The following is a 57,671-nucleotide window of genomic DNA, read 5'->3' as shown; positions in this document are numbered from 1 at the left end:
GGCGCGCTGAAAGAAACAGTACAAGGTGGTTGGGTAGCCTGGCTGCAACACTACTTTGTAACCGCGTGGATCCCGAACAGGGGCGAAGCCAACCTGGTCCAGACCCGCAAGGACAACCAGGGTAACTACATCATTGGTTTCACTGGCCCGGCGTTGACCGTTGCGCCAGGTGCCAAGGCTGAAACCAGCGCCACCTTGTATGCCGGCCCGAAAAGCCAGGCCGTCCTCAAGGAGTTATCCCCAGGTCTGGAACTGACTGTGGATTACGGCATCCTGTGGTTCATTGCCCAGCCAATCTTCTGGTTGCTGCAACATATCCACAGCATCGTCGGTAACTGGGGCTGGTCGATCATCTTCCTGACCATGCTGATCAAGGGGATTTTCTTCCCGCTGTCGGCCGCCAGCTACAAATCGATGGCCCGTATGCGCGCCGTTGCACCGAAACTGGCTGCGTTGAAAGAGCAACATGGCGATGACCGGCAGAAAATGTCGCAAGCCATGATGGAGCTGTACAAGAAAGAGAAGATCAACCCGCTGGGTGGATGCTTGCCGATTCTGGTGCAGATGCCGGTGTTCCTGTCGCTGTACTGGGTACTCCTGGAAAGCGTGGAAATGCGCCAGGCGCCGTTCATGCTGTGGATAACTGACTTGTCGATCAAAGACCCGTTCTTTATCCTGCCGATCATCATGGGCGCGACCATGTTCATCCAGCAGCGTCTGAACCCAACACCTCCGGATCCGATGCAGGCCAAGGTGATGAAAATGATGCCAATCATCTTCACCTTCTTCTTCCTGTGGTTCCCGGCTGGTCTGGTTCTGTACTGGGTGGTCAACAACGTGTTGTCGATCTCTCAACAGTGGTACATCACACGTAAGATCGAAGCGGCTGCCAAAAAAGCCGAGGCGTAACTTACTCTGTGGATAACCACTCAAGACGCCCCCTCGTGGGGCGTTTTGCATTCTGTCACTTTTGTCTGGGAAACCGCTGATGAGCGCTCCTCGTGAAACCATCGCTGCCGTCGCCACCGCTCAGGGCCGGGGCGGTGTCGGTATCGTTCGAATTTCCGGGCCGCTTGCCGGCATTGCCGCTAAAGCGATCAGTGGCCGTGAGCTCAAACCCCGGTATGCGCATTACGGGCCTTTCTTCGGCGAGGATCTTGAGGTACTGGATGAGGGCCTGGCCCTGTATTTCCCGGGCCCAAACTCGTTCACCGGTGAAGATGTGCTGGAACTGCAGGGACATGGCGGGCCTATCGTCCTCGACATGCTGCTACAGCGTTGCCTGCAGTTGGGCTGCCGTCTTGCACGGCCTGGTGAATTCAGCGAGCGCGCGTTTCTCAATGACAAGCTCGACCTGGCCCAGGCTGAGGCGATTGCCGATTTGATCGAGGCCAGTTCTGCACAGGCTGCGCGCAATGCCCTGCGCTCATTGCAGGGGGCGTTTTCCCTGCGTGTGCATAACCTCACCGAGCAATTGATCAGTTTGCGCATCTATGTCGAGGCGGCGATTGATTTTCCGGAAGAAGAAATCGATTTTCTTGCCGATGGCCATGTCCTGGCCATGCTGGACAAAGTGCGGGACGAGTTATCCACAGTTTTGAAGGAGGCCGGGCAGGGCGCACTGCTGCGCGACGGCATGACCGTGGTGATTGCCGGCCGGCCCAACGCTGGCAAGTCCAGCCTGCTCAATGCCCTGGCAGGGCGTGAGGCGGCGATTGTTACCGAGATTGCAGGTACTACCCGGGATATCCTTCGCGAACATATCCACATTGATGGTATGCCACTGCACGTGGTCGATACCGCCGGTTTGCGTGATACCGATGACCAGGTGGAAAAAATCGGTGTGGAACGGGCGCTCAAGGCTATCGGTGAAGCGGATCGGGTGCTGCTGGTGGTGGATGCCACCGCGCCGGAGGCCGTCGATCCTTTTGCCCTGTGGCCAGAATTCCTTGAACAGCGGCCTGATCCGGCCAAAGTCACGCTGATTCGCAACAAGGCGGACCTCACGGGTGAGGCGATTGCCCTGGAGGTCAGCGAAGATGGCCATGTCACCATCAGCCTCAGCGCCAAGTCTGCCGGTGATGGCCTGGAGCTGCTGCGCGATCACCTCAAGGCCTGCATGGGCTACGAACAGACCTCGGAAAGCAGCTTCAGTGCTCGCCGCAGGCATCTGGAAGCCCTGCGCCATGCCAGTGCCGCCCTTGAGCATGGCCGTGCGCAGTTGACCCTGGCAGGGGCAGGAGAGCTTCTGGCCGAGGATTTGCGTCAGGCACAGCAGCTTCTGGGGGAGATTACCGGGGCATTCAGTTCCGATGACCTGCTCGGCAGGATCTTTTCCAGTTTCTGCATCGGTAAATAGCCCTTCGTTGTTCACAGACAGGCCATTCGTGCCTGTCTGTTTTGTCCGTTTCAGGACACTCCCGCGTATTTTCTGACAATAACCTCGCCCCGAGGTGGCCTTGCCGTGGGCGAAATTTACCGCGGCTGAGGCTTTTCTGTGGATTAAGCCCTGTGAATAACCGCCCCTGTGCCCAGTTGATAACAGGGCTCGAAACCTGAGTAAAAACCCCTCTGTGGATAACCACCTGTTTAATCCACAGGCTTAAAGCACTTATCCAAGGGCCTCCTTGCCACCTAACCACAGACTTTTGAATCTCTGTACACATCGTAAATAAAGGGCTGTAGCAATCTATCCACAGAAAGTAGGCTCAGTAGAAATAAACATAAAAACAAAGATTTAATAAATTTCTCTCTTTTAATTTCTATTATCTGTGATTCATCCACAGCTGGTTAAATTTTGTGCAAAGGGTTCTTTAGGAAGGGCTAAGTCCCTATACTTGCCGCCAAAGCTCTAAAACCAGCTCAACCAATCAATTCCTAATTACCTACATAAGCAGGCACGAGGTGCGTGGTGGATTTCCCTTCCCGTTTTGAAGTGATCGTCATCGGCGGCGGTCATGCCGGTACCGAGGCAGCACTGGCGTCAGCCCGCATGGGGGTCAAAACCCTATTGCTGACGCACAACGTGGAAACCCTCGGTGCCATGAGTTGCAACCCCGCCATTGGTGGGATCGGCAAGAGCCACCTGGTCAAGGAAATCGACGCCCTTGGCGGTGTGATGGCCATGGCTACCGATAAAGGTGGTATTCAATTTCGCGTGCTCAACAGCCGCAAAGGCCCGGCCGTGCGTGCTACTCGGGCACAAGCCGACCGCATTTTGTACAAGGCGGCGGTACGCGAAACCCTGGAAAACCAACCCAACCTGTGGATATTTCAACAGGCAGCGGATGATCTGATCGTCGAGCAGGACCAGGTGCGCGGTGTTGTCACCCAGATGGGTCTGCGTTTCTTCGCAGAATCCGTGGTGCTGACCACGGGGACCTTCCTCGGTGGACTTATCCACATCGGAATGCAGAACTATTCCGGTGGTCGCGCCGGTGATCCGCCGTCGATTGCCCTCGCTCATCGCCTTCGCGAACTGCCACTGCGTGTCGGTCGCCTGAAAACCGGGACCCCGCCGCGTATCGACGGGCGTTCTGTGGATTTCTCGGTGATGACCGAACAGGCCGGGGATACGCCTATCCCGGTAATGTCGTTCATGGGTTCCAAGGAGCAGCACCCCAAACAGGTGAGCTGCTGGATTACCCACACCAATGCGCGTACCCACGAAATCATCGCCGCCAACCTCGATCGTTCGCCGATGTATTCCGGGGTGATCGAAGGTATCGGCCCGCGTTACTGCCCGTCGATCGAAGACAAGATCCACCGCTTTGCCGACAAGGAAAGCCACCAGGTCTTCATCGAGCCGGAAGGTTTGACGACCCACGAGCTGTACCCGAACGGGATTTCCACTTCCCTGCCGTTCGACGTGCAAATTCAGATCGTGCAGTCGATTCGCGGCATGGAAAACGCTCATATCGTGCGTCCGGGCTACGCCATCGAGTACGACTACTTTGATCCACGGGACTTGAAATACAGCCTGGAAACCAAGGTGATCGGCGGCCTGTTCTTCGCCGGGCAAATCAACGGCACCACCGGTTACGAAGAAGCCGGCGCCCAGGGTTTGCTGGCCGGGACCAACGCCGCATTGCGCGCCCAAGGCAAAGACAGCTGGTGCCCGCGTCGCGATGAAGCGTACATCGGGGTGTTGGTCGACGACCTGATTACCCTGGGTACCCAGGAACCGTACCGGATGTTCACCTCCCGGGCCGAATATCGCCTGATCCTGCGCGAAGACAACGCCGACCTGCGCCTGACCGAAAAAGGTCGTGAGCTGGGCCTGGTCGATGACGCGCGCTGGGAAGCGTTCTGCAAAAAACGCGAAAGCATCGAACTGGAAGAGCAGCGCCTGAAAAGTACCTGGGTCCGCCCGGGCACGGAGCAGGGCGATGCGATTGCCGAAAAATTCGGCACGCCACTGACCCACGAGTACAACCTGCTGAACCTGCTGTCCCGTCCGGAAATCGACTACGCTGGTCTGGTCGAAGTGACGGGCGGCGGGGCAGAAGATCCACAGGTGGCCGAGCAGGTCGAAATCAAGACCAAATATGCCGGTTACATTGACCGCCAGCAGGACGAGATCGCTCGGCTGCGCGCCAGTGAAGACACCAAGCTGCCTGTGGATATCGACTACACCGGTATTTCCGGTCTGTCGAAAGAGATTCAAAGCAAGCTGGGGATAACTCGCCCCGAAACCCTGGGCCAGGCCTCCCGTATCCCGGGAGTCACCCCGGCAGCCATTTCGCTGTTGATGATTCATTTGAAAAAACGCGGCGCGGGCCGTCAGTTGGAGCAAAGCGCTTGAGTTCGTTGGTCACCTCGCAACACGCCGAAGAGTTATCCACAGGTGCACGCCAGTTGGGTGTGCACTTGACCGAAGCCCAGCACGAATTGCTGTTGGGCTACCTGGCCCTGTTGATCAAGTGGAACAAGGCCTACAACCTCACTGCGGTGCGCGATCCCGATGAAATGGTTTCGCGGCATCTGCTCGACAGCTTGAGCGTGATGCCATTTATCGAAAACGGCCGCTGGCTGGACGTCGGCAGTGGTGGTGGCATGCCAGGCATCCCGTTGGCGATCCTGTTTCCCGAGTCGCAAGTGACCTGCCTGGACAGCAACGGCAAGAAAACCCGTTTCCTGACTCAGGTCAAACTCGAGCTCAAGCTGGACAACCTGCAAGTTATCCACAGCCGGGTCGAAGCCTTCACGCCTGAACTGCCCTTCAACGGAATTGTTTCCAGGGCCTTCAGCAGCATGGAGAACTTCAGCAACTGGACCCGCCACCTGGGCGACCTGAACACCCGTTGGCTGGCAATGAAGGGCGTTCATCCAAGCGACGAGCTGTTAGCATTGCCGGCAGACTTCCACCTCGATAGCGAACACGCCTTGGCCGTACCCGGTTGCCAAGGCCAACGCCATCTGCTGATACTGCGCCGCACGGCATGATTGGGAACACAAGCAAGAATGGCTAAGGTATTCGCGATAGCGAACCAGAAAGGTGGCGTGGGTAAAACCACCACCTGCATCAACCTCGCAGCATCCCTGGTCGCTACCAAGCGTCGGGTGCTGTTGATCGACCTCGATCCACAGGGCAACGCCACCATGGGTAGCGGTGTGGATAAACACGGCCTGGAAAACTCGGTCTACGACTTGCTGATAGGCGAGTGCGACCTGGCCCAGGCCATGCACTATTCCGAGCACGGCGGTTATCAACTGCTGCCAGCCAACCGCGATTTGACCGCGGCGGAAGTGGTGCTGCTGGAAATGCAGATGAAAGAAAGCCGTCTGCGCAGCGCCCTGGCGCCAATCCGCGAGAATTACGATTACATTTTGATCGACTGCCCGCCGTCGCTGTCGATGCTGACGCTCAACGCACTGGTTGCCGCCGATGGGGTGATCATCCCCATGCAGTGCGAGTACTTCGCCCTCGAAGGCTTGAGCGACCTTGTGGATAACATCAAGCGTATCGCTGAGTTGCTCAACCCGAACCTGAAGGTCGAAGGCCTGCTGCGGACCATGTATGACCCGCGCCTGAGCCTGATGAACGACGTGTCGGCGCAACTCAAGGAACACTTTGGCGACCAGCTTTACGACACAGTGATCCCGCGTAACATCCGCCTGGCCGAAGCGCCAAGCTATGGCATGCCCGCGCTGGCGTACGACAAGTCATCGCGTGGTGCCATTGCCTACCTGGCGCTGGCCGGCGAGATGGTTCGTCGCCAACGTCGCAACTCACGTACCGCTGCAGCCCAGCCAACTTAAGGAATCCCCATGGCCGTCAAGAAACGAGGTCTCGGACGTGGACTGGATGCACTGCTGAGTGGTCCGACTGTCACTTCGCTGGAAGAGCAGGCGGTGCAGGCCGACTCCCGTGAGCTGCAGCACCTGCCCCTGGACCTGATCCAGCGTGGCAAGTACCAGCCGCGCCGGGACATGGACCCGCAGGCGCTGGAGGAGTTGGCGAACTCGATCAAGGCCCAGGGCGTGATGCAGCCGATTGTCGTACGCCCCATTGGCGGCGGTCGGTTTGAAATCATCGCCGGTGAACGCCGCTGGCGCGCCAGCCAGCAGGCCGGCCAGGAAACCATCCCGGCGATGGTGCGCGATGTGCCGGATGAAACGGCCATCGCCATGGCACTGATCGAGAATATCCAGCGTGAGGACCTCAATCCGATCGAGGAAGCCATTGCCCTGCAGCGTTTGCAGCAGGAATTCAAGCTGACCCAGCAGGAAGTGGCCGACGCGGTGGGTAAATCCCGTGTCACGGTTTCCAACCTGCTGCGCCTGATCGCGCTTCCGGAAGTGATCAAGACCATGCTGTCCCATGGTGACCTGGAAATGGGTCATGCCCGTGCTTTGCTCGGGTTGCCGGAAAATCAACAGGTTGAAGGGGCGCGACACGTTGTCGCACGAGGTCTCACCGTTCGTCAGACCGAGGCTCTGGTTCGGCAGTGGCTCAGTGGTAAACCTGCACCGGTCGAACCCACCAAAACTGATCCGGATATCGCGCGCCTGGAGCAGCGCCTGGCCGAGCGGCTGGGCTCTGCGGTGCAAATTCGCCACGGCAAGAAGGGTAAAGGGCAATTGGTTATCGGATATAACTCCCTTGATGAGCTTCAGGGCGTTCTTTCCCACATCCGCTGAAACATTTGCTTATGTAGCGCGCAGTCGGAAATCACTACCTGGCAGTTGAATAGGGGCAGAACCGCCCCTATACTCTGCGCGCATTTTGTCGGCACAAATTATGCCAAGTTATTGATTTCCGGCAGCCGACCATTGAGGAGCAAGAGTGATGGAAACCCGCACGCCAAACACGTTGCCGTTCCATCGCTTGGCCGTTTTTCCGGTTTTATTGGCCCAATTTGTCATTTTGCTGATCGCCGCATTGGCGCTTTGGTACTGGCATGGGGTCGTAGCCGGATATTCAGGACTCTGCGGAGGCCTGATAGCCTTGCTGCCCAATATGTATTTTGCTCACAGGGCCTTTCGGTTTTCCGGCGCCCGGGCAGCCCAGGCTATCGTCCGGTCCTTTTATGCCGGCGAGGCAGGGAAACTGATTTTGACGGCAGTGCTGTTTGCACTGACCTTTGCAGGTGTGAAGCCATTGGCGCCGCTAGCTGTATTCGGCGTCTTCGTGTTGACCCAACTGGTCAGCTGGTTCGCTCCCCTGCTGATGAAAACAAGACTTTCGAAACCTTAGGGCGTTTGAGGCAACCATGGCAGAAACAACCGCTTCGGGCTATATCCAGCACCACTTGCAGAACCTGACCTTCGGTCAGCTTCCCAACGGCGGCTGGGGCTTTGCCCACTCCGCAGCAGAGGCCAAAGAAATGGGCTTCTGGGCTTTCCACCTGGATACTCTGGGCTGGTCGGTCGCATTGGGTCTGATCTTCGTCCTGATTTTCCGCATGGCGGCAAAGAAGGCGACTTCCGGTCAGCCAGGTGCTTTGCAGAACTTCGTTGAAGTATTGGTCGAATTCGTCGATGGCAGCGTGAAAGACAGCTTCCATGGTCGTAGCCCGGTGATTGCACCGCTGGCACTGACCATCTTCGTCTGGGTGTTCCTGATGAACGCCGTCGACCTGATCCCGGTCGACTGGATTCCTCAGTTGGCCATCCTGATCTCCGGCGACCCGCATATCCCATTCCGCGCGGTATCGACCACTGACCCTAACGCTACCCTGGGCATGGCCCTGTCGGTATTCGCGTTGATCATTTTCTACAGCATCAAGATCAAGGGCATCGGCGGCTTCATCGGCGAACTGACCCTGCACCCGTTCGGCAGCAAGAACATCTTCGTTCAAGCCCTGCTGATCCCGGTGAACTTCCTGCTGGAATTTGTCACCCTGATCGCCAAGCCGATTTCCCTGGCTCTGCGACTGTTCGGCAACATGTATGCCGGCGAGCTGGTGTTCATCCTGATCGCTGTGATGTTCGGCAGCGGCCTGCTCTGGCTTAGCGGCCTGGGCATTGTTCTGCAGTGGGCGTGGGCTGTGTTCCACATCCTGATCATCACCCTGCAGGCGTTTATCTTCATGATGCTGACCATCGTCTACCTGTCGATGGCGCACGAAGAGAACCATTAAGACCAGTCTCGACTAGTCTGATGTCCTTCCCGGTGAAACGGGAAGGTGGCCCACCAGGGCTATGAAACGATTTGTTTTACCGCTTTAAAATCTAAAAAACCTAAACCATACGACGTAAAAGTCGGGAGGAAAGATGGAAACTGTAGTTGGTCTAACCGCTATCGCTGTTGCACTGTTGATCGGCCTGGGCGCCCTGGGTACTGCCATTGGTTTCGGCCTGTTGGGCGGCAAGTTCCTGGAAGGCGCCGCGCGTCAGCCAGAAATGGTTCCAATGCTGCAGGTTAAAATGTTCATCGTTGCCGGCCTGCTCGACGCCGTGACCATGATCGGTGTTGGTATCGCTCTGTTCTTCACCTTCGCGAACCCCTTCGTTGGTCAACTCGCCGGTTAATCACTCGTTTTTTCGAGTGATTGGTGTGTTGTGCAACGAACGAGCGAGGTATTGGCGTGAACATTAATGCAACCATTATTGGTCAGTCCTTAGCGTTCTTGATTTTTGTTGTTTTCTGCATGAAGTTCGTATGGCCTCCGGTCATCGCGGCTTTGCACGAACGTCAGAAGAAGATCGCGGATGGACTGGACGCTGCCGCACGAGCAGCTCGCGACCTGGAGTTGGCCCAAGATAAAGCGGGTCAGCAACTGCGCGAAGCGAAGGCTCAGGCAGCTGAAATCATTGAGCAAGCCAAGAAACGCGGTAACCAGATTGTTGAAGAGGCTGTTGAAAAAGCCCGTATCGACGCTGACCGTGTGAAGGTTCAGGCTCAGGCCGAGATCGAACAGGAATTGAACGGTGTCAAAGATGCGCTGCGTGCCCAACTGGGTGCTCTGGCCGTCGGCGGTGCTGAGAAGATCCTGGGTGCCACAATCGATCAAAACGCGCACGCGGAGCTGGTAAACAAACTGGCTGCTGAAATTTAAGCGAGGGCGATCATGGCAGAATTGACCACGTTGGCCCGACCTTACGCTAAGGCAGCCTTCGAGCACGCCCAGGCCCACCAGCAGCTGGCCTCTTGGTCAGCCATGCTCGGCCTGGCTGCAGCAGTGTCGCAAGACGACACCATGCAGCGCGTGCTCAAGGCCCCGCGACTGACGAGCGCAGACAAGGCCGCCACGTTTATTGACGTGTGCGGCGACAAGTTTGATGTGAAAGTGCAGAACTTCATCCACGTCGTTGCCGAAAACGACCGTCTCCCGCTTTTGCCGGAGATTGCCGCTCTGTTCGACCTGTACAAGGCCGAGCAAGAGAAGTCGGTAGACGTTGAAGTGACCAGTGCTTTTGCATTGAACCAAGAACAGCAAGACAAACTCGCCAAGGTTCTCAGTGCACGACTCGACCGGGAAGTGCGCCTGCAAGTTGCGGAAGACCCATCCCTTATTGGGGGTGTTGTCATCCGCGCCGGCGACCTGGTTATCGATGGCTCGATTCGCGGCAAACTCGCGAATCTTGCCGAAGCATTGAAATCTTGAGTTTGAAGGGGCAGCAGAGCAATGCAGCAACTCAATCCTTCCGAAATAAGTGAAATTATCAAGGGCCGCATCGACAAGCTCGATGTGACCTCCCAAGCCCGTAACGAAGGCACTGTCGTCAGCGTATCTGACGGCATCGTGCGGATTCACGGTCTGGCCGACGTAATGTACGGCGAGATGATCGAGTTTCCGGGCGGCGTCTACGGTATGGCCCTCAACCTGGAGCAAGACTCCGTAGGTGCCGTTGTATTGGGCGCGTACACCAGTCTGGCCGAAGGCATGAGCGCCAAGTGCACAGGCCGCATCCTGGAAGTTCCGGTTGGTAAGGAACTGCTGGGTCGCGTTGTCGACGCACTGGGTAACCCTGTTGACGGTAAAGGTCCACTGGGCAACACCGAGACCGACGCGGTCGAGAAAGTTGCTCCAGGCGTGATCTGGCGTAAGTCGGTAGACCAGCCTGTACAGACTGGCTACAAGGCTGTCGATGCCATGATCCCAGTCGGCCGTGGCCAGCGTGAGCTGATCATCGGTGACCGTCAGATCGGTAAGACCGCTCTGGCGATCGACGCGATCATCAACCAGAAAGACAGCGGCATTTTCTGCGTCTACGTAGCGATCGGTCAGAAACAATCGACCATCGCCAACGTGGTTCGCAAGCTGGAAGAAAACGGCGCCCTGGCCAACACGATCATCGTGGCTGCCAGTGCTTCGGAATCTCCTGCGCTGCAATTCCTGGCACCGTACTCCGGTTGCACCATGGGTGAATTCTTCCGCGACCGCGGTGAAGACGCGCTGATCGTTTATGACGATCTGTCCAAGCAAGCAGTGGCTTACCGCCAGATTTCCCTGCTGCTGCGCCGTCCACCAGGCCGTGAAGCCTACCCAGGCGACGTGTTCTATCTCCACTCCCGTCTGCTGGAGCGCGCATCCCGCGTTTCCGAAGAGTACGTAGAGAAGTTCACCAACGGCGCAGTGACCGGCAAAACCGGTTCCCTGACCGCACTGCCGATCATCGAAACCCAGGCTGGCGACGTTTCCGCGTTCGTTCCGACCAACGTGATTTCCATCACCGACGGTCAGATCTTCCTGGAATCGGCCATGTTCAACTCCGGGATCCGTCCTGCTGTGAACGCCGGTGTTTCGGTATCCCGTGTGGGTGGTGCCGCTCAGACCAAGATCATCAAGAAGCTCTCCGGTGGTATCCGTACCGCTCTGGCTCAGTACCGTGAACTGGCGGCATTCGCCCAGTTCGCTTCTGACCTGGACGAAGCGACCCGTAAGCAACTTGAGCATGGTCAGCGCGTTACCGAGCTGATGAAGCAGAAGCAATACGCGCCAATGTCGATCGCTGACATGTCGCTGTCGCTGTATGCCGCTGAGCGTGGGTTCCTGACTGACGTCGAAATCGCCAAGGTCGGCAGCTTTGAACAAGCGCTGATTGCTTACTTCAACCGAGATCATGCCGATTTGATGGCCAAGATCAACGTGAAGGGTGACTTCAATGACGAAATCGACGCTGGCCTGAAAGCCGGTATCGAGAAGTTCAAGGCCACCCAAACCTGGTAAGCCGCAGCGGGAGCCGCAAGGCTCCCGCTTGCTAACCTGATAGGTGTTACATGGCAGGCGCAAAAGAGATTCGCAGTAAGATTGCGAGCATCAAAAGCACGCAAAAAATTACCAGCGCCATGGAGAAAGTGGCGGTCAGCAAAATGCGCAAGGCACAAATGCGCATGTCGGCTAGCCGTCCTTATGCGGAGCGTATCCGCCAGGTAATTGGGCATCTGGCCAACGCCAACCCGGAATACCGCCACCCGTTCATGATCGAGCGCGCCGTCAAGCGTGCAGGTTATGTGGTAGTGAGCAGTGACCGTGGTTTGTGCGGTGGTTTGAATACCAACCTGTTCAAGGCCCTGGTCAAGGACATGGCGGTAAACCGCGAAAACGGCGTCGAGATTGATCTGTGTGTTGTTGGTAGCAAGGGTGCGGCCTTTTTCCGCAACTTCGGCGGTAACGTCGTTGCAGCTATCAGCCACCTGGGTGAAGAGCCGTCGATCAATGACTTGATCGGCAGTGTGAAGGTGATGCTGGATGCGTACCTGGAAGGCCGGATCGACCGCCTGTCCGTGGTATCCAACAAGTTCATCAACACCATGACCCAGCAGCCAACCGTGGAGCAATTGATTCCACTGGTGGCGACCCCGGATCAGGAACTCAAGCACCACTGGGACTACCTCTACGAACCAGACGCCAAAGAGCTGCTTGACGGCTTGATGGTGCGCTACGTGGAGTCGCAGGTGTACCAGGCGGTGGTCGAGAACAACGCAGCTGAACAAGCGGCGCGGATGATCGCGATGAAAAACGCTACCGACAACGCCGGTGATCTGATCAGCGATTTGCAGCTGATCTACAACAAGGCGCGTCAGGCTGCGATCACCCAAGAGATCTCGGAAATCGTCGGCGGCGCTGCCGCGGTTTAACGGTTCAAATATTCAGAGGATCCAGCTATGAGTAGCGGACGTATCGTTCAAATCATCGGCGCCGTTATCGACGTGGAATTCCCACGCGACAGCGTACCGAGCATCTACAACGCGCTGAAAGTACAAGGCGCGGAAACTACTCTGGAAGTTCAGCAGCAGCTGGGCGACGGCGTAGTTCGTACCATTGCGATGGGTTCCACCGAAGGCTTGAAGCGCGGTCTGGACGTTGTCGACACTGGCGCTGCCATTTCCGTACCGGTCGGTAAAGCGACCCTGGGCCGGATCATGGACGTACTGGGCAACCCGATTGACGAAGCTGGCCCGATCGATACCGAAGAGCGTTGGGGCATTCACCGTCCAGCACCTTCGTTCGCCGAGCAAGCTGGCGGCAACGACCTGCTGGAAACCGGCATCAAGGTTATCGACCTGGTTTGCCCGTTCGCCAAAGGCGGTAAAGTCGGTCTGTTCGGTGGTGCCGGTGTAGGCAAAACCGTAAACATGATGGAACTGATCCGTAACATCGCCATCGAGCACAGCGGTTATTCCGTGTTCGCCGGTGTGGGTGAGCGTACTCGTGAGGGTAACGACTTCTACCACGAGATGAAGGACTCCAACGTTCTGGACAAAGTGGCACTGGTCTACGGTCAGATGAACGAGCCGCCGGGTAACCGTCTGCGCGTAGCACTGACTGGCCTGACCATGGCCGAGAAGTTCCGTGACGAAGGTAACGACGTTCTGTTGTTCGTCGACAACATCTACCGTTACACCCTGGCCGGTACTGAAGTATCCGCACTGCTGGGCCGTATGCCTTCGGCAGTAGGTTACCAGCCGACCCTGGCTGAAGAGATGGGCGTTCTGCAAGAACGTATCACTTCGACCAAGGAAGGTTCGATCACGTCGATCCAAGCGGTATACGTACCTGCGGATGACTTGACTGACCCGTCGCCAGCGACCACCTTCGCCCACTTGGACGCCACCGTCGTACTGTCCCGTGACATCGCTTCCCTGGGTATCTACCCAGCGGTCGATCCACTCGACTCGACTTCGCGCCAGCTGGACCCGAACGTGATCGGCCAGGAGCACTACGACACCGCTCGCGGCGTTCAGTACGTGCTGCAGCGTTACAAAGAGCTGAAGGACATCATTGCGATCCTGGGTATGGACGAGCTGTCGGAAACCGACAAGCAGTTGGTATCCCGTGCTCGTAAGATCCAGCGCTTCTTGTCGCAGCCGTTCTTCGTGGCTGAAGTCTTCACCGGTGCCTCGGGTAAATACGTTTCCCTGAAAGACACCATTGCTGGCTTCAAAGGCATCCTCAACGGTGACTACGACCACCTGCCAGAACAAGCGTTCTACATGGTCGGCGGCATCGAAGAAGCGATCGAGAAAGCCAAGAAACTGTAATCCAGGCGCCCGGAAACGGGCGCTCATCAGGTTGAGGCAATCAGATGGCTATGACAGTCCATTGCGATATCGTCAGCGCGGAAGGGGAAATCTTCTCCGGTCTGGTAGAGATGGTAATTGCACACGGCGAGTTGGGTGACCTGGGTATTGCCTTGGGCCACGCACCGCTGATCACCAGCTTGAAGCCCGGTCCGATTACTCTGACCAAGCAGGGCGGGGAAAAGGAGGTGTTCTACATCTCTGGTGGTTTCCTCGAAGTTCAGCCGAACATGGTCAAGGTTCTTGCCGACACCGTGCAACGTGCTGGCGACCTGGATGAAGCCTCCGCTCAGGAAGCCGTCAAGGCTGCCGAGAAGGCTCTGCACGAAAAAGGTGCGGACTTCGACTACAGCGCTGCTGCTGTACGTCTGGCCGAGGCTGCAGCCCAGCTGCGCACGCTCCAGCAGATCCGCAAGAAGTAAGCGGCCAAGCCGTCATGCTTCATGCGCGATTGATTAAAAAGGGTAGCCTCGGCTACCCTTTTTCTTTTTTTGCAAAACACTTCTTTGGTCTGAAGCCGGACCGCCCAGGATTGGTAGCCATTCATGTCTCTTGAAATCGTTATTCTCGCCGCAGGTCAGGGCACCCGCATGCGTTCTTCCCTGCCCAAAGTGCTGCACCCGGTTGCGGGTAACTCCATGCTCGGCCATGTTATCCACAGCGCCCGGCAACTGGAGCCACAGCGTATTCACGTCGTGATTGGCCACGGGGCCGATGCGGTGCGTGAGCGCCTGGCAGCCGACGACTTGAATTTCGTATTGCAGGACAAGCAACTGGGCACTGGTCATGCCACCGCGCAAGCCGTGCCGTTCATCAAGGCCGACACCGTGCTGATCCTCTACGGGGATGTGCCGCTGATCGAAGTGGAAACCCTGCAGCGCCTGCTCAAGCGCGTGGTACCGGGCCAGATGGGCCTGCTCACCGTCGAGCTGGACGACCCGACCGGTTATGGCCGTATCGTGCGCGATGCCGACGGCAAGGTCGCAGCCATCGTCGAACATAAAGATGCCAGTGATGCACAACGGGCGATTACTGAAGGCAACACCGGCATCCTTGCGGTACCGGCCGATCGTCTGGCGGACTGGATGGGCCGCCTGTCGAACAACAACGTTCAGGGCGAGTACTACCTGACAGACGTGATTGAAATGGCCGTCAGCGATGGCTTGGTGGTTGCCACCGAGCAGCCCCACGACCCGATGGAAGTGCAGGGCGCCAACGACCGCAAGCAACTGGCAGAACTGGAGCGTCACTACCAACTGCGCGAAGGCCGCCGCCTGATGGCGCAGGGTGTGACACTGCGTGACCCGGCGCGTTTCGACGTACGGGGCGAAGTCACCGTGGGCCGTGACGTGCTGATTGATATCAACGTGATCCTAGAAGGCCGCGTGATCATCGAAGACGACGTGGTGATTGGCCCGAACTGCGTGATCAAGGACAGCACCCTGCGCAAAGGCGTGGTGGTCAAGGCCAACAGCCATATCGACGGTGCGGTGATGGGTGAAGCCAGCGATGCGGGGCCATTTGCGCGGTTGCGCCCGGGCAGCGTGTTGGGCGCCAGGGCCCATGTGGGTAACTTTGTTGAGCTGAAAAACGCACGGATGGGCGACGATGCGAAGGCAGGGCACCTGGCCTACCTCGGCGATGCAGTGATCGGGGCCCGCAGCAACATTGGCGCCGGCGCCATTACCTGCAATTACGACGGTGCCAACAAATATCAGACGACGATTGGTGAAGACGTCTTTATCGGCTCCAATAATTCACTGGTTGCGCCCGTCACCATTGGCGATGGTTCAAACACCGCGGCAGGCTCAACCATCAACCAGGATGTGGATAAGTCGCAATTGGCAGTGGCCCGCGCCCGCCAACGCAACATCGACGGCTGGAAACGCCCGGTCAAAATCAAAAAGACCTGAGTTATCCACAACCTCATTAGCAACGCCATTCCATTGTGGGAGCGGGCTTGCTCGCGAAGACGGAGTGTCAGTCACTGAACGTGTATCTGATGCACCGCTTTCGCGAGCAAGCCCGCTCCCACATTGGATCTATGTTGTTTTCAAAAAAGTGCACCCGCCGCTTGACGATTTCCCGTCAATAGGTTTTGATTGCCTTCGTTATCTTTCGAACCGAAACTTATCATCACCATGTCGAAACGAAATACACCACAACGACGCCACAACATCCTCACCTTGCTCAACGAGCAGGGCGAGGTGAGCGTGGACGAATTGGCCAAACGTTTCGAAACCTCCGAAGTGACCATCCGCAAGGACCTGGCCGCGCTGGAAAGCAACGGCTTGCTGCTGCGTCGCTACGGTGGCGCCATCACCATGCCCCAGGAACTGGTCGGCGATCCTGCCCAACCGATTTCTGTGCATAAGCGCGCCATCGCCCGTGCGGCGGTCAAGCGCTTGCGTGAACACGCACGGATCATTATCGACAGTGGCAGCACCACCGCCGCGATGATCCCGGAGCTGGGCCATCAGCCCGGCCTGGTGGTGATGACCAACTCCCTGCATGTGGCCAGTGCCCTGAGTGAGTTGGAGCATGAGCCGGTGCTGTTGATGACCGGCGGCACCTGGGACCCGCACTCGGACTCGTTCCAGGGGCAGGTCGCCGAACAAGTGCTGCGTTCCTATGACTTCGACCAACTGTTTATAGGCGCTGACGGCATCGACCTGCAGCGCGGTACCACCACCTTCAATGAATTGCTGGGCCTGAGCCGAGTGATGGCCGAAGTCGCCCGTGAAGTGGTGGTGATGGTCGAATCCGACAAGATCGGCCGCAAGATCCCCAACCTGGAACTGCCCTGGAGCAGCGTCCATACCCTTATTACCGATGATCGCCTGCCGCTTGAGGCCCGCGACCAGATTCAAGCCCGCGGCATTACGCTGATTTGCGCGGCAGTCATCTAGGAGAGAAACCATGTGTGGAATTGTAGGCGCAGTCGCTGAACGAAACGTTACCGCCATTTTGCTCGAAGGCCTCAAGCGCCTGGAATACCGTGGCTACGACAGTGCCGGCGTGGCGGTCTTCAGCAACGCGGGCAAGCTGGAGCGCATGCGTCGCCCGGGCAAAGTCAGCGAACTGGAACAGGCCCTGGCCGGTGAGCCCCTGGCGGGCCGTCTGGGCATCGCCCACACCCGCTGGGCGACCCACGGTGCACCGTGCGAGCGCAATGCCCACCCACACTTTTCCGGTGATATTGCGGTGGTGCACAACGGCATCATCGAAAACCACGAAGTGCTACGTGAACAACTCAAGGGCCTGGGCTACGTCTTTACCTCGGACACCGACACCGAAGTCATCGCCCACCTGCTCAACCACAAGCTCAAGGACCACAGTGACCTGACCACCGCCCTCAAGGCCACGGTCAAGGAACTGCATGGCGCCTACGGCCTGGCTGTGATCAGCGCCAGCCAACCGGACCGTGTGGTTGCCGCTCGTAGTGGCAGCCCATTGGTGATTGGTCTGGGCCTGGGGGAGAACTTCCTCGCCTCTGATCAACTGGCCTTGCGTCAGGTCACCGACCGCTTCATGTACCTGGAAGAAGGCGATATCGCCGACATCCGCCGTGAAAGCGTGGCGATCTGGGACGTCGACGGCAACTCCGTCGAGCGCGAAGCTGTGCAGTACCGCGACGGCGCCGAAGCTGCCGACAAGGGTGAGTTCCGCCACTTCATGCTCAAGGAAATCCACGAGCAACCGGCCGTGGTGCAACGCACCCTGGAAGGCCGTCTTGGCGACAAGCAAGTCCTGGTTAACGCCTTCGGCCCGCAAGCCGCCGAGCTGTTCGCCAAAGTGCGCAATGTGCAGATCGTCGCCTGTGGCACCAGCTACCACGCCGGCATGGTCGCCCGTTACTGGCTGGAAGAACTGGCCGGCATCCCGTGCCAGGTCGAAGTAGCCAGTGAGTTCCGCTACCGCAAGGTGGTGGTTCAGCCCGATACCCTGTTCGTCACCATTTCCCAATCCGGCGAGACCGCCGACACCCTGGCGGCCCTGCGCAATGCCAAAGAGCTGGGATACCTGGCGAGCCTGGCGATCTGCAACGTCAGCATCAGCTCCCTGGTGCGTGAGTCCGACCTGACCCTGCTGACCCAGGCCGGCCGCGAAATCGGTGTAGCCTCCACCAAGGCCTTCACCACCCAATTGGTGGGCCTGCTGCTGTTGACCCTGTCCCTTGGCCAGGTGCGCGGCACATTGGCTGCAGGTGTGGAAGCCATCCTGGTAGAAGAACTGCGTCGCCTGCCCACCCGCCTGGGCGAAGCACTGGCCATGGACAGCACCGTAGAGAAAGTCGCCGAACTGTTTGCCGACAAGAACCACACCCTGTTCCTCGGCCGTGGCGCGCAATACCCAGTGGCAATGGAAGGCTCCCTGAAACTCAAGGAAATCTCCTATATCCACGCTGAAGCCTACCCTGCCGGCGAGCTGAAGCACGGCCCATTGGCCCTGGTGGACGACGACATGCCTGTGGTCACCGTGGCGCCGAACAATGAACTGTTGGAAAAGCTCAAGTCCAACCTGCAGGAAGTACGCGCCCGTGGTGGTCAACTGATCGTGTTCGCCGACGAAAAGGCCGGTATGACCAACGGCGAAGGCACCCATGTGATCAACATGCCGCACATCCACGACACCCTGTCGCCGATCCTCTACACCATCCCGCTGCAGTTGCTGTCGTACTACGTGGCGGTGCTCAAGGGCACGGACGTTGACCAGCCGCGTAACTTGGCCAAGTCGGTGACGGTCGAGTAACGTTTAGCGGTCACGAGAAAGGGTTGTTTCCAAAGAATAAAGGTTGTCACAAAATAATAAAGGTTGTCACAAGTCGCTAAAGTGTGTCACAAGGCTCTATCCCGGCGCTTTTGCCGGGGTAGTGGCAGGTTCAGGAATAACGGCTCATTATCTACCTCGCCACTGTCACTTCTGTCCTGGCTAAACCCGCTCATGAATTCCCCACGCCACATGCCCTGTGCCGTTCTGATCGAGTGGGTCGCCTAACAATGAGCGACTCTTGAAATGACATCTGCGCCCGTTGCACCAAGAAAACCTGCTGCCTCCAGACTGATGACTCAGCGGAAGATTGATAGGAAAATCAAATCAAATCAGGTCGTGGCTCCGGCGTAAGAGAGTCCTATGAGCCCTGGATCAAGATTTGGGATATACAGTCGAGGGGTGTGTCTCACCTTGTGCCGGGAGTGAAATTCCATCGCAGCCATCACCTGCTATCCAACGCTGAGCGTGACTATCACCTGATCCTTGAGCAGGATCCCTCTATCATCGACGTGCGCGAGCAATTTCCGCTTTTAACACAAGCTGAAACTCAAGCGATCGCTTCGAGTCTGAACTTCCGTCACCCTGTGTACCCGGGTACTCAGGTCCCTGTCGTTATGACTACAGACTTCCTTATCACTTTCATAGATTCAGAGGGCGAAGAAAGGCTGGCCGCGCGTTCTGTAAAGTATCGAAAGGAGTTTGAGGAAGCCGGTATCAGGGAGCGGAATCGGATGGCAGAAAAGCTTGAAATCGAAGCAAAGTACTGGGCTATCAGGAAGGTAGAATGGAAACTTGTTTTCCATGAAAATCTTTCGCAAATCAAAATAAAAAACTTAACTATTCTTAGAAGTTATGCACATATACATCCTTCTTTGCCTACGGATAATAATGTCAATAGGCTGCTAGAATATATAGCTGAATGTGCGACTGATCAATTGCCCTTAAAAGCACTGTTAGAAAAAGCTTCAAGGTCAATTTTTATCGAATATATGGGTGTTAAGCGGCTGTTCCATCATCTTTTATGGACGGGTAGGCTTAAGACGGACCTAACTACTAGGTTGATAAGCTTATCCGAGCCTTTGCGCGTCTGGGTTAGTGAGTCGTCCTTTTCCGTTGCACCAAAAATTGAGGTGCCCCGCCATGCTTAGTCTGGGCGTTAACACTATCGTTTCTCCAGGTGAGAGCTCTGGTCTTCTGAAGAAACCAGTTAGGGTTTTAGGCATAAGGGATGATTTTGTCTTAGTTATTGAATTGGGAACGAATCCATCTAAGCCTTGGCGCGTTGAAAGGTCGCTTTTAGTTGAAGAGATAAATAATGGTGCGGCGGTGCTCAATCTTGAAATGGTGCCCATGCATCTGCTTCGAAGCGATGATGAGATTGGAGAGAATGAAAAAATAAGCAGGGAAAAGAATTGGGGACTGGTACGTGGTTTAGTGGAGGGTCAGGTTCCACTCGATATTTTAACGTCTAACTTTGGAGCTCTCGTTGCTAATCATGCGCTGGTGATGGGGGTAGACCGAAAACAAATTTATCGCTTGCTATATCGGTATTGGAGCATGGGGCAGACACGTAACGCTTTTTTATGGAATACAAGTGCGTGTGGAGGTCCTGGGAAATCAAAAAACCGTACCTCCGGTATAGTTCCTGGCCGACCGCTTAAATATCGTGGCGTAGTAGTGGATGATGGTGGCGCAATTTTGCTCGAAGCGCGACACATGGGTCATATCCGTCTAGCTTATGGTCGCGTTGCCAGCGGCAGATGTGGCAGCCTAAAGAGAGCGCATGAATGGATGCTCGATAAATTTTATAGGTCGATCAAGTCCGATGGTTCGAAAGGAAACCTGATACGCGGCATCTATCCCTCCATCCACCAACTGAATCATCATGGAAAACTGTTTTTTGATGAACTCTATAGGTTGAAGACTCGTGGCGGTGCAATCCGTTACAACAAAGACCATCGTCCGCTAGTCGGGTCTGCCTCGGAGGGTTTGGTCGGTGCCGGCCATCGGTACGAAATCGACTCGACCATTGCTGATGTATATCTGGTCCATCGAGTCAATCGGCTGTGGCTTATTGGCAGGCCAGTGTTGTATGTAGTGGTCGATACGTTCACTAGGATGATTGTAGGCGTTCATGTCGGTCTTGAGGGACCCAGTTGGAATGGCGCTAGGCATGCCATCTACAACGCCTGCACTGCCAAGAAAGATTTTTGCAAACGCTACAACATTGATATTGATGAAGGTGACTGGCCGTGCGCCCACCTGCCAGTTGAAATTGTCGCAGATCGAGCCGAGCTGCTCAGTGAAGCTGGGGAGACGATGACAAAGACTTTAGGTACGGTCCTCAAGATTTTGCCACCGTTTCGGCCGGACTGGAAAAGTATCATTGAGAGCCGGTTTCGCCTGATCAACGAAAAGCTGGATTTGAAATTTTCCCCGGGCGGCGTAGATGCTCGGAAAATGGAGCGTGGTGATCGTGACTACCAGTTGGACGCCATCTTCGATATCGATGAGTTTACTGAAATGGTCATCGTCGGTGTTCTGGCTCACAACAAGAGCCTTCGCGTCCCTCATCTGCTGAGCCGGGAGATGATCGCTGCGGAAGTAGAGCCCACTCCGATAGCTATGTGGAATTGGTCTATGGCAAACAATCTTCTGAATTCGAAAGTCGTGTCGCCCGCGGAGCTGAAGATTGCGTTGTTGCCCTCGCAGGAGTGTCGCATCGGCCGTGGCGGTATCAGTTTTCAAGGCGTGCAGTACACGTGTGAAACGGCTATCCGTTCAGAGTGGTTGGAACGCTCTCACAATTTCAAAACCAGGTACGTCAGGGTTTTTTATGATCCAAACTCGATCGAGAATTGCTGGATCAAATCTGAGGCCGGTTTCGAGCCGTTGACCATCGTACCGCAGCACCGTGCTAAGTATGCTGGGCTTCGTATGGAGGAGGTCCTCGATATGATCAAGATTTTGAACCAGGTCTCGCCTGACGCCCGATATGAAGATGCTGCCACTGGAGCACTCCTCCAGAGTCGTCAGGAGGAAATCCTTGACCGGGCGAAAGCTAAACGGAGGGCCCAAGGCAACCCAGAATCAGACGCTGAGTTTAAGCGTGACAAACGTTCGAAGCGTGCCACAGAAACTCAGAATGAGCGTGACTTGCATACCGCTGATCTAAATCAACTCCGACTTGTAAATAACTCGCCAGACGCAGTTGAAATTTCAAATCCAGTAGTCGAGAAACCTGTTTCGGGCAGGAGCGCTGCTTTTCTGAAACTGGTGATCAACGCGGATAACGAGGCCAATCATGAGTGACTTCAGTTTTGCGCCTGCTGAGTACGTCTCGACTGGCATGCCTCAATACGATGGTAATCCCCTGATTGAGTGCCTCCCCAAGATTCTGTCGGATGTTGATGTCGTCAGACGCATCGGAAACACCCCTGCACGGCCTAATGAGACGGAAAGGGCGATGGACCCGAAACTTCGTGGTCATGGGATTAACAGGCTGAAGGACGTCGTCGTACCATTTGAAATCCACCTGCGACTGGAGGATTTGTTCAGTCAGTTGATTCGGTACGGGTACACCGGACGCAATCCTTTGCATGCGTCCACCGTAAAGCACCGATTGCCTTCTTCTGCGGAAATCAAGGGGCACGGATTTATGTCCACCGCAGAAACAATGACCCTGATCGGGTTGAGCGGAATGGGCAAAACGACCGCACTCAACGCCATTGCCAAACTTTATCCACAGGTGATCAGCCACAGTAAATACAAGGAGCAGATATTCATTGAGACGCAGGTGGTGTGGCTCAAGATCGAATGTCCGCACGATGGCTCGTTACGGGGGTTTTGTGCGGCTTTCTTCTCTTCGTTGGATGCGGCATTAGGCATCGAGAAATATTCCAGCAGAGGCTCTACTGGTCGCAGCATCAGTGTCATGCTTCAAAACATCAGTCAACTGTGCAAAACCTTTTCTATTGGCGCGCTTATCATTGATGAAATGCAGCACCTTTGCTCGTCTCGAGGCGGCCAGGATCGTGAAAAGCTGCTCAATTTCTTCGTGACACTATCGAATGACGCGGGCGTCCCACTGGTCTATGTCGGCACAAATGCAATGCTTCCGCTGTTTTCAGGTGTATTACGAAATGCTCGCCGTGCGGCGGGAATGGGGCCGATCGCTTTTGACAGATTCTCCGAGGATGATCCATTTTGGGCGCACTTGGTGTCCCAACTCTGGGCTTACGACTGGACCAAAACCCCCGCCCCGTTGACGGGGCGGCTGCTTTCCAAAATCTACGATCTCACCCAAGGAAACACTGACTTTTTAGCCAAACTCCTAATGCTTTCTCAGCGTCACGCAATCTGGGAGGGCATCGACTCTATCTCACCAGCGTTACTTCAGCAGGTGTACGACAATCAGATGAGGCTCCTCCATAAGCCCGTTGAGGCACTCCGGAGTGGCGACCCATTGCAGATCGCTGACTTCGAGGACATGATGCCTACAAAGGACCAGATCGCGCAGATGATGAATTACGATCTGGCGCGCCGTGCCGATAGAACTCACCTTTCTCTCATTGCCCAAGCAGCGATTGCACCCGTCGAGCATATTGAAACAGAGGCTGTGAAGTCGGTCCGCAAGCCAGTAGTTCCGGTTGCCAACGAGACACTACAAAGCGCCCATTTTTCTAAAGGCGATGATGTGGAGGCGCAACTTAAACAGCGTGGGTGGGTGGATCCGGACTCTGCCTGGTGACATGCATCGCGGGAGCCAAGTCAATGGAGCGCTTGCATTGGTTTCCTCAGCCGTTTCCCGATGAGTTGCTCTACAGCCTAGCGGTGCGCTATCACAGACTATCGGCAAACCACAGTTATCGCCGGACAAGCCAGGATTTATTTGGCGTGTATTCTCGGACTTGCGGCTCAATCCTGCCATGCTGCCATGCTGCCATGCTGCTTGGGGACCTTATCTCAGGAGTTAGCCCGGGCCTATTCGGTGAACGAGCTAATTAACCGTTTTACGCTTTTACCTCTCTATGAGCCTTTTTTGAGTGAAGCGAAGCGAAGCGCAGTGCCGCGCGAGCCGCGATGGCTGGTAACTCCGGAACTGGTCTTAAGATGAGCTTAGGCCTCACAGCGTCAGGTTTCCTCAAGCATGCGTCCTTTCGATATTGCGAAAGCTGCGTTGCTGAAGACAGTCGCAATTGCGGCTCGGCCTACTGGCACCGTATTCACCAAGCGATGGGCGTTTGTGTTTGCCCCCTGCATGGGAAGGCGCTCCGCGCAATTACATTTCCGGATGGAGCCGATTGGCGCTGCATGCTGCTCCCGGGAGAGGCAGTAGGTTCCCAGATCATGGAGACTCCTGCCGAATCTGCATTTGATATCGTAAGTCAGATGCAGTTATGGGCTCTCAATCATCCTACGGATGTGCAGAGGCTCCTAGCTGGTAACTTCCTGGGATACCGGTTGGAGACGATGGGATTTCTCAAGTCCGGCAGGATTAAGGAGCAGGCGTTACGGGCTTTCTTGACGCCGAGTCTTTTACTTAGCTCTCTCGCTAATGAGTTTCAGGAGATCTGCCACTCCTGTGACTGGGTATTTACAGTCTTGCGCCCCCGCGAGAGGGTCATACAGCCTTTGAAATTTTATTTTCTTTGCTGGCTCCTTGAGACAGACCTCGAACAGCTAAGGGCTTTCGATCCTCAAGCTGATACTTGCAACGAAGAAGCACATAAAGGCAATGACCCTGGTACCACTATCGATCACGGCGAAGTCCAGGCGCGTCGGGCAGTGTTTTCAAGCAGCCTCAATATGAAATGTCATGAAAAGCCTGGCTATCAGTGGCTGTACCGCCATGATAGGGAGTGGCTAGCAGATTACGTGTCTGCACATCCCTTTATCCGATTAAGGCCGGAGTTAGTCGATTGGGACGCACGAGATCTAGCGCTAGCTCGAGATCTGCTAGTGGCGAGGGATCAGATCCTATCTACACAGAGCAGGCCTCAAAAGATCACCCGCGCGGCGCTGGGCAGGAAAGTCGCCCATAGCTACGATTTTTTGAGGAGGCCAGGTAAATTTCCAATAAGCTTTTTACTGATGAAGGACATGCTGGAATCTGATCATGACTATCAAATTCGTAAAATCTACTGGGCAGTGAGGCATTATCTTCCGCCTGAGCAAAGCGCTGTGAGTGTTGTATACCGATTTGCCGGAATCAGGGTGCCTCATGTCACTGTGGAGGAAGTATTACATATACTTTCAACCGCATGATTTACTATCAATAAATTCTACGCTTTAGAGTCAATAACTTATATGTGTTAACTATTTTACTTGTCGAGCAGATGCTTCGCTCCTGAGCAATAAATTAAAATATATTTCGGCAGTCTGGCACCCAAGAAACGCGAATATAGTGTAATTGTTGTCTGAGTAAGTATTGGAAATAGGGGTTTTTACGTCTACGCCGAATTTGGTTTTTATAAGATTTTTTATGAAGTTTTCATTTTGTTTTATTTCATTTTCATATCTCAAGCGAATACTATTAATAATCACCCAATCAGTTCTATATGACATAGGCGTGGCACCATTGTACGTCAACAAGTCGGCAACAAATTTTGAATAGGCGAAGCTGAATGAGTCTTGCTCTTCGACTTGAGATTTATATTTTTGGCTGCATATGCTCAGTTTAGAAATCTGATGGTTTTTTATTAGCGTTAAGCATGTTGTGCATCTATCCATGAGTCTTGAGCCATGCACGCTACAGACTTGTACCGACGTAGGGACATGTCTCCGGTGGACATATGCCGTGCCATAGTTTTCAAAATCCTCTAATGCACAAATAGGACAAATTTTCCTCCAAACCGCTGGGGTTACAGCAATATCTTTTCTAGTTCGCGCAAGTGCCGCAGTCAGCGGGTACAAGGTATGGTTTTTTAGAACTTCTTCAGATACGTTTCTTTCTGTAAAGAAATCAGGGAATTGAAATACGGCGTGTGCTCTAGATTCATATTTATCACCAAGTGCGTTTCCGTAGCCTTTTCTGGGCAATGGTTTTATGTGAAAGTCTTTCAACGCTACTGTTTTGAGGCCCATCATCTCGTTCCCTCTCTGTAGCACAGACGCAACATACTCCCCGGGCAAGGGCGTAAAAATTTTCATCAGTTATTCCGTAATCGGCCTTTCCTGGCAGCGCTGCAAGCGCACAAGCCGGCTATTCTACTTGATAGTTATCCGTTTGATGATTCACCTGATTTTTACTAGGCTATTGCCCGGTCAGCGGTCGCGTTTTGAGATGATGCCGCCGTGGCTAATGTTTTAGATGACGGCCTGCTCAGGCGGATCTTGAGGTATCAGCTTGGATAAGCGCGCATCAGTGAACCTGGCTTGCGAGGATGCAAATGAAGGGACGTCGTAAGGTTAAAACTGACAAATGGCATATGCGCGATCAGTTCATTCGCGAAGCCCGGGCCATACTCGCTTCAAAGCCGGACGCCGGCCAGCGTTTTCTGCGTGTCGCGGCGCAGACGGAGCTTGAGGAGCCTGTCGGACTACTTGCTGGTAGCCTCGAGGCACCGGAAGGAATTTCAACAAAAAACACTAGCTCGTTAACTGAGATGTAGCAGTTACCCGAGCCAAAAACCTATTCTGGTTAGCGGTCCTCAGTTCCTATCTCAAAGGGATGCGCAAGCAGCTGATTGCAGCTTATTTTACCGAGCGTCCAGTTCTGAAATAGTTGTCCTCAGGTTTCAGGTCTTCATGCTATGACGAGATACGGGGCATGTCGGAGCTACCCGATGACCACAAACTCGCTCGCGGCATCTACCTGAGTAGCGCTACCTGACTTGCTGCCTTTCATCTCTGGATTAAACGCTGGCCGCTAAACTGCTCTGCCATTACCACCAGAGTTGATTGCACGAGCGCACTATGACGGTGTGGCGCGATCCTTGGCTCGTGAACGCGAGCGTAGCGTTGCAGTGCTGATGCTTAGCTACCAGCGCAAATATCCAAATATATCCTGTTGACTATAATTTATAGTCGACAGGATATATTTGGATATGCGCAGGCGTTCCGGGAACACACCTTCCGCACTCCAGCATTAGGGACGATGATGTCCGCGTATTTCTACGCGGACGCGATCGCCCTATCGCCTGGATTTTCATGCGCCAACGACGCTCTTAGCCGAAACCGATCAAAGTCCAGGTCGTTCAGGAATGCCTGCAACCCGGCGCGACCCTCTCCAGCGTTGCCATCGCCCATGACATCAATGCTAATGTCATCTGCAAATGGATGCCGCTCTACCGGGATTAGTCAGCTGCAGCGCCGCCTGCGTTTGTTCCGTCGAAGGCTTCGTCTAAAGGGCGGACTAGGGCAGTGGCGGTCATTGAGATACTCGTTGGCGAACTATCAATCACGGTCAAATGACAAATTTCCCATCCTGAGTGATGCGCACGCTTTGTGCGTGAGCTTGCCAAATAATCCGCATCGACGCCATCTGGTTCGCCATCGAGCCCATGGATAAGCTCGCCGGCACAAAGACCGAGTTGGCTAGGGTGCATAACCACCTACAACGCTACTTAAACAACTCAGATCGCTTAACCACGTAGCCCACAGGCTTTTTTTGCTTTTCGATAACACCCTCTTCAACAAGGCGCTGAAGCCATGCCTTTGCCTGCCCATTTGTCACGTCTAAAGCCGCAGCAATATCAGCATCTTTTGTCGGGGTTATCAGTAGCTTTTTAATCAGATCTCTTACCGTAGCAAAAAGTACATCCGCGTGATCCACTTGTACCCTTGGGAAGGAATCCATTACTTCAGACACAACTTTCAACGTTGGCTCAACAGCATCTCTGCCGACGCAATTACTTATAGGAAGTAGAGGTTCACAAGACGCCTCTAACGAAGTCTGCGACTCTGTCATTGGCTCAGACACCGACAAGCTCTCTATTTCATCAGCGGACGATAATGAGAGTTTTGGTTGCTGAGGCGCGTCTGTGCTAGAAACCTTGATCGCAAATATTTGGTTAAAGGCTTCGACATCCTGAGGATTCGGCCAAAGTATCGCCCCCCGATTACCCAAAGCATCAAGGCCGGTAGAGGGCTCACCCGTTGATCGAATAAATACAGGCACATACTGGAGCTTATCCAGCTGCTCCACAGCACCAGCCCATGTCCCGCCTTTGTTATGGTCCGTGTTCACGACCAAGGATGCATCGGCCAGCGCATAAATGAGTTTATTACGCTGCATAGCATGACCAACGTTGAAGCCGGCATTAGGATCATAAGCAGAAACAAGAACTAATTTTCCATCACGCAAGGAATTCCTTTCCTCACGACTCATGGCAGTTCGCTCTAAGTTTTCCGCTAGAACACCAATGACCTTGCCACCCGACTGCAATGCACCCCGCATTGCAGCCAGATCAGCCCCCCTAGCCCCTCCCGATATAAGTGTTCTGTTGGCACAAGCTGCCAGCCCTCCGATGGACATGGTGTAGTCGACTAATGCGTCGTCGATTTTCCTCGACCCGACGACAGCGAGCCCACCCGATTCAAGCAGCGAAATATCTCCACACCCGTAGAGCACTGCTGGCGCATCAGCACGAAGACGAGCTTTGAGACGTCGCGGATACTCAGGGTCAGCTCGACTAATGACCCAGATAGCCCGTGTCTGCCACCGCTCGACTACCTGGCTCAACAAGAAGCCCCGTCCCAGCAGCCGTTGTAGTCGACTTTCATCTGCTATTGGCCGACATAAACGAAGAATCTCAGTGGATTCCGCGGTAAGAAGATCGGCAGGTTGTTTCTGGATCTGGTGTAAATGACTAGCTAAACGCTTGTATTCGGCAGGCGATAGTAGGTCTGGCGATTGCACGCCACGTCCAACAATTAGTGGTGCCGTAAGCAACAGTATCGCCTGCGTATTGGGTGAAAGAGGTGACATCATTCATCGTGGCCAGTTAGTGAAAGGGCCATAGGCCAAACCTCATCGCAACCGGCTTCTCGTAACAGCCAAGCTGCGACAGTTAGAGTCCATCGAGAATTGACGATGTCGTCAACCAAGAGCACCGGTCCCGCGTGAATTATCTGATCGATTTTAAGCGACCCATCAATGTTGCGGGCCTGCTGAGTAGAGTTTGCCATGGTTTTTTGCTCCGGCCTGTCCTCCGTCTTCGCGAGAACATTGTAAAAAGGTAGGCCTAACGCACTGGCTAGCCTTTTTGCAAAATTGGGTACGATCTCTGGATGCTTCAGAGACGGAATCGCAGCAACCCATTCCGGAGCGGGAGTTGGCCCCCAGTTTTTAATCATTTCGACACATGCCTGAACAAGCTCATCGGAAAAATAGCCGTCAAGATATCTATTATCTCGCACAATTCTGCCCCAACCGGCGTCTCCCCATATACAAAGAGCCTTACCGGGCTGGGCTTGACGATTGGCCGGAATAAGCCCCCTTACGCCATACAGCGGCATTCCGCCGTCAGGCCACTTTTTGCGAGGCTCGATGGGAAGACTCGTACGCCGCAGAAAGGCGACCGCAGCTTTGACCAAACCAACGCTCACTGTACTGGGCAATGGAGGTAGAGCTGGCTTCTTGACCGTACCGGGGACTCCGTCCAGGGCATCAATCAAAAACGCCATATGTTGGCCGAATGGTAATCCGACATAGTCCCTCATTTGTTGGTGCTCACCCTGTCGCAGCGAAGTAAGCCGCTCTGCGCGATCCCAAAAGCTTTGATTAAGGTTTGCCGCGGTAAGCTGCCACTTAGCACCTTGTTTAGCTATAGGCGCTGGCGCCTCCAGCGAAAGCAACGCCACAGTTTTTTCGACCCGGCCCTTACTCAAATTGACTTTGCTGAGCAGCTCCGGGACAGATAAACCATCAGGTGCATCTTCAAGCGCACCTAGAACCTCCGCGACCTCCTCTTGCGTCGGGAAAGCGCTACGGATAAACCAATCGGTGATTTCAGTCTCCTCCTCACCACTGAGTAGCACACCGTAGGCAGCATCTAACGCACGCCCCGCACGACCAACTTGCTGGTAGTAGGCGACCACGGAACCTGGCATCTGATAATGGATCACAAATGCTAGATCGGGCTTGTCATAACCCATGCCCAACGCCTGTGTCGCGACAAGAGCCTTGACTTCATTGTTAGACAGGGCAAGCTCAAATTCCTCCCGACGATCACCAGTCTGCCCTGTATAGGCTTCGACGTTAAAGCCTTGAGATTTCAACCATCCCGCTACTAGCAGAGCATCTCGCACAGTCAATGTGTAAATAATGCCGTGCCCATTCAATGCGGCCAACCTTTCAGCAAGCCATGCAAGACGCTCTTCTTGGCGAGGAAGGCGGATGGTTTGTAACGAAAGCGATGCACGATTGAGATCTCCACAGACAACCTCAATGTTGGGACCAAGCACCGCCTTTAAGTCATCCATAACCCGATTGTTTGCCGTGGCGGTGGTAGCAAGCAAACGAAGGTTGGGAGGCATAATTTTGACCATCCGCTCCAGCAATCGATAGTGTGGGCGGAAGTCGTGCCCCCAATCGGAGATGCAATGCGCCTCATCGATAACTAGCAGGGAGATTCGTGCAGCGACCAGCGCCAGAACCTGGGTACGGAAACGCTCATTAGCGAGGCGTTCGGGCGATATCAGGAGGATATCAATGCCACCAGCAATAAGCTGGCCTTCAATCGCAGCCCAATCCTCCCTGTTGTCTGAGTTAATCGTGGCCGCTCGCACACCCATTCGCTCTGCCGCTACAACCTGATTTCGCATCAAAGCTAGTAATGGCGAGATCAGTAACGCGGGTCCAGCGCCAGCCTCCCTTAGCAGCTTAGTAGCAATGAAATATACGAAGCTCTTACCCCAGCCGGTTTTCTGAACGACTAACAAGCGCTCCTTACCTTCGACGATGTGGCGTATAGCTTCTTCTTGGCCATCCCGGAATGTAGCATCGAGTCGTCCCGAACCTAAACGCAGGAGCTCCAAAGCACGCGCTGCATTATATTCCATGGTATTGCTCTCCATTTACCGTCAGATAGGTGATTGCTGATCCGCTGAGCAAGGTTCGAGTCATCCACTTTTCTCAATCCGCTAACTCGCAACGAACGGAGGGCAGGAGCCCCTCACCGCCTCGCATACCCTATCAGAGCGTGTCGGACGGTGCAGGCCACTTCGAGCAGCATTTTTTTGCGAGGAATGCCTGCATGCCGAATGCGGTACCGAACCCATGCTAGAAGGCGTCTGACCTCTCCCTAAAAAGCCCACAATCACTGGAATTTTCATTGGAGGGGTCGCGGTAGGGACGGCAGTTACCTGCCGCACCCCGCACAGATCCGAACGTGCGGAACTTCCGCAACGGCTCCTGCCTTGGGTACGGGACGCGGAGCGATCCTCGGGATATGGCTGTGCATTTCTGTGGCTTGGTATATAGAGGTCGGCAAGGCATCCGTAGCGTGACCACTGAAGTCGGTTACAATGCTTAACAGCCCAAATGCTCTGCTGTCAGAAGCCTGATGACGGCGAGCTCGAAATATGGATATTTCAATGCTCTGCTTTGTTGCACCTAAACCCCTCATACCTCTGTTCGCCTGTCACCGAGCATTTGCTCAGTATGCGGGCACTTTGGCGCGCGCCGCCGATAGGAATCGCGACTGGCTATGAATTACTTTTTCGAAACGGCGGCTAACATTCTTGGCAACACCAAGCTGCGTACGCCCCAAATTGAGGCATACATCAAGGCGCAGGATCACTTCGCTAGCTCTGGCGAAGATGCGCTGATTGTGCTGCCCACCGGAACCGGGAAAAGTGGGCTGATCTCCATCGTACCCTTTGGGCTGGCCAACGGCAGGGTATTGATCGTAACGCCTAATCTCGTAACGAAGCAGAGCATCCGCAAGACCCAAGAGCTTCTGGAAGACAATTTCTGGATCAATCAGGACATTATTTTCAGTGCTGATGATCTTCCAGTTATCTGTGAGTACAACTCCAAGACTCTCTCCTCTAGCTTGGAGCAGAGCCATTTCGTCTTCTCAAACATTCAGCAGATCCATAGCGAGCGGGCGGGGTGCTTAACCAAGCGCGTGTCGCGAGACTTCTTCGATCTCATCATCATCGATGAGGGTCACCATGCCCCGGCCGAGACGTGGCAAAGAACGCTTGGATATTTCGCGAAGGCCAAAAAGATTTTCATCACTGGCACCCCTTTCCGTGGTGACAAACAAGAAGTCCCAGGAAAGCTGATCCACGAAACGCCTCTCTCCGAAGTCATGCGGGATCGGTACGTCAAGTGGTTGAGGAAAGAGACCGTCAATGCGCACGAACTCTACTTTACCTTGGCAGAGCAGCCGGATGTTCGCCTGTCTAAGGATGAGGTTCTTGCCTTGAAGGACAAGGAGTGGCTAGAACGAAGCGTAGCGCTCTCACCTGAATGCTCTATGGATGTGATTGAGCGAAGCATAGCCAATCTTAGCGAGCTACGTAAGGTATCGCCAAAAGTGCCGCATAAGATCCTTGCTGTTGGGTGCAGCATTTCACATGCGGTAGACCTCCAGACCTGGTACGAGTCCAAGAGCCTGACTGCGGCTATCGTGCACAGCGATATGGAGCAGTCAGATCTTGATGCAGCCTTCCGGGCGATCGACAACCACGAGTGCGACGTTGTCATTTCCGTGAACATGCTCATGGAGGGCTATGACCATCGCTACCTCACAGTGCTTGCCTTGTTCCGTCCCTATCGCAGCATCAACGCGTTTGCGCAGATCGTCGGCCGTGTGCTTCGTGCAATCCCGGCTGAAGAGATCACAGCCTTTGAGGTGGACAACAATGCGGTAGTGATTTATCACGAGGAAACTGGTCTGGATTCGATGTGGGGCTCTTTCCAGAAAGAAGTCGACCGTGCCCAGCATCAACGAACGCGCGAGTACACCATCACCGACACAGAGTACACGAGGAAAGAACATTCCTTAGCCGGCGTCACCTCATCTGATGCGTTCGTGAGCGATCAAGACTCCTACCTAGATGACCTCGATTTCAACAAGATTTTTTTCGAAAAACGGGCTGAAATCGATTCCATCGCGACCCAAAAGCTGCAGGCCATGTCTGCGCTTGCAGATTACGATGAAGCCACCTTGGCGCAGTTCAAGAGCCTCATCATCAATGCTGAAACCAGGAAGGCTGCTCAGACGATTGACCCCAATCTTGTGGCAAAACGGCCTGAAATCGCCCGAAAGCAACTACGCGAGATACTCACAAAAAAGGCCCAAGATGAAGTCGCGACGCTGCTCAGCGACCTCGGGATCGACGAGAAAGCGTCTACTCTTTATCCGAAATTCAGCCGCCACCTAGTGGGAATTCAATCCACCATGCCCAACGACGGTATACTGGTGAGATTTATTAATGCCAAGCTCGTGAAAAAATTCGGTAAGGTCGGTGAACGGGACACAAATGCGCTGTCCAGGTCCATTGAGCATGTCGAGGTAATCATGGCTGAACTGAGGGGTATGTTGAAATGAGTCTCGAATCCATCAAATCGCTTGTTGACGAGCTCACGACCCTCCACGTAACCCGTGGCGTTCAGCCCAGTGAGCTGGTCGACAACCTCTTTGAGGATGAGTATGTCGAGTCCTCCGCACGCAAGACCTCTGACGGGCTGATCTTCGAGCTGACCTTCACGGAGGCGGTCGAGGAGGAATCGCCGAGCAAAGTCACGATGCGCTATACCTACGACTGCAACCGGCATCTTGTACTCGTAGAACAGAAAGTAGCGGCCAAGAGGTTCAGCGTTCAGTGGGATCGTGCCCAGGCAGTACAAGAGCGTATTGAAAAGCTTGAGGTGCTGCTTTCTGCCAAGCTCCCACAAGCCCAAGTCGCACGAATCCTGGCGACAATGCCTAAAGACTACCTTGCTCTCGCCCCTCGGCTTCAACTGGTCGCGTAACCATCCTGCCTTCCTCTCACTGCGGCTGACGTTCCACCAATCATGATCACGCCGCAGTGAGCGTCTGCTTCAGAAGCCGCTAGTCATGGGCCATCACGGAAAAAGTCATCCTTGGCAACCAGCCCGAAGTCTTCATCGGGCGGTTGCGGTATATCCTCGAACAGATTTGCCATCCTCCGCTCTTGTTGGAGGTAAGCGATGGTCGCAAAGGTCTCACACAGGTGCGCCTCATAGCGTTTGCCGTCGTGCAGCACACCATAGCCCCAACATGCTTGTCCAAATGCCCGTGGAGTTCGCATCCCATCCTCAGTAATGGCTCCCTGCTACTAAATTACCCTTCCGACCCGCTTTCTCCCGTGATAAAAGCCAATCACACCCACAGAGTGCACGGACTGCCTTACGCCATCCGGGACAGGCTTTCCAACAGGACGGAGAAGCAAGATGCATTTGAAGCGGATCAGGGCGTCAAATTTTCGGGCGTTTGGCGACGGTACGGTTGCCCCCTCACTTGATTGGGAGCTTGCCCCCGGACTGAACATCCTTGTCGGGGAAAACGATTCCGGCAAAACCTCTGTAATCGACGCGATTCGCTACGTGCTGTGGACAACCAGCTACGAGTTCATTCGCCTCTTCGAAACTGACTTTCACATCACGGGCTCGACACGAGCACGCTCTCTATTCATCGAAGCCACTCTTGTGGACCTAGACCCCGAGCAAGAAGCCTCAGTTCTCGAATGGATGACCCACGAAGCAGACGGGTCTCATAGCTTGATCGTTTATCTGCAGGCGCGTTGGATACCACCGAAGGCCAACAAACGCGGACGGGTCGAGGCAATCACCTGCTCGGGCCCGAACGGCACGGGGCCAGAGATCGGCACGGCGGTTCGCGAGCTCATCCGAGCCACCTACTTGCGCCCCCTTCGAGATGCCGAAGCCGAGCTGCGCCCTGGTCGCCAGTCTCGGCTGTCCCAAATTTTGGGCGCTCATAAACGCATTGACGGGCAGGAGCAAAATGATTTTGACCTCGCGGCTCCTGGTACCGTCCCTAGCAACCTGGTCGGGCTGATGGCGTTTGCTCAGCATCACCTGGGCGAGCATCAGGTCATCAGAGACGTCCAGGACGACATCAACGACAACTACCTGAACAAGTTCGCGTTTGCCGGCGATGCTTTGTCCTCTCGTATCCAGATCGCTCCGGAGCTGGGCCTGCAGCCCATTCTGGAGCGCTTCGAATTGGCACTGCTGCCATCCTCCACCATCGATCCAGGTGAGCGGTGCATTCGCGGACTCGGCTATAACAACGCTCTGTTCATGGCGACCGAACTGGTTCTGCTGCGGGACGGTGATGAACTCGGACTGCTGCTGATCGAGGAACCCGAGGCCCATCTCCATCCGCAACTGCAGGAGCGCGTTCAGCAGCTCCTCGAACGTACCTCCAGCGCGGCGGAGCCAGATAGCCGCCCTGTTCAGATCATCATGACTACCCACAGCCCATCTCTGGCGGCGGGTGCGGACATCGCAAGTCTGACCTTGGTAAACCGTGCGCAACTATTCAGCTTGGCTCACGGGAAGACCAAATTGCTGAAAAGTGATTACGAGTTTTTGAGGCGCTTTATCGATGCCACCAAAGCGAATCTGTTCTTCGCTCGCGGCGTTGCGATCGTGGAAGGGCCAGCAGAGGCGCTGCTGCTGCCTGCTCTGGCTGCAGCTTCAGGATACTCGTTCAACGAACACGGCATTTCTTGCGTTAATGTTGGCGGAGTTGGGCTTTATCACTACGCGCGAATCTTGCAGCCGATTGATGGCTCGGCGATTCCCATTCCTGTCGCCTGCATTACGGATCGTGACATCGTTCCCAATGAGGCCGCCTACATATCTCCTCCCAAGAACAATCGTAAACGATTCGAAAAGGACTATACGCCGGAGGAGATCAAGGCACTGGTCAAAACGAAGGTTGACCGCGCGCAGGGTGGCAGCACAATTGTCTGTGTCTCAGACAACTGGACCCTGGAATTTGATCTCGCCCTTCACGGATGCGCCCAGTTGATGCATGACGCGATTCACTTGGCGAAGAAGGCAGACTCGAGGGGTGAACGGCTGACGGAGGACGATGAGAAGAAGACGATCGTCGAGGCAGGCGAGCGCTGGAAAGAACTCTCGAACGCTGGGCACACGCCAGTGGAGCTGGCGTCACTCATCTATCAGCCGCTCGTTGAAAAAGAGGCATCAAAAGCGATCACCGCCCAATACGCTGCTCACCTGATTTCAACAGGCGACTATGGGAAAGGCGATGAGCTGTTCAACAAGCTGCCGCCTTACCTACAGCAGGCGTTACGGCATCTGACTGGCAGGGCTAAGCCATGACAGTCCCTGTGATCAATGCTGCCGATCTTGCGGCTCTACGCGAACTGACACCCGACTTGAACTTCGATGATCAAGAGCGGCGTGCCGTATTGCTGGAGAACCAGTCTCGTGACATCAACGCCGCGCCAGGCAGTGGCAAGACAACGGTACTATCCGCGAAGCTCCTGATGCTGAGCCGCAGATGGATCTCAAGCCGCGCAGGCGTTTGTGTGCTCAGCCATACCAATGTCGCCCGTGATGAGATTCAACATCGGTTAGGTACAAGCCATGACGGGAGTCGCCTGCTCACGCATCCCCACTTCATCGGGACGATTCACGCCATGGTGAATCAGTTTCTGGCTCTGCCCTACCTGCGAAGCAATGGGATGACTGTCGATGTGATCGACAACGATATCTTTGCTCGCCGGGCATTGGCGTTAGCCCAAGCTAACTTTGGCTTGAATCTGTACATGCAAAAGAATGCGAGCGTAACGCCCATGTTAGAGGGGCTGGTCTACAAAGGTGCCTCTCTGGACCTCGCCAGCGAGTTTGGCTCGCTTCCTAAACCAGGCGCGAAAACCCTTCCGACAATCGTCGGTATCAAAGAAAAACTCGCCGCTGAAGGGATTTTCCGGCACGCGGACATGTTCGCGTACGCAGAACGTTTGTTGACCCTTTTCCCTAAGGTTCGCACCCAGCTATCCCGACGGTTCCCTATCGTCTTCATTGACGAAATGCAGGACACGTCCTGGGAGCAAGAGCGTTTGTTGCAGCTGATGTTCGATGAGACTGTCATCATTCAGCGCTTCGGCGACATCAACCAACGAATCCTTGGAAGCTCGGAAGGCGCGGAAAACCTGACTTTCCCTCGAGGCGACGTACTTCCGATCTCCTCCAGCAAGCGCTTCGGTCCCCACATCGCTAAGTCCGTGTCTAGAGCACAGCTGGCAGGTACCGCTATTACCGGAGAGGGCGAAGACCGTCACGCGTCCATGCTGATCGTCTACAGCACCGGGCGAGTACAGGAAGTGATCTCGACGTTTGGAGACCATGTACTAGACCGGTTCAGCGATACCGATCTGACTAGTGGAAAAGTCAAAGCCCTTTGCGCTCGCAAACAGGGCGATGCTCCAACACAGATAGCTGGCCGTACTCTCCTGGACTACTGGCCGGCTTCGGGTGGCGACCAATCACCCGGACTCAAGCTTGTGCGATTCTGGGCGCTTCTCGGGGGGCCCAAGCCTGCCGTAAACGCATCGTTCTCATCACGATTTGAGGAGATCCGCAGAGCGCTGTTTCTGGTACTGCGCGCGGCCAAGGCAGAAATTGTCGAAGGCTTGAAAACCGACCATCAGTTAATTCGAAAACTGCGTGATGCTGATGAAGATGTTTCAGCCTTCCGGCTACTGATTCGTGATCTGTGCATGAAAAACGTGAGCGATGCGGATGAAGCTAGGCGTATCCGTATCGTGAATTTTTTATACGTGAGGCTGCGCCCGTTGCTCCCAAATCACATGACGCCACAGATATTCGCCGCGCTCCCGGTTTTTGAGCGACCAGAGGCCATGGCTATTCACGGAGCCCACCGGTCCATGTGCTCTATCGAAAAAAATGGTCGCAGCTTAGATATTCATATCGGTACCCTCGCCTCGATGAAAGGCGAAACGCATCTGGCGACCCTCGTCATGGAGTCTCTAGGCCATCCAAGTCGTCGCTTCGACCTACAGCTGGCATTACCCATCATTGCTGGGATTGATACTCGCTACGCTAAAATGCCTGAGACTCAGCTTTCTCAATTTCGAAACCTGTATGTCGGTATGTCGCGACCTACAAGCTTTCTGTGCTTGGCAGTCAATGCAGAACGGGTTTCAGACGAGTGTAAAACGGCATTGACCGATCAAGGATGGACCATCACCCATTTGCTGTAACAGGCCAAGGGGTGCAGCCTTCGAGAGCAAGGGCTTGCTGACAGGCTTTGAGTCGTTAGCACTTCTCAAGTCCCGTAGGTCGTTCTGCCGGCTGCAGTAGAGCAAAGTAAGATTTCTGGGAGGTCTGGTATGGATAACGATCACCGTTGGAAGCTTTTCAACCTGGACTCGCTACTGGATGAGATGGACGGGCCTCTTCCGGAGGCATCAACAATAGACCTCTTCATTGCCGCTATCTCATTCAAGAACTTCGACTTCGTAGAGCGGCGCTTATCTTTTGTATGTGAAAGCGTGACCTACAGGTTCGAGGTCTGGCAGAGACTGATTGACGCCGCACCTGTGAAATATTGGATTAAAAACAAACAGGAGGGCGTACTGATTTACCCTCAGTCCGACTTTTGTGGTGCTCTGAGGAGCTATCGATATAGAGGGCCGCTTCACGATGTCAAAGCGATGTCTTCCGATTGGGTAACTGTCGCGGATACTCGAACGCTTTACAGCGCTCTCGACACCCCGGCTGCCCGCTCCGTCTACGCTGCTTGGCATCGGTGGGTGACGTCGACCACCAAAGAGGCTGCTGATCTGGCTGAAGGGCGTTTCGCCAACACTACCGTAGCCAGATCCTTGATCCTTTCTAGCCTGGGTGCCTGCCTCGCCTGCAAGGAGCCTGCAATCAGCAGCGCCAGAACCACAATCGCCAGCGTGCCTGGTAGCGGGACACTCATCCAGCTGCCGCTCTGTAGGCTGCACCTAGAACAGGCCAAACAACAGCCGAATGTGCTGAAGTTTTTGGGCACGCTGTTTTCCCTCTCGATAGATATCCCCGAGTTCGGTCGAAGCGAATTCATCCCTGACGAATTGATACCACACGTTCATGCCATGGTCGCTGAAGAGCTTGGAGGTATTGCTGCGAGTGCGGAGAAGCGTGAAAAGGGATGGCACCTCAGAATTGACCTGCCGCACGGCTGGTGGTGGCTACTGCGGCTGAAGTCGCTGATGAATTACTCCTACATGCTTTTCAGCCCTTCAGAAAAAAAGCAGGTGTACCGGGCGGACTCTGCTCCTGATCATCACGACCTCCCGTTTTTCCCTGACCACGAACATGCTCGTCCTGACAGAAATTCGGATGTCCGCTCGCCGAGTTTTTTGTACGGCAATCCATTTTTTGATTTCAAGCGACTACGACAGGTCAGCGACGAGCGAATGAGGCTGACTGAGCAGGCTCGCTAGGCCTTTCCGTTGCTCGGCATGCCCATCGCTGATTTTGCAGTTGGAGAGGGCCGTGCGTGGGTAGGGGCTGTTGATGGCTTGCCAGGCCAGAAAATTCACGCTGAAAAGCTCAAAAATGACCATTCGTGAACTAATTAAGGATCATAAAAGACTTCATTTTTTTATCATAACAATATGATTTTTAAAGTTTTTTTAGCGGGTTTTTTGAAAAGTCGCGTCACCTATATCTAGAGAGAGGTTTCCCGATTTCGGTAGAAAGGTCCCATCAAAAGCCATTTGAGACCTAACAAAGTGAATAACTTTCGCAAAGTTGTAGAAGCTCTGGAAAAGCTCGCACCTAACGCGGACAAGCTAGTTCCGCTCATTCTGTCTTTCGCAGTCTTCGCTGCGATCATCGTCATTGGTTTGCAGCAAGGAGTAGGCAAATGAGGATTTTTCCTTGGGTGAAGATGCCAGCGCTGTGGATCAAGGGAGGAGGCCTGCGTGACTTCGGATGGGCGAACTCCAGCACCGTGCAGCGCTCCAAGGCAATCGCTGCGCTGCAGTTGTACATCGCGCTTTTGACTGTCGCAGAAGAGGACTGGCGTACAGATGGCTGCAAGATGGTTGCAGATATCACCTATAGCGATCTGATGCGGATCACCAATCTGAGTCGGCAGCTGGTCGCAACGGGACTGGACGGATTAGTGGCGGCCGGGCGGATCACCACGGAGAAACAAGGCCGGAAATGCCGGTACCTGATTACTGGCTACGACTTCACCGGCAACTGGTGCAAGCTGCCCGCGAGGGCGTTGTACGTTCCTTTGAAGCAGACGCTGATCGAGCCCTTCCAGCTGTTCCAGAAGCGGTCGGTCTGCGAGTTGGATGCACTCAAGCTCTTCCTCTATTTCGCTTTCGCCCGGGATAACAAAACGCCCTACACCATGGCGTCATTCGAAACGATCTGCGAAAAGACCGGTGTTCCCGAAAAACGCATCCCCCGGGCGAATGCATTTCTCATCAATTGCGGGTTGCTGGCCAACTTGTCGCGCGAGCATTCGGAAGACGCCAAGAAGAAGGAGCCGAACAAGTATTTCCTGCGTGGTTACAGGGAGCTTTTTGTAGGTCGGCAAGCGCTGGCCCCCGCGCCAGCAGCGTGACCGTGGCCTGACCAGTCAGGCTCCGGTCACGCAGGACTATGCTTCGGTCGAGAACGCACACCCTGGCCAGGGATCGTCATGCCCGTGCCATGCTCGTCCAGGGGATAAGGGTCGCCACCGCGTGGGCCGTAAGCCCGGCTTTGATCAAACTTCCGCGGAAGGAGCCCAGGAAGGTACTGAGGACGGCTAGCCAAAAAAGGTCTTTGGCTCTGGTCCAGAATAGTTCGATAGCAAAACCTACCCCTAGGTAAGACCCAACTCAGACTGGTTGACGGGATGCTGCTGGGCTGCGGGTTTTGCCAGCGCCTCAGGCCATTTGTGCGCTTCGATAGTTGACATGTCGTTCAGCCACCATTAGCCTCTGGGTCAGGCTAACCCCTGCTTCGTGGGCCACAACACGGGAATCAAAGGTAGCGTCACCTGTGGTAAGTATCAAAATCAATCAACCATAGAACTGACTCCGCCAGGCACATGCTGGTGGTGTGGCACACCGAACTAATCGCCTGGCTAGGAAAATGTCCTATGCCGCAAGAACGTTATACCCTCGACATCCTCAAACAGACCTTCACTGTTGAGGTAGATCGCACTGTCTTCGATTCCAAGAGCTTCGCTGCCCTCCCGTCAGATGGAAATTCTCCTCTCAATACTCGTGAAGAGCGGAAGAACGCCCAAGTGCACGTCCCACTGACTGAGCTTGATCTGGAGCTCAATGGCCATGCGAAGCGCATTTTCACAGAAATGTGCAACGTCTTCGAAAACGGCAAGATCCGTTTTGAGCTTCCCAGCGGAGAGAAGGTTACGATCGCCGAGCTGCGGAAGGCTGCGAAGCTCTCCCGCGACTCTGAACAGTCACTTCTTCAATGCTTCGAGAGCTACACGCAAAAGCAGTTCGGCCGCTCCTACAGCGTTCTCATCTCTGAGGCTCAGAAATCGATGATTACGCGGTTTCAGGAGGCCTTCGACAGCACAGGCCCTCTTCCACCGATGCAGATGACCCCTGAAGAGCATGTGACCATGCGAGAGAACTTCACCCACTACCCTATCTGGACATCCCCAGAAAACCTTCGCGAATTTCGTGAGCTTGCCGATCAAGGGCATGTTTATTCGCAATATTTAGCCGGTGTCCTGCTTGCGACGGTGGCTGGCGAGTTTTCTGCAGATTGCGTCAAGTACCTGGTCGCTGCGTATCAAAACAAGGTGCCAGATGCGATGGCGGCCTTGGCTGAGTTCTGCTTCATGCGCCGCGATTACCTGGGGGCCGCTCAGTGCGCGCTGCTTTCAGTGGATGGCGGTCATCGTGACTCCAAACGCCTCATTCAGAAGAGCTACGGCATCATGGGTATGCAGGTATATCAAACCGCAAACGGGATGGTGTTCGGCTCCCAAGTATTGACCAAAGCCCTCCACGAGAGTGGCTTTGGGCCGGTTATCGGACGTGTTTACAAAGATGCCGGGGGAGATTCGCTGATATGACTAGCATGCACACCGATTCTCAAACTAACGAAGGCTTTGATGATGAGAGCTACGACTGCATGAATTGCCAAGAAGGCTTCTTGGCTTCTGACTTCGACCTTGTCGACGACGAGCTCAACCCACTCCACCCTTTGTGCCCCGCTTGCCAAGTGGCTGCTAGGCTAGAAAGTGCCGAATGCGAGCAGTGTGGCGAACCCGCTACGCATGAAGTCGAACTCGGCCCGCTGTGTGATGACTGCTTCGAGCACTATGTCGATGGCTATCGAGAGAATGGCTAAGGGAAGGATTTAACGCGCGAAAACAAAAGGCCTGGCTCATCTCAGGCCTTTTGTCATTAGAGGGCGCTGCTATCAAGTGCATCAGGGGCTAAGGGAGCCGTTACCCGTAAAGGCCGGAAACGAGAAGACGGCGTCTCCTATGTTGGCCCTCCCTCAATGTTTTCCTCCTTCGCTACACCTTCAGATACCCTGCCTTCACTTGCTCCACCACGCGGGCATGCATAGCCTTGTGTATCCGATTGAGTACCACGCCGATCATCTCGTCTCCATTCAGCTCTCGCACCGCTTGAAAAAAATTCTCTCGTTGCGGTTCTGCGGCGATGGATGCTTCAGTGTTTGCGTTGAGCTCATTCATGCTCCGATGGAAGTCCAACAGCAGTTGATGGAAAGGATCTTCTGGCGGGACGACTCGATTCTTGTTGGCCAGCAACCAAGCCTGCTCATCCGTAGTGAATCGAGAATCAGCAGCCAGGCTCTGGTAGTCCTTCTCTGTCGGTCCTATCGGAAATGGTTGCGGACAAATTCGGCGGCTATTCAGGTCGGTGACAACCTCTTCAAGTTCCTTATCCCGGCATTTTTCACACAACCGAATACCAGGAAATCCTTTCGTGCGTCGCAGGGCATCGGAAGTGCTTCCAACGTAGAAGTCAACGCAGCATTTCGGGAAGCCAAATAGCTTCCCCAGCACACGATCAGCGAACACTTTCTCTTCAATTTCAGTCATTTCTATATATCACCCGAGTCAGATGGACCACACACATACCTGGTGGCCAGAAGGCGAACAACCAGGCGATCAACGCCGTGACCAGGCGGGGCTATTCAACTGGAATCAGCAGGTCGTCGAATTCTGTATCGCCGCTTCTAGCGCTCAACGCAGTCTCAATCGCCTTAGCCATTTTCGACCAGTCTGTGGCAGCAGCCTTTTCGCTTCCGAACTCACTAAGTTTCCCGAGAGCTCTAAGAATCCATGGTAGGAAATTGGCCACAACACCATTAATGAACGATACGAATTCCTCGAACATCGTCTCAACCGTGTCCGGCTTGGCCGCGGATTTCTTGCTGCGCAGCCCTTCAAAGACCTGGCGTAAGTCCATGCGCAATAGTAAGTTACTTAGCATCTCTTCAATGTTTGAGGTCTTAACCACATTTCTGTGGTTAACTCCGGAGAAGATTTTTTTTAACGTCTCATTCGACTGCTCGGGAACGTCGTTGAACCGCTCCAGAAGCTCACTGTAGAGCGCCGCGCCAGTTTCGAAGTACTCCTCTGACAGAAATTCCACCATTAGCCGACATGTTCCGGGTGAGAAGCCGCTGAGGTTGGCAGCTTGGCCAAATTCCGTGAGTCTGATTGGGCTGTTCATGACTGCCATTGCACCGCCAGCCTCCTGATCGTCTAAAATTCTGCTGACGGTCTCCGACAAGATTCTACGTACGTTTTGCTTGCCATCGGTTTGCCCAGCGTAAGAGGCCTCCGTCAGTTCTGACACGATATCTTCAGCGTCGGGATGCTCTCCGATGCACGCGAGCAATTGCGCACTGATTGTTGCCTCCAGCAGTTTCTGCCCTTGGATAGGGGTCTCGTCCCACTCGCCCCCAAGCGTCGACTGGAGCGGTGAGGATGCAAACATGACTTCTTCCAAGCTACGTTTGTTTCGCTGCCCCCGCTTCAAGGATGGGGGGCCCATCAAGTTTTCGAAGAGAACCGTATCGCCTTCAGAAAAGGCACCCGCTCTACCGCAACGGCCCGCAATGTTACGGAAAGTCATCGACTTCATTACCCGACCATCATCACGCATGCTGCTGAGCCAGTGAGCGACGATAGTCCATCGGAACGGGAGGTCCGCACCTTCAGCGAGTGTGGTGGTTGCGCAAACAACTGACAGAGCGCGTGCACGAGTTAATTCTTCTATATCGCGTCGCACATCAAAGGGCAGAGATGCGTTGTGGTACGACACTCCATACCGAAGACACTCGGCTAAGAAGTTCAAGTAAGGGTAGCGTTCAAGGATGTTGGCTGCGGTCTGTAGAACGTCGTCATTCTCAACCTCCTCTCGGCCTTCCAGTAACTCACGGGCAAGTAGCCGTGTGTCCAGCTTTCTTGGGCACACGATCAGACCGGGCGAGCCTAGTCGAATCAAAAGATCTCGTGCTATTGCACCAACATTGGCGGCCGCACTCTTCTCATTAGCATTCGCGAACCGCGCCGGTTTTATCTTCCCAGGAAGTCTGACTTTGATCGGTTCTGACACGGCCGAAGTGGCTAGCTCGTTCGAGGGACGAAGCGCGTCGTTCCCATGGATCCAGTACATATCCCCGTTCGCGAGGCACATGGCTAATCGGCGTGCTGTAGGTCGCCAGCCAATTTGATGCAGGTCGATTTCTTGCACGCCAAGCCACGTACAGACGCGCTGCGGCTCAGTCAACACAGCTGACAACCCAATGATGCGAAGCTTTGGATTGTTTCGCTGAAGCAGCCGAAGTCTTGATACCAAGCCTTCCACCCGAGCACCCCGAGATCCATTCTCAAGAATATGGATCTCGTCGAAGATGACTGTACGCAGTCGGTCAAGGTCTTCACCAGTACGAAGCCAACCGTCAAACCGTTCAGGGGTAGCGACGACAACCTCATTCTCGGCGAAGCTGTTTAAAGCCTCAGATTGGAAACCGCCAAACATGGAAACAACAGGGACCTCATCACCAAAGCATTTCCGAAGAGAATCCTTCACCTGCTCCCCAATGGCGACATACGGAGCGACATAGACACACAAACTGTCATCCGCTAAATCGGCAGCCATACACGCTTCAGCGACAAATGTCTTCCCGGTGCTTGTGGGAAGCGTTAATAGGGTGTTGCGTCTATGCATAGCAATACGTTTCTTGCTGAGAAGAATGTACTGCGGGGGCAGTAGGGTCACCATGCCAGCTTTGATGGATTGCAGGATAAACCATCGCGGAATTTCGGGTGCGTCGTCTAAAAGATTAACGGTCGCTAATCGTCTCGCTTGGTTAGCTGCCATCCGCCCACCCAGCAAAAGTGCATACTCCGCCATGGTTCCTGCCGTTGCAGCTTCAGTGAAGAGCTCGAGTGCATTTTCGAATGCTTTGGTACGTCTCCGCTTGTTAGAGCGACGCAAGGCGCGGTACCACCAGGAACGAAACTCGTCGAAATTCACATCGAGCGAACGGTATCGAACGTTTTTACTGGACGGGTCGCATATCGCTGCGACCATACGGAACACTAAGCTTTCCTTGAGATAACCTGAGGACACATCAGAAAGCGCAGCGCGTGCACTGGGAAAGTTGCCATGCATAGCAAAGGCAAGCGCGGCATGAAACGACAAGTCATCAAGATCAGCAACGTTCGGTGGATTTGTTTCACGTCGCAGGTTTTGTGCCGTCGATTGCAAGATCCGAGCTGCTGCGACAAGAGGCTGCGCATTGCTCTCGTCATCAAGTGCCTCAAGTACCTCCACTCCTACGCGAACTTGGAATGCACTGATGCACTTGAGTGCCGTCGCTACATCGAATGGGTCTGCGGTCGGAAACACTGGCTCAACCCCTCTGGCCTTTGCTGCTGAGGAGGCAGCACTTTCGAGGAATCTGACAGAGTCAGGGAGGCCGTTCATGGCATCGTACTTCCGTTATTTGAAAGATGCACAAGGCACTGAGTCAGCTTGCTTATCGCGATGCTCCAAGGCTCAATAGTTTGCTTGCCCCAGCCTTGTTGTTCAATCTTCACGGCAACATTGTCCAGCGCTTCAACAGCCGCCTGATCACCGACACTACAGTCGTGCACCAATGTGGGCAGCAATTTAATGCCTTTACAGTCCTTCGCCTCTGGCATGAAAAGATTACCAACTCGCTCAAGCGCGTCGTCATCGAACTCGTGAACCTCCATCAGGTAACCCTGTAGCCAGTTAAATCGCTGACCTAACGACCCAGCGACCGTTGTTTTCCCCAAAAGCTTGTCGTAGTCGTCAATTAGTGCGGTCGCGTAGGTCAGCACGGCGGCGCCAGTAGTCTTTACCTCCATGATGTAAAGGCAGTCCTTGCTCTCGTCGCCTCCTGGGTCCAAGTGGACGATGGTGATGTCCAGCCCTGTCGGGGCGCCATTTTGAAGCGGAGTTAGTGCTCCCATTAGCGCCACCGTGTACCCGTTGCCCTTCCCGCGTAATCCAGACTTATGAGCGACCTTGTACGATAGAAACTCGCCAAGGTTGCCCTTTCGGCCAGTAGTGAGCTTCGTGATTTTCGGTGGCCAGATTTTGGTCGCCTTCGAGAGCTCGGTGTGAATCCACTGGTAGAACGCCGCGCAATCGGGATCACCTCGGAAAAGCTGAATTTGCCATCCATTGGATGAATTCGAGGGCGATTTAGTGAAGGCCATCGGTATCTCATTCCCTGTTCTAGCACACGGCCTCTGCTGCGTGAGTAAGGCCTTCCGCCACTATGTTAGCGCAGCGTGTTGGTGCTGAGTCGATTTTGTATCAGGAGCAATTCGGCATCTGGGTCAAAATTTGTGACAACCACCTGCTCGATCCAGTCAGTTATCCAAGGAAGATACCATCATAAAATTCTGGTTTTTTGACCCCGTCCACCTTTGCTCCTTTTGCTCTGACCCAGAGTTGTGACAAGCTTTATTCTTTGAAAAACAATACGAGTTTTTGTAAAAGCCAGTTTTGTGACAACCTTTTCGCGCCCCAGACGCGTCGGTATTTTCCTAGATGCCACGAATTTAAAGTGGTGTTGTGACAACCTTTATTCTTTTGACACAAGGGTTGAAGCTACGAGATAAAGTCTGTCGGAATGAAATAAAGTTTGTCGCTGGCGCCTCCTGCCCCCCGGTTGAGCAGCCAGCGACGCTTTCCTGCTTGCCTCCTTGCTCTCGACGCCGCTCTAGGTTTTATCGAAAAAATGATCTTAGCTATTCAGCCTGAGGAGACTGTGCGTTCCTTTATGGAAAAACTCCTCGCCCAAATGCAGGGGGGAATTAGTTGCTATGGCTTGAACAAGATGCTTAATAGGCATACTAACTACCCGTTAAAGGAGGTTTTTAAGAGTGTTCAAGATGTCTCCTACTATAGGGTTGAATACATAGGTCATTCGAGGTGCTACGACTTAAATAGAACCCCAACAGGTTTTGTCCTGTTTGTGTTGCCGAAGATATTGAACGCTTAGGGTTTTCCTTCTGGCGACGTGCTCACTGTTGTGAGACTGAAAGTCTGCGCTGATCACGGGAAAAGTTGCTACGAAGTTGCTAGCGCCAATCAGCCGTTCAGGGGGATGTCTCAGCGGCTTTGGCGTAAAGCACGATGACCACACTTCGCCAGACGATGTTCCGGCCACAGGATTTCCAACATGGAGAAACTCCGTGGCCGGCTCGCTTACGCTTACTTGGAAACCGTGCCGGCGGTAATGGCAGGTGCAGCGCTGCGTCGCAAAATCAGGACACCACCTATTGCAGCCAAGGTCGAACCTATCAATACACCGACTTTTACCTCGTCAATCAGGTGAGCTGATCCAGCAAACGCAAGGTTTCCGATGAATAGACTCATGGTGAAGCCGATGCCACACAAGAGCGCAACGCCGTAAAGCTGTGCCCAATTGCTGCCTTCCGGCAGCTTGGCCAAGCCCATACGAATGGCCAGAGCAGCCAATAGGAAAATACCAATCTGCTTGCCCACCAACAAGCCGAGCGCTACACCCAGCGGAACCGGATCGACTAGGTTTTCCATAGAAATACCGGCAAGTGAAACACCCGCATTGGCGAAGCCAAAAATCGGCACCACAGCGAAAGCTACCCACATGTGCAGCTTTTCTTCCAGGAACAGCAGTGGAGACCGGACTTCCTCTTCAGGCTTACCCATTGGGATGCACAGCGCTACAGCGACACCCGCAAGGGTGGCATGCACCCCCGATTGCAGCACGAAGAACCACAGCACACCACCGACCAGCAAATAGGGGAACAATCGTCTGACGCCCCATCGATTCATTGCGATCAGAATGACCAAGGTTGCGAGCGATGCCAGCAACATCGGCATGGAAAGACCAGTGGTGTAGAAAAAGGCGATGATGACCACAGCCCCCAGGTCGTCAATGATCGCCAAGGCAGCGAGAAAAACCTTCAGTGAAGTCGGGACTCGCTTACCCAGCAGCGACAAGACGCCCAGGGCGAATGCGATGTCGGTAGCGGCTGGTATAGCCCAGCCTTTCAAGGTCTCAGAATTACCCCAGTTGATTGCGATGTAGATCAATGCAGGCACAACCATGCCGCCTAAAGCACCAAATCCTGGCAACGCACGCTGGCCCCAAGTGGAGAGCCCGCCTGCCAGTACCTCTCTTTTGATCTCGAGTCCGACCATCAGGAAGAAGATCGCCATCAGGCCATCATTGACCCAATGCTCGACAGACATGCCCAACCAGACACTGTGCAAGGCTGCAAAATAACCTTGCGAGAGAGGCGAGTTGGCCACAATTAGTGCCGCGAGTGCTGCGCCCATCAGTACAAGACCGCCAGCGGATTCCGACGATAGGAAGCGAGCCAGAATTGCGGCAGCTCTAGGGGTTTCGGCTTTAGCTTGATGATTGGTCATCAACATCCTTTGGATCATTTAAAAAGGTAATATATTAACACTTGGCCCGCGCACGCGGGGCGGGGTCTAAACAGCATGAAACAGTTGATGCTGAAGGGCTTAGTTAGCGAGCACTCCTCAACGCAAGCCTCTGAAATAGGGCTTACGCCCAAGCATCCGAAACGATATCAATGCCGTCACTGACTCAATCCACCGTCCCTCTTTCGAATAACTCGATGAGTCGTCCCCCCGCTTGATACCATCCAGCACACTTATATGACGATTTAATGTCTGGAAGGCCTTTGCGTGAATGTTATCCATCGCTGGTTAAGACAACCCCGTGCACGCCTGATCGCCTTGATCGGGTTGGTTCTGATCGTGCCTTTGTGCCTGCGTGCGGCTCTGGGTTGGTCGAATCCACTTGGTTATCTTTCAGATCTGGGAATTGCGAGCCTGCTGATAGTACTCCTGCATCGCCGTCCTTGGTGGTTAGCGCTTCCTGTGTTGCTGGTATGGGGACTTATTACTCTGGCGACTGCCGAACTGGTCAGCGCGGTCGGTAGACTCCCAAACTCCTCTGACCTGCACTACCTGGTCGACCCTCAGTTTTTGGAAAACTCTACAGGTGGTGGTTTCGCCCAGCCTTGGCTGGCCGCCACTCTGATTGTTGGACTGGTAATTTGGCTGATCACGCAGTACCTGGGACGCTTGTCTCCCGCTCCGGGTTTACCACGAAGCGCGTGGGCAGCACCGCTACTGCTATTGATCGCCCATTGGGGTGTGCAGCACCTGTACCCCTCAGAAGAAGACCAGTGGCGCTTGTTCAACCTCCCACATCAGTTAATGGCCGCGAGCGTTGGCGCTGTTCAGGCAAGCGCGGAAGAGTGGCTGGAAGGTGAGGCTGTCGATGAACTACCGAAAATGGCGGGGCTCACTGAACTCGATCTGGACGGACAGAAACTGCTCGCGACACCGGGGCGTGCGCGCAATGTGTTGATCATCGCACTGGAAGGTATTCCCGGCGCCTACGTCGGCGTCAACCGCAAAGCCCTACACAGCAGCTATCAAGAAAACCTCATGCCGAATCTCAGTCGTTGGGCAGAGCGCGGCATGAATACGCCGGATTATGTACTGCATAGCCATCAAACCATTCGTGGTCTGTACGCAATGCTTTGTGGGGATTACGACAAGCTGGACAACGGAACGCCTAAAGGCGTTGAGATGTTGACCCAGAACGAACGGAACCAGGCGTGCCTCCCTGCCCAATTGCACAAGAACGGATTCGCCACGCACTACCTTCAGGGCGCGGGCCTGCGCTTCATGGCCAAAGACAAGATCATGCCGCACATTGGCTTCGGTGCGACCCATGGCCTGGAATGGTTCACCAACAGCAACTACCTGGAGTTCCCTTGGGGCAAGGACGACAAGGCCTTCTTTGAAGGGGCGCTGGACTACGTCGGCCAACTGAAAAAGCAGAAAAAGCCGTGGATGCTGACCCTGCTGACCGTTGGCACCCACCAACCCTATTCGGCCCCTGAAGACTACCTTGAGCGCTACGACACACCCAAGGAGGCCGCCGTCGGGTATCTGGATGATGCTCTCGGGCAATTCCTCAGCGGCCTGGAACGTCAGGGCATCTTGAAAGACACCCTGGTGGTGATCACCTCGGACGAATCCCACGGTATCGATGGAGTGCGCCTGGCTTCCTCTTGGGGCTTCAACCTGATGTTAGCGCCCGAGCAGGATCAGTTGCCTGGGGTAAAGTCTGGAGTCTACGGGCATGTCGATCTGAGTGCTTCGATACTCGACTACTTCGCCTTACCCGTCCCTTCAGCCTTAAGCGGTCGTTCCCTGTTTCGTGACTATGAAACAGGCCGTGAGATCATGTCGTTCACCAACGGCAAGCTGCGCTATCACGATGGCCAAGGCACGTTGACCGAGTGTGACTTTCAACAGCGCTGCCGGAATTACAACAGTGCAGGGTTCATTGCCGATCACGCTACCCTTGCCGGACAGTACGGCGGCAAACGAGCACGAGAAATCACAGCAAGAGCCTTGGCGCTGGATCATTCGCTGATCCGGACACCGTTGAACCAGCATTACCAATTCGGCAGTCCCGCCATCATCCCGCTTCAGGCACAGATCAAGGATGACTGGGCCGACAACCTGATCGGTGCTCAGTATCTGGAAATGCCCAAGGGCTCACAAACACGCGTGCGTCTGACCGTGCGCTCTTTAGATCCCCGGCAGGATGCCTACATCCTGCTGAAAGCCAAGGAGTTGGAGCAGGATGTGCCACTGGGGCTGCCAGCAGAAATGGTCGTCACTGCCGATCAGCCGTTGGAGATGGACTTCAGTTTCGATAATCCGCAGCCGCGTAAGGCGTTCTCGTTCCATCTGTTGGGCTATGGGCTAGGTGCCGTTGAAGTGAGTGACTTCAGCGTGATTACCGAGTTGCTAGAAGCTCCGGAGGCGCTGGAAGAGTCCCAGGTTGATAACGTAGCTAAATCAAGTTAGGGCGTTATGCATAATTAAGATTAAGTTGAGCGCATTAATATGCCGGGTTTAACAAAGCAACACAGGAGTGTTGCAAAAACTGCATGCTATATACTGAATAAACAGAGGTTTATTAAAAGTCAGCAGTAGTATTTATGCCTCCCCGTTTTTGCTTTGCGCAGTATTCGGTTGCCTGCACCATTGGATGAAAATCTAGAAAATTAAATTTTTCACCAAAACATTTTGTCACATTAATTGCTATTGATAATTTGATCTGCATCAGTAATTGCCAACCGGTTGATTGCGTTACATCTATAGTTCCTGTCAGCTGGACGGAACTATAGGATGTAAGACCGAAAAATAATGTTTTCAGTCTTATATTCCCACGCTCGCTCATGATCACCTCAGCCCGTCTCACTTGAGCTGTGCACACAGGAGATACTCATTGATGAAGCAGGTGGTCGACGCATCAACGGAGCAAACACCAATCCCTCCGCATTCCGTGGCCTGGCACTCCCTACCTGCAGAGCAGGTGACAAACCTGCTTGAGGTCAATGAGCATGTCGGGCTGGAGGCCGCCGAAGTTCAAGCGCGGCTTGCCCGCACGGGTTTCAATCGTTTGCCAGAAGCCGCACGGCGACCCGCGTGGCTGCGATTCATGCTGCAATTTCACAACATTCTGATTTATGTGCTTCTAGGATCCGCTGCGATTACCGCGATGCTGCAGCATCTGTGGGACACGGTGGTGATTCTTGCAGTGGTTATTGCAAACGCAATCATAGGTTATGTCCAAGAGGGTAAAGCGGAAAAGGCCATGGACGCTATCCGGCAGATGCTGGCGCCGCACGCCGCCGTGATTCGTGCGAGTCAACGTTTGAGTGTTGTAGGCGAGGAGTTAGTACCGGGCGACATTGTATTGCTGGAGGCCGGAGACAAAGTACCTGCTGATCTACGCCTGCTGCACGTGAATAGACTGCAAATCCAAGAAGCAATTCTCACCGGTGAATCCGTACCGGTAGAGAAACACACCGAACCAGTGGGTGTTGAAGCCGCTCTGGGTGATCGTACCTGCATGGCGTTCAGTGGCACGCTCGTGACTTGCGGCCAAGCAACCGGGGTTGTAATTGCTACCGCAGCAGCAGCTGAAATAGGACGCATCAGTACGCTGCTTGCTGGAGTTGAAACGCTGACCACGCCGCTGGTGCAGCAAATGAATATATTTGCACGTTGGCTGACGATCTTGATCTTGTTAGTCGGCGGCCTTCTGCTCGTGTTCGGCCATTATGTCGGGCACTACGAGTTCACAGAGATCTTCATGGTCGTGGTGGGGATGTCGGTAGCGGCGATACCTGAAGGACTGCCCGCCGTCCTTACCATCACGCTGGCTGTCGGCGTTCGTGCAATGGCTCGCCGCAACGCTATCGTGCGTCGCCTGCCGGCCATCGAAACACTCGGCTCGGTATCCGTTATCTGCACTGACAAAACCGGCACACTGACCCGCAACGAAATGATGGTCGCAACGGTCGTCACGAGCGATCTGCTCTTCACGGTTGATGGTGCAGGTTATCAGCCAGCGGGAAGCATCAGTCTTGCCGATCAGTTAATCGACATATCATCTCACCCCGCGCTCTCAGAATTGGGGCGAGCAGCAGGTCTTTGCAACGATGCCTCGCTGCGCCTGCATGAGGATGTATGGACGGTGGAGGGGGATCCGATGGAGGGGGCCTTGCTGGCGTTTTCCGGAAAAGCTGGAATCGATAGCGATGAAGATCATCGTACCTGGCCACGAACCGATGCCATTCCGTTTGACGCGAAACACCGCTTTATGGCGACCCTCCATCACAATCATGATCGCCATGCCTCTATCTATGTAAAAGGCGCGCCGGAGCAAATACTGGCCATGAGCACGCAGCAGTTCGTAACCGCCGGCGTGACGGAGCCCCTCAACGCGGACTACTGGTACGAACAGGCGAACACTATCGCCGCAAAAGGGCAGCGTGTATTGGCGTTTGCCGCTAGATCAGTTCAGCCAGAGCACACCGTGTTGGAGTTTGGGGACGTGCAAGGGAAGCTAACCTTGTTGGGTATGGTCGGGTTAATTGATCCGCCGAGACCCGAGACGATAGAGGCCGTTCAACAATGCCAGGCGGCGGGCATTGTCGTAAAAATGATCACTGGCGATCATGGCGGCACCGCCGCCGCAATCGGTCGGCAGATTGGCTTGCAAAATCCCGACAATGTGCTGACTGGTATAGACCTGGACTCCATGAACGATGCAGCGCTCAAGGAGGCGGTGAAGAACGTCAATATCTTTGCACGTACCAGCCCTGAACATAAACTCAGGTTGGTCATGCTGCTGCAATCGAATGGCATGACCGTGGCAATGACCGGCGATGGCGTCAACGACGCACCCGCGTTGAAGCGTGCCGATGCGGGTATTGCCATGGGGGGGAAGGGCAGTGAAGCCGCCAAGGAAGCTGCAGACCTGGTGCTGGCCGACGACAACTTCGCATCCATCGTGGCGGCAGTGCGCGAAGGGCGGACAGTCTACGACAACATCAAAAAAGTGTTGAGCTGGACGCTGCCTACCAACGCGGGCGAGACCATGACCATCATCGTGGCCCTGCTGCTCGGCCTTACACTGCCGGTCACGGCGATACAGATTCTGTGGATCAATCTGATTACCGCCGTGACACTTGGCATCGCACTGGCGTTCGAGCCTACCGAAGAAAACACAATGCGCAGACCGCCCCGTTCGCGCAAAGAGCCTCTGATAAGCGGTGCATTGGTTTGGCATATGGTACTTGTTTCAATTCTGTTCCTCTGCGGCGTTTACGGCATTTTTTCTTATGCGCTCGACCGTGGCTACTCCGTGGAGTTGGCCCGTACCATGGCGGTGAATACGTTAGTCGTGATGGAAATATTCCATCTGTTCTTCATTCGTAATCTCTACAGCACATCGCTTACCTGGAGGGGCATTCGTGGCACCAAGGTCGTGTGGATGACCGTCGCAGTGGTGACCTTGGCTCAGTTCGGCATCACCTACGCGCCACCGCTGCAAAAGGTGTTTGCCACAGAAGCGATCCCCTTCCTGGATGGCCTACTTATCATCGGGGTTGGTGTTGCGCTCTTTGCGATCATCGAGATTGAAAAACAGATTCGAATCCGCCTGTCCGAGTAGAACTGATTGCAAGCTGGCAATCCCCAAACGACAAGCATCTTCATGCCACTGAAAGAGGATTTAGAAAATGCATAAAATACTTGTAGCTGTCGATGGTTCCGAGCATTCGGAGCGCGCGGTGCGTTACCTTATTGGGTTGATCCAAGAGGGCGGATTGCTGGGCGGAAGTGTTGAGGTGCATCTGCTGAATGTGCAGCCACTTTTACCAACGCGAATTGCACACGACATGAGTGCGGATGAGATTGATCGTTACTACGGTGATAAAAGTGCTGAGGACTCACAAAACGCTGGGGTGCTTCTGAAGCAGGAAGGGATTGCATTTACACTTCATACCCTACAAGGCGATGCAGCAAGCCAAATCGTGGGGTGCTCCCACTCTTTAGGATGTGACAGCATCATCCTAGGCTCACATGGCAACGGCTTTCTTGCAGGGATTTTTCTGGGCTCTGTTGCGGCAAAGGTGATTCAGCTCTCAGATATACCAATCACCTTAGTCAAATAGGAGATCGTCAAATGCTTGATAGCGCGACCCCATAAGTGGGTGATCCAAGGTGGATGTTCTGGAAAGGCTTTGATTGAGTTGAGTCGTGCGCAACATAAGCCATCGACTTTTCCATGCGTGTGGTTCCCTCGACATTTGATGTTCCGAGCGACTGAGAAGCAAATCACGTGCTCCTCAGTTCCTACTCCCGGCTGATGAATTCAATCTGGAGTGAAACCTGGTTGGGGGTATACGCAGCTACTGACTTGCGAATTTCTTCCCGCGCCTCATCTGCGCTTCCCCACAGGCCGCAAAAAACGAGGGCCTCCTGCGACAGTTTGAATTCTCTAATTTCAAGGGCATGGTTTCAGGATTGAAAACTGTCCCGCTTGGGGCCCCTCGGGGCTCCAAACGACGTCCTTCTCTCCTTACAGCTCCTAGCAAAAGGTGCAATTACAGGTGGAAGTGGCCCGCCGCCTCGGGCTGGTAAAGCACTTTCCTGATTTCAATCCGACGGGTCCGATCAGAAATTCGCCAGTCGATGGCGTCCCCCTCCTGATAGCCCAGGATGGCGGCGCCGATGTCGGAATACACGGAGTGCTTCCCTGCGGTGCTGTCCGCGTCTTCAGGGTAGACCAAGGCCACTTCGATCTCTTCTTCGTCCAGTTGCAGCAAGGCTCTAGAGTTCATCGTGACGACATTGCACGCCACCTGCTGCGGCTTGACGACAATGGCTCGTTCAAGCTCATGTTCGAGTTCAACAACGGTCGGGCCTTGCTCGAGCGCGATTAGGCTTTCGAGCCTGGCCTTGTCGATTTCCGTAATGTAGATCCTGGTGGCGTCGCCAGCGGCACCTTCGCGCAAGAACTGGAGATAGCGCCCCGCCGTCATGGAAAATGACTTCAATGTCGGCGTTTCGCCTTCAAGCAGAAAGCCGCTGCGTAGAAAGGCGTTCAGCGAGCGCGCGTTGTCCGGGTGGATCTTGGCGATGAGCTTCTTGGCCCGCATGTCGAGGAAGGCCAGTTTCATGCCTTCGCGAATCGTGCGGGCGCCAAGGTTCTGGCCCCATTTATCGCTGTCTCCGATGACCAGGACTATCTCGCAATCTGAGCCGGTCTTGATCAGACGGACAAAGCCCACCGGGGCGTCATGTCGGTCATAGGCCATGAAGAATCGGCCGCCCTGGTTGAATAGATGGGTCAGGATCGGCGATTGAGTCCGATCGATGACTTGCTCGATGGAGCGGGAGACATGACGCGAATCGCTCAGATAGCAGGTGACGCGTTCATCCTCCAACCAATCCATCAGCGTCAGCGCGTGCGCCCGAGTAATTTCAGGGCACAGCGAAATGAAAGGCTTGTTCATCTTCATCACACTTACTTGTAAAGGATGGAAGCCCGTCATGGCTTTGGCCATGACGGCTCTTTGGGCAACCGACCATGTTAAGACATAACGCGGGTAATGCCGAACCCTGCTCCTTGGTCCGACCCAGAGGCTCGCCGCAAGCGGTTCCATCAAATGTACGTGGATGTCGTGTGATTACTGGGTGCAGCTGTTTTGCGGTTCCTCTATACGACGCGGCAGGCCCCGAAATACGGGCACTCTTCGCGACAGTTTTAGCTCTCTTTGGGAGCGTCGTTAGCCTTTGGATCGGTGTGACTCAGGTCCACCAATACCGCACCAAATGAAAGAAAATCGGCGCCGCAAAACACACCGAATCCAACCGATCCAGCATCCCGCCGTGTCCTTCGATCATATGCCCCCAGTCCTTCACCCCTCGGTCGCGCTTGATCGCCGACATCACAATCCCGCCGGCAAAGCCCAGCAGGTTGATCAGCAGCGCAATCAGGAATGACTGCCAGGGGTTGAACGGGGTGGTCCACCACAGTGCGGCGCCGATCAGGGAGGACAGCAGGATCCCGCCGACAAAGCCTTCCACGGTCTTCGAGGGTGACAGGTTGGGCGCGATTTTGTGTTTGCCGAACAGTTTGCCGCACACGTACTGCAACACGTCCGAGAGCTGCACCACGATCACCAGGTAGGCGATCAGCAGCAGGTTGCGGCCCTCGTAGCCGACGATGTCGAGGGTCAGCAGGGCGGGTACGAAGGAGACGCAGAACACCGCGATCATCAGCCCCCACTGTACTTTCGATGCGCGCTCCAGGAAGTGCGTGCTGTCGCCGCCCAGCGAGGCAAGGATGGGCAGCAGGAGGAACACGTAGACCGGAATAAAGATCGAGAACAGGCCGTACCAGTCAAAGTAGATCAGCAGGTATTGCAGGGGCAGCGCCAGGTAGAACGCGGCGACCAGTGCGGGGTAGTCGCTGCGGCGGGTGGGCGTGAGGGTGAGGAATTCGCGCAGGGCGTAGAACGACACGGCGTAGAACAGCAGGATTACCGCACCGGTGCCGAGCCAGAAGGCGACGCCGATCACCACCACCATCACCCACCAGGCATTGATGCGGGCGTTGAGGTTGTCGATCACCGCATTGGGTGTGCCACGGGTGCGCAGCTTGAGAATCAGGCCGATCAGCGAGGCGAGCACCAGGATCATGCCGATGCCGCCGAACAACATCAGGGTTTGGCTATCCATGTCAGGAATGCTCCGGGGCGAGGGCGAGCAGGGCGTCGCGGCTGCGGGCAAGAAACAGGGCCTTGTCTTCACCGTCTGCAAGCTGCAGCGGTGCGCCAAAGCTGGTGGTGCACAACAGCGGCAGCGGCAGCACACGGCCCTTGGGCATCACGCGGTTGAGGTTGGCGATCCACACGGGGATCAGTTGCGCCTGTGGGTAACTTTTTGCCAGGTGATACAGGCCGCTCTTGAAGGGCAGCAGGCCATCCTCCAGGTTGCGCGTGCCTTCGGGGAAAATGAT

Annotated in this window: 46 protein-coding genes and 1 pseudogene (2 of these 47 running past the window's edge); 36 read left to right on the top strand and 11 right to left on the bottom strand. The window is 54.6% G+C overall.

Annotation, left to right across the window (positions count from 1 at the left end; translation table 11 throughout):
• The 23 genes and pseudogenes from yidC to PSH73_RS26780 all read left to right on the top strand — a co-directional run.
• Positions 1-909 carry the 3' portion of a membrane protein insertase YidC gene (gene yidC, locus PSH73_RS26885; protein WP_057439292.1) on the top strand. 774 nt of this gene lie to the left of the window's left edge, so the window shows 909 of its 1,683 coding nt (coding positions 775-1,683); its start codon lies off the left edge, out of view; it ends in the stop codon at positions 907-909.
• Positions 910-988: 79 nt separating this feature from the next.
• The gene (gene mnmE / locus PSH73_RS26880; RefSeq protein ID WP_057439293.1) at positions 989-2,359 is read left to right on the top strand and encodes a tRNA uridine-5-carboxymethylaminomethyl(34) synthesis GTPase MnmE; all 1,371 of its coding nucleotides are present in this window, start codon (positions 989-991) and stop codon (positions 2,357-2,359) included.
• 552 nt (positions 2,360-2,911) lie between these two features.
• Positions 2,912-4,804: a tRNA uridine-5-carboxymethylaminomethyl(34) synthesis enzyme MnmG gene (gene mnmG / locus PSH73_RS26875; RefSeq protein ID WP_115129449.1), complete on the top strand. Its 1,893-nt coding sequence runs from the start codon at positions 2,912-2,914 to the stop codon at positions 4,802-4,804.
• Positions 4,801-5,445, top strand: a complete 645-nt coding sequence (gene rsmG, locus PSH73_RS26870; protein ID WP_170045458.1) for a 16S rRNA (guanine(527)-N(7))-methyltransferase RsmG — start codon at positions 4,801-4,803, stop codon at positions 5,443-5,445. Before mnmG ends, rsmG begins: the two co-directional genes overlap by 4 nt.
• 18 nt (positions 5,446-5,463) lie before the next feature.
• Positions 5,464-6,261 (top strand): ParA family protein, encoded by a 798-nt coding sequence (locus tag PSH73_RS26865; protein ID WP_005792605.1) that lies wholly within the window; start codon positions 5,464-5,466, stop codon positions 6,259-6,261.
• A gap of 9 nt (positions 6,262-6,270) precedes the next feature.
• Positions 6,271-7,143: a ParB/RepB/Spo0J family partition protein gene (locus PSH73_RS26860; RefSeq protein WP_057439295.1), complete on the top strand. Its 873-nt coding sequence runs from the start codon at positions 6,271-6,273 to the stop codon at positions 7,141-7,143.
• A gap of 148 nt (positions 7,144-7,291) precedes the next feature.
• Positions 7,292-7,699, top strand: a complete 408-nt coding sequence (locus tag PSH73_RS26855; RefSeq protein WP_010565865.1) for a F0F1 ATP synthase subunit I — start codon at positions 7,292-7,294, stop codon at positions 7,697-7,699.
• Between the two features lie 16 nt (positions 7,700-7,715).
• Positions 7,716-8,585 (top strand): F0F1 ATP synthase subunit A, encoded by an 870-nt coding sequence (atpB, locus tag PSH73_RS26850; protein ID WP_049710820.1) that lies wholly within the window; start codon positions 7,716-7,718, stop codon positions 8,583-8,585.
• A 133-nt stretch (positions 8,586-8,718) separates the two neighbouring features.
• A complete protein-coding gene (gene atpE, locus PSH73_RS26845) occupies positions 8,719-8,976 on the top strand; it encodes a F0F1 ATP synthase subunit C (RefSeq protein WP_002555987.1) in 258 nt (85 codons plus the stop codon).
• A gap of 56 nt (positions 8,977-9,032) precedes the next feature.
• A complete protein-coding gene (locus PSH73_RS26840) occupies positions 9,033-9,503 on the top strand; it encodes a F0F1 ATP synthase subunit B (RefSeq protein ID WP_008439543.1) in 471 nt (156 codons plus the stop codon).
• 12 nt (positions 9,504-9,515) lie between these two features.
• Complete coding sequence (locus PSH73_RS26835) at positions 9,516-10,052, top strand: F0F1 ATP synthase subunit delta (RefSeq protein WP_057439298.1); 537 nt, start codon at positions 9,516-9,518, stop codon at positions 10,050-10,052.
• A gap of 21 nt (positions 10,053-10,073) precedes the next feature.
• Positions 10,074-11,618, top strand: a complete 1,545-nt coding sequence (atpA, locus tag PSH73_RS26830) for a F0F1 ATP synthase subunit alpha (protein WP_029290137.1) — start codon at positions 10,074-10,076, stop codon at positions 11,616-11,618.
• A 50-nt stretch (positions 11,619-11,668) separates the two neighbouring features.
• Positions 11,669-12,529: a F0F1 ATP synthase subunit gamma gene (gene atpG, locus PSH73_RS26825; RefSeq protein ID WP_057439299.1), complete on the top strand. Its 861-nt coding sequence runs from the start codon at positions 11,669-11,671 to the stop codon at positions 12,527-12,529.
• Between the two features lie 27 nt (positions 12,530-12,556).
• Entirely contained in the window at positions 12,557-13,933 is a 1,377-nt protein-coding gene (gene atpD, locus PSH73_RS26820; protein WP_015886645.1) for a F0F1 ATP synthase subunit beta, read from the top strand.
• Positions 13,934-13,977: 44 nt separating this feature from the next.
• Complete coding sequence (locus PSH73_RS26815; RefSeq protein WP_057439300.1) at positions 13,978-14,394, top strand: F0F1 ATP synthase subunit epsilon; 417 nt, start codon at positions 13,978-13,980, stop codon at positions 14,392-14,394.
• Between the two features lie 123 nt (positions 14,395-14,517).
• Complete coding sequence (glmU, locus tag PSH73_RS26810; RefSeq protein WP_120734384.1) at positions 14,518-15,885, top strand: bifunctional UDP-N-acetylglucosamine diphosphorylase/glucosamine-1-phosphate N-acetyltransferase GlmU; 1,368 nt, start codon at positions 14,518-14,520, stop codon at positions 15,883-15,885.
• A 228-nt stretch (positions 15,886-16,113) separates the two neighbouring features.
• Positions 16,114-16,881: a DeoR/GlpR family DNA-binding transcription regulator gene (locus PSH73_RS26805; protein ID WP_029290123.1), complete on the top strand. Its 768-nt coding sequence runs from the start codon at positions 16,114-16,116 to the stop codon at positions 16,879-16,881.
• A 10-nt stretch (positions 16,882-16,891) separates the two neighbouring features.
• Positions 16,892-18,724: a glutamine--fructose-6-phosphate transaminase (isomerizing) gene (gene glmS, locus PSH73_RS26800; protein ID WP_057961234.1), complete on the top strand. Its 1,833-nt coding sequence runs from the start codon at positions 16,892-16,894 to the stop codon at positions 18,722-18,724.
• A gap of 443 nt (positions 18,725-19,167) precedes the next feature.
• Complete coding sequence (locus PSH73_RS26795) at positions 19,168-19,893, top strand: TnsA endonuclease N-terminal domain-containing protein (protein ID WP_305461695.1); 726 nt, start codon at positions 19,168-19,170, stop codon at positions 19,891-19,893.
• Positions 19,886-22,057: a Mu transposase C-terminal domain-containing protein gene (locus PSH73_RS26790; RefSeq protein ID WP_305461693.1), complete on the top strand. Its 2,172-nt coding sequence runs from the start codon at positions 19,886-19,888 to the stop codon at positions 22,055-22,057. Before PSH73_RS26795 ends, PSH73_RS26790 begins: the two co-directional genes overlap by 8 nt.
• Positions 22,050-23,495: an ATP-binding protein gene (locus tag PSH73_RS26785; RefSeq protein WP_305461691.1), complete on the top strand. Its 1,446-nt coding sequence runs from the start codon at positions 22,050-22,052 to the stop codon at positions 23,493-23,495. The genes PSH73_RS26790 and PSH73_RS26785 overlap by 8 nt, the downstream gene beginning before the upstream one ends.
• Positions 23,496-23,827: 332 nt before the next feature.
• Positions 23,828-23,959 (top strand): annotated as a pseudogene (locus PSH73_RS27155) (hypothetical protein); the annotation flags it as partial.
• 135 nt (positions 23,960-24,094) lie between these two features.
• Entirely contained in the window at positions 24,095-25,012 is a 918-nt protein-coding gene (locus PSH73_RS26780; protein ID WP_305461689.1) for a TnsD family Tn7-like transposition protein, read from the top strand.
• A 51-nt stretch (positions 25,013-25,063) separates the two neighbouring features.
• Here PSH73_RS26780 and PSH73_RS26775 read toward each other — a convergent pair whose 3' ends face one another.
• Positions 25,064-25,897, bottom strand: coding sequence for a TniQ family protein (locus PSH73_RS26775; RefSeq protein ID WP_305461687.1), 834 nt, complete (start codon positions 25,895-25,897; stop codon positions 25,064-25,066).
• A 239-nt stretch (positions 25,898-26,136) separates the two neighbouring features.
• Here PSH73_RS26775 and PSH73_RS26770 point away from each other — a divergent pair, with 239 nt between their 5' ends.
• Together PSH73_RS26770 and PSH73_RS27150 are read left to right on the top strand one after the other, a co-directional pair.
• Positions 26,137-26,358 (top strand): hypothetical protein, encoded by a 222-nt coding sequence (locus tag PSH73_RS26770; protein ID WP_305461685.1) that lies wholly within the window; start codon positions 26,137-26,139, stop codon positions 26,356-26,358.
• Positions 26,359-26,926: 568 nt separating this feature from the next.
• Positions 26,927-27,046, top strand: coding sequence for a transposase (locus tag PSH73_RS27150; protein ID WP_370694609.1), 120 nt, complete (start codon positions 26,927-26,929; stop codon positions 27,044-27,046).
• A 262-nt stretch (positions 27,047-27,308) separates the two neighbouring features.
• Here the strand turns inward: PSH73_RS27150 and PSH73_RS26765 are convergent, their stop codons facing one another.
• Together PSH73_RS26765 and PSH73_RS26760 are read right to left on the bottom strand one after the other, a co-directional pair.
• Positions 27,309-28,676 (bottom strand): DNA-processing protein DprA, encoded by a 1,368-nt coding sequence (locus PSH73_RS26765; RefSeq protein ID WP_305462743.1) that lies wholly within the window; start codon positions 28,674-28,676, stop codon positions 27,309-27,311.
• Positions 28,676-30,751 carry a RecQ family ATP-dependent DNA helicase gene (locus PSH73_RS26760; protein ID WP_305461683.1) on the bottom strand — a complete coding sequence of 692 codons (2,076 nt, stop codon included), beginning with the start codon at positions 30,749-30,751 and terminating at the stop codon, positions 28,676-28,678. Before PSH73_RS26760 ends, PSH73_RS26765 begins: the two co-directional genes overlap by 1 nt.
• A gap of 647 nt (positions 30,752-31,398) precedes the next feature.
• Here PSH73_RS26760 and PSH73_RS26755 point away from each other — a divergent pair.
• The 8 genes from PSH73_RS26755 (at position 31,399) to PSH73_RS26720 (ending at position 42,068) form a co-directional block, all read left to right on the top strand.
• Entirely contained in the window at positions 31,399-33,252 is a 1,854-nt protein-coding gene (locus PSH73_RS26755; RefSeq protein WP_184316046.1) for a DEAD/DEAH box helicase, read from the top strand.
• A complete protein-coding gene (locus PSH73_RS26750) occupies positions 33,249-33,677 on the top strand; it encodes a hypothetical protein (protein ID WP_305461680.1) in 429 nt (142 codons plus the stop codon). Before PSH73_RS26755 ends, PSH73_RS26750 begins: the two co-directional genes overlap by 4 nt.
• Before the next feature lie 441 nt (positions 33,678-34,118).
• The gene (locus tag PSH73_RS26745; protein ID WP_305461677.1) at positions 34,119-36,041 is read left to right on the top strand and encodes an ATP-dependent endonuclease; all 1,923 of its coding nucleotides are present in this window, start codon (positions 34,119-34,121) and stop codon (positions 36,039-36,041) included.
• Positions 36,038-37,948, top strand: coding sequence for a UvrD-helicase domain-containing protein (locus PSH73_RS26740; protein WP_305461675.1), 1,911 nt, complete (start codon positions 36,038-36,040; stop codon positions 37,946-37,948). The genes PSH73_RS26745 and PSH73_RS26740 overlap by 4 nt, the downstream gene beginning before the upstream one ends.
• Positions 37,949-38,077: 129 nt before the next feature.
• Positions 38,078-39,178 carry a hypothetical protein gene (locus tag PSH73_RS26735; protein ID WP_305461672.1) on the top strand — a complete coding sequence of 367 codons (1,101 nt, stop codon included), beginning with the start codon at positions 38,078-38,080 and terminating at the stop codon, positions 39,176-39,178.
• A 425-nt stretch (positions 39,179-39,603) separates the two neighbouring features.
• A complete protein-coding gene (locus tag PSH73_RS26730) occupies positions 39,604-40,317 on the top strand; it encodes a hypothetical protein (RefSeq protein WP_004419332.1) in 714 nt (237 codons plus the stop codon).
• Between the two features lie 522 nt (positions 40,318-40,839).
• Positions 40,840-41,790, top strand: coding sequence for a hypothetical protein (locus PSH73_RS26725; RefSeq protein ID WP_305461667.1), 951 nt, complete (start codon positions 40,840-40,842; stop codon positions 41,788-41,790).
• Positions 41,787-42,068 (top strand): hypothetical protein, encoded by a 282-nt coding sequence (locus tag PSH73_RS26720; protein WP_305461665.1) that lies wholly within the window; start codon positions 41,787-41,789, stop codon positions 42,066-42,068. The genes PSH73_RS26725 and PSH73_RS26720 overlap by 4 nt, the downstream gene beginning before the upstream one ends.
• 172 nt (positions 42,069-42,240) lie before the next feature.
• Here PSH73_RS26720 and PSH73_RS26715 read toward each other — a convergent pair whose 3' ends face one another.
• The 4 genes from PSH73_RS26715 to nhaA all read right to left on the bottom strand — a co-directional run bounded on the left by PSH73_RS26715 (position 42,241) and on the right by nhaA (position 48,661).
• Positions 42,241-42,792, bottom strand: coding sequence for a hypothetical protein (locus PSH73_RS26715; protein WP_305461663.1), 552 nt, complete (start codon positions 42,790-42,792; stop codon positions 42,241-42,243).
• Between the two features lie 91 nt (positions 42,793-42,883).
• Positions 42,884-45,694 (bottom strand): DEAD/DEAH box helicase, encoded by a 2,811-nt coding sequence (locus PSH73_RS26710; RefSeq protein ID WP_305461661.1) that lies wholly within the window; start codon positions 45,692-45,694, stop codon positions 42,884-42,886.
• Positions 45,691-46,455, bottom strand: coding sequence for a hypothetical protein (locus tag PSH73_RS26705; RefSeq protein WP_057437914.1), 765 nt, complete (start codon positions 46,453-46,455; stop codon positions 45,691-45,693). Before PSH73_RS26705 ends, PSH73_RS26710 begins: the two co-directional genes overlap by 4 nt.
• Positions 46,456-47,458: 1,003 nt before the next feature.
• Positions 47,459-48,661, bottom strand: coding sequence for a Na+/H+ antiporter NhaA (gene nhaA / locus PSH73_RS26700; RefSeq protein ID WP_057961239.1), 1,203 nt, complete (start codon positions 48,659-48,661; stop codon positions 47,459-47,461).
• A gap of 285 nt (positions 48,662-48,946) precedes the next feature.
• Here nhaA and PSH73_RS26695 point away from each other — a divergent pair, with 285 nt between their 5' ends.
• Positions 48,947-51,157: an LTA synthase family protein gene (locus PSH73_RS26695; RefSeq protein ID WP_128593102.1), complete on the top strand. Its 2,211-nt coding sequence runs from the start codon at positions 48,947-48,949 to the stop codon at positions 51,155-51,157.
• Positions 51,158-51,269: 112 nt separating this feature from the next.
• On the opposite strand, the gene PSH73_RS26690 is transcribed toward PSH73_RS26695, so the two are convergent.
• Entirely contained in the window at positions 51,270-51,533 is a 264-nt protein-coding gene (locus PSH73_RS26690) for a hypothetical protein (RefSeq protein WP_128593103.1), read from the bottom strand.
• A gap of 51 nt (positions 51,534-51,584) precedes the next feature.
• Here PSH73_RS26690 and PSH73_RS26685 point away from each other — a divergent pair, with 51 nt between their 5' ends.
• Positions 51,585-54,317, top strand: a complete 2,733-nt coding sequence (locus PSH73_RS26685; RefSeq protein WP_152988018.1) for a cation-transporting P-type ATPase — start codon at positions 51,585-51,587, stop codon at positions 54,315-54,317.
• Between the two features lie 67 nt (positions 54,318-54,384).
• Positions 54,385-54,819, top strand: a complete 435-nt coding sequence (locus PSH73_RS26680) for a universal stress protein (RefSeq protein WP_057961231.1) — start codon at positions 54,385-54,387, stop codon at positions 54,817-54,819.
• A gap of 432 nt (positions 54,820-55,251) precedes the next feature.
• On the opposite strand, the gene PSH73_RS26675 is transcribed toward PSH73_RS26680, so the two are convergent.
• The 3 genes from PSH73_RS26675 to PSH73_RS26665 all read right to left on the bottom strand — a co-directional run.
• Positions 55,252-56,214, bottom strand: coding sequence for a bifunctional GNAT family N-acetyltransferase/nucleoside diphosphate kinase regulator (locus PSH73_RS26675; RefSeq protein ID WP_169989914.1), 963 nt, complete (start codon positions 56,212-56,214; stop codon positions 55,252-55,254).
• A 244-nt stretch (positions 56,215-56,458) separates the two neighbouring features.
• Complete coding sequence (locus tag PSH73_RS26670; protein ID WP_115129328.1) at positions 56,459-57,391, bottom strand: phosphatidate cytidylyltransferase; 933 nt, start codon at positions 57,389-57,391, stop codon at positions 56,459-56,461.
• Between the two features lies 1 nt (position 57,392).
• On the bottom strand, positions 57,393-57,671 hold the end of the coding sequence (locus PSH73_RS26665) for a 1-acyl-sn-glycerol-3-phosphate acyltransferase (RefSeq protein WP_057440592.1). It continues 342 nt past the right edge of the window; the window shows 279 of its 621 coding nt (coding positions 343-621); its start codon lies off the right edge, out of view — the gene reads right to left on this strand; its stop codon occupies positions 57,393-57,395.

The organism is Pseudomonas sp. FP2294 (assembly GCF_030687625.1).
In the GTDB taxonomy this organism is placed as follows: Bacteria; Pseudomonadota; Gammaproteobacteria; order Pseudomonadales; family Pseudomonadaceae; genus Aquipseudomonas; species Aquipseudomonas shahriarae.
The sequence above is the reverse complement of the archived record's forward strand: the minus strand, read 5'-3'. Positions and strand labels throughout refer to the sequence as shown.

What these genes read in the sequence shown, in the direction of transcription:
- mnmE (WP_057439293.1), top strand. Translation starts at nt 989, where the DNA reads ATGAGCGCTCCTCGTGAAACCATCGCTGCCGTCGCCACCGCTCAGGGC.
- PSH73_RS26865 (WP_005792605.1), top strand. Translation starts at nt 5,464, where the DNA reads ATGGCTAAGGTATTCGCGATAGCGAACCAGAAAGGTGGCGTGGGTAAA.
- PSH73_RS26860 (WP_057439295.1), top strand. Translation starts at nt 6,271, where the DNA reads ATGGCCGTCAAGAAACGAGGTCTCGGACGTGGACTGGATGCACTGCTG.
- PSH73_RS26855 (WP_010565865.1), top strand. Translation starts at nt 7,292, where the DNA reads ATGGAAACCCGCACGCCAAACACGTTGCCGTTCCATCGCTTGGCCGTT.
- atpB (WP_049710820.1), top strand. Translation starts at nt 7,716, where the DNA reads ATGGCAGAAACAACCGCTTCGGGCTATATCCAGCACCACTTGCAGAAC.
- atpE (WP_002555987.1), top strand. Translation starts at nt 8,719, where the DNA reads ATGGAAACTGTAGTTGGTCTAACCGCTATCGCTGTTGCACTGTTGATC.
- PSH73_RS26835 (WP_057439298.1), top strand. Translation starts at nt 9,516, where the DNA reads ATGGCAGAATTGACCACGTTGGCCCGACCTTACGCTAAGGCAGCCTTC.
- atpA (WP_029290137.1), top strand. Translation starts at nt 10,074, where the DNA reads ATGCAGCAACTCAATCCTTCCGAAATAAGTGAAATTATCAAGGGCCGC.
- atpG (WP_057439299.1), top strand. Translation starts at nt 11,669, where the DNA reads ATGGCAGGCGCAAAAGAGATTCGCAGTAAGATTGCGAGCATCAAAAGC.
- atpD (WP_015886645.1), top strand. Translation starts at nt 12,557, where the DNA reads ATGAGTAGCGGACGTATCGTTCAAATCATCGGCGCCGTTATCGACGTG.
- PSH73_RS26815 (WP_057439300.1), top strand. Translation starts at nt 13,978, where the DNA reads ATGGCTATGACAGTCCATTGCGATATCGTCAGCGCGGAAGGGGAAATC.
- glmU (WP_120734384.1), top strand. Translation starts at nt 14,518, where the DNA reads ATGTCTCTTGAAATCGTTATTCTCGCCGCAGGTCAGGGCACCCGCATG.
- PSH73_RS26805 (WP_029290123.1), top strand. Translation starts at nt 16,114, where the DNA reads ATGTCGAAACGAAATACACCACAACGACGCCACAACATCCTCACCTTG.
- glmS (WP_057961234.1), top strand. Translation starts at nt 16,892, where the DNA reads ATGTGTGGAATTGTAGGCGCAGTCGCTGAACGAAACGTTACCGCCATT.
- PSH73_RS26790 (WP_305461693.1), top strand. Translation starts at nt 19,886, where the DNA reads ATGCTTAGTCTGGGCGTTAACACTATCGTTTCTCCAGGTGAGAGCTCT.
- PSH73_RS26785 (WP_305461691.1), top strand. Translation starts at nt 22,050, where the DNA reads ATGAGTGACTTCAGTTTTGCGCCTGCTGAGTACGTCTCGACTGGCATG.
- PSH73_RS26780 (WP_305461689.1), top strand. Translation starts at nt 24,095, where the DNA reads ATGGAGACTCCTGCCGAATCTGCATTTGATATCGTAAGTCAGATGCAG.
- PSH73_RS26775 (WP_305461687.1), bottom strand. Translation starts at nt 25,897, where the DNA reads ATGAAAATTTTTACGCCCTTGCCCGGGGAGTATGTTGCGTCTGTGCTA.
- PSH73_RS26770 (WP_305461685.1), top strand. Translation starts at nt 26,137, where the DNA reads ATGAAGGGACGTCGTAAGGTTAAAACTGACAAATGGCATATGCGCGAT.
- PSH73_RS26765 (WP_305462743.1), bottom strand. Translation starts at nt 28,676, where the DNA reads ATGTCACCTCTTTCACCCAATACGCAGGCGATACTGTTGCTTACGGCA.
- PSH73_RS26760 (WP_305461683.1), bottom strand. Translation starts at nt 30,751, where the DNA reads ATGGAATATAATGCAGCGCGTGCTTTGGAGCTCCTGCGTTTAGGTTCG.
- PSH73_RS26755 (WP_184316046.1), top strand. Translation starts at nt 31,399, where the DNA reads ATGAATTACTTTTTCGAAACGGCGGCTAACATTCTTGGCAACACCAAG.
- PSH73_RS26750 (WP_305461680.1), top strand. Translation starts at nt 33,249, where the DNA reads ATGAGTCTCGAATCCATCAAATCGCTTGTTGACGAGCTCACGACCCTC.
- PSH73_RS26745 (WP_305461677.1), top strand. Translation starts at nt 34,119, where the DNA reads ATGCATTTGAAGCGGATCAGGGCGTCAAATTTTCGGGCGTTTGGCGAC.
- PSH73_RS26740 (WP_305461675.1), top strand. Translation starts at nt 36,038, where the DNA reads ATGACAGTCCCTGTGATCAATGCTGCCGATCTTGCGGCTCTACGCGAA.
- PSH73_RS26735 (WP_305461672.1), top strand. Translation starts at nt 38,078, where the DNA reads ATGGATAACGATCACCGTTGGAAGCTTTTCAACCTGGACTCGCTACTG.
- PSH73_RS26730 (WP_004419332.1), top strand. Translation starts at nt 39,604, where the DNA reads ATGAGGATTTTTCCTTGGGTGAAGATGCCAGCGCTGTGGATCAAGGGA.
- PSH73_RS26725 (WP_305461667.1), top strand. Translation starts at nt 40,840, where the DNA reads ATGCCGCAAGAACGTTATACCCTCGACATCCTCAAACAGACCTTCACT.
- PSH73_RS26720 (WP_305461665.1), top strand. Translation starts at nt 41,787, where the DNA reads ATGACTAGCATGCACACCGATTCTCAAACTAACGAAGGCTTTGATGAT.
- PSH73_RS26715 (WP_305461663.1), bottom strand. Translation starts at nt 42,792, where the DNA reads ATGACTGAAATTGAAGAGAAAGTGTTCGCTGATCGTGTGCTGGGGAAG.
- PSH73_RS26710 (WP_305461661.1), bottom strand. Translation starts at nt 45,694, where the DNA reads ATGAACGGCCTCCCTGACTCTGTCAGATTCCTCGAAAGTGCTGCCTCC.
- PSH73_RS26705 (WP_057437914.1), bottom strand. Translation starts at nt 46,455, where the DNA reads ATGGCCTTCACTAAATCGCCCTCGAATTCATCCAATGGATGGCAAATT.
- nhaA (WP_057961239.1), bottom strand. Translation starts at nt 48,661, where the DNA reads ATGACCAATCATCAAGCTAAAGCCGAAACCCCTAGAGCTGCCGCAATT.
- PSH73_RS26690 (WP_128593103.1), bottom strand. Translation starts at nt 51,533, where the DNA reads ATGAGCGAGCGTGGGAATATAAGACTGAAAACATTATTTTTCGGTCTT.
- PSH73_RS26685 (WP_152988018.1), top strand. Translation starts at nt 51,585, where the DNA reads ATGAAGCAGGTGGTCGACGCATCAACGGAGCAAACACCAATCCCTCCG.
- PSH73_RS26680 (WP_057961231.1), top strand. Translation starts at nt 54,385, where the DNA reads ATGCATAAAATACTTGTAGCTGTCGATGGTTCCGAGCATTCGGAGCGC.
- PSH73_RS26675 (WP_169989914.1), bottom strand. Translation starts at nt 56,214, where the DNA reads ATGGCCAAAGCCATGACGGGCTTCCATCCTTTACAAGTAAGTGTGATG.
- PSH73_RS26670 (WP_115129328.1), bottom strand. Translation starts at nt 57,391, where the DNA reads ATGGATAGCCAAACCCTGATGTTGTTCGGCGGCATCGGCATGATCCTG.